The sequence below is a fragment of the Streptomyces sp. JLBG701 genome, from assembly GCF_058544905.1.
In genome coordinates this window covers 5,486,593-5,543,085 of sequence record NZ_CM178588.1, presented here as the reverse complement: position 1 = coordinate 5,543,085, position 56,493 = coordinate 5,486,593, and the positions used below count along the sequence as shown (strand labels likewise).

Sequence of the window (56,493 nt, the reverse complement as noted above, 5' to 3'; positions counted from 1 at the left end):
GCCCTCGCCGTGCTGCGCATCCGCAGCCGCGCGCTGGCCGTCGCCCTGCTGCCCGCGGCCGCCGCCGTGATCCTGCTCGCGGGCGGCTCCACCGGCCACCTCGTGGGCCAGGTCTGGGACACCGCCCGCTGGGCCGTGGCCCCGGTCGCGGTCCTCGTCCTGCTCTCCGCCGGCGGCATCGGCCTGGTCGTCGCCCGTTCCCGCCCCGCGGTGAGCCCGACGGTCCCGATCGCCGAGGAGTCGGCCCCTGATCTGTACCGGATGGTGCGCGACCTCGCCGACCGCCTCGACGTGCCCGCGCCCTCCGCGATAGCGCTCACCCCGGACTGCGACAGCTGGCTCGAGGACCGCACCCACCCGGCCCACGGCCCACCCCCACCGGAGGACCGCGACGAGCTGGCAGGCGTGGGAGCAAGGGGAGTCCATCGTCGTACGGCCACCTCGCCCGTCCTCGTCATCGGCTCCCCGTTCCTGTGGTGGATGCGCGTCGGCGAGCTGCGTGCGGTCCTCGCCCCGGTCGTCGCCGGTACGGGACCTTCGGCGCACCCGGACATAGCCGCGGCCCGCCGTTTCGTACGGGGCCTGGACGCGGCCGTGGCCGTGACCTCGGCGCCCGGACGCGGGCCCTTGTCCCGCACGGTGCTGGCCGGCGTCGGCTGGGTCGCGCGGCTGCTCCTGCGCAGCTGCCGGGGTCACGCGGCCGAGATGGAGCGCGGTGTCGCCGCTGCCGCCGCCGAGCGTGCACAGGCTGTGGATTACGGTCTGCGGATCGTCGCCCAGGAACAGGTCGGCCTCGCCTACGCGGGCTGGGACCGGCTGCTCACCCGGGTCGCGCTGCCCGCCTGGCGGATGGGCCGCTGGCCGTCCCGGCTGGACGCGGGCGTCGTCGCCGCGCTCACCGAGCTGTCCCGCCGCGACCGGCTGGCCGAGGGCTTCGCCTCAAGGCTGGGCGAGCGCCCCGCCTGCGACCTGCTCGAAGAGCCCGGCGCCGTGGACGAGGCCGCCTCGCTCCTCGCCGCCCGCCTCTTCCACGGGGGGCCCGCCGAGCAGGGCCCGGACTGGTCGCCGGTGGACTGGCAGGAGTACCCGGAGGAGGTCGTCGACCGAAAGTGGCGCATGGACGCGGCCCGCCTCCACCGCGTCCTCGACGCCCTGGGCGTCAGCCGTTCCTCCGACCGCACGGCCCGCGACGCCGACGGCCCCACCCTGGCCCGAGTCCTGGACCACCTGACGGACCCGACACCAGGCCACGCCGAAAGCGCGGATGCCCTCAACGTCACCCCCACCCCCTACCAGGCGATGGGCGAGGACGACGACCTGGCCGACGGCACCGGCCGCAGCGCCGCCCTCGCTGCCGGCCTCACCGCGGAGCTGGCCCGCGAGGAGGCGGCCAAGCCTGCCGGGGCGACGTCGACCGGCTCGACCCCGCCGGGGCAGGGCCCCGACACCGCCCTCTGGGACGACGGCTCGCTGCCCCTCTTCCCCTTGCAGACCCCACGCACCGGCCGCGAACTGCTCGCCGACCACGTCACCGCGATGGTCTGCTGTGCCGCGATGGACACCGCCGGCGCGACCCCCGGCCTGGACTGGCTCGACGGCCCGTCGCTCTTGGTCAACGGCGAAAGGGCCGCCGACCTCACCCCGCGGGTTCTCAGCCTCATCGAGGAGGGCGACCCGGCCCCGCTGCGGGCCTGGCTGGTCGACCTTGGCATACGCCCCGAGAAGCCCGTACGCCTCGTCTGAGGTACCGGAGCAACGCCTTCCACTTTTGGTCAATCGAAGACGAACAGTGACGGAGTGCGTGCGTAATGTGATGTGCTGGGACCGATAGCGCACATGGCAAGGGCTTGCGACATACGACAACGGACACGAGCGGGCACAGCCGCAACCACAAGCCCGGCAGCAACCACAGCCACGGCCACAGGCCCGGACGCAGCCACCGGCACGAACAAGGGCACGCACAACAGCACCGGAACCGGCACGAGCGCACGGGGGCACGAGGGAGGGGAGCGACCATGGGGTCGGAGCAGATCCGCCGCTGGGAGTCGGGAGCACTCGCGCACGCCGTGACGGACCCCTTCGGCCAGGGCCCGGTCCCCTGGCTCCGCGGCAGCGAGACGTACTTCGACGACACCGGTCAGGTGGTCCCCTGGTACGTGGACCAGGCCGACACTCCCAAAGTCCCCGCCCCCCGCACCACCCCGAGCCCCCGCCCCACCGCCGGAGGCCCCCGCTCGGCCGACGACGTCCGCCGCCAGATCAAGGGCTTCACCTCGACCGGAGCCGTCGTCCCCGGCGAGGCCGTCGACTTCCACATCACGGTCGACCCGCCCCAGGAATTCGCCGTGGACGTCTACCGCATCGGCCACTACGGCGGTGACGGCGCCGCGAAGATCACCACCAGCCCGCGCCTCTCCGGCATCGTCCAGCCCCCGCCCCTCACCGCCGACCGCACGGTCTCCTGCCACCACTGGTGGCTGTCCTGGCGGCTCCAGATCCCGTCCTACTGGAGCATCGGCGCATACGTCGCCGTCCTCACCACCGCCGACGGCTACCGCTCCCACATCCCCTTCACGATCCGCGACAACCACCCGGCGGACCTGCTCCTCCTGCTCCCGGACGTGACCTGGCAGGCGTACAACCTCTACCCGGAGGACGGCCGCACCGGCGCCAGCCTCTACCACGCCTGGGACGAGGACGGCCGGCTGCTGGGCGAGGCCGACGCCGCGACCACGGTCTCCTTCGACCGCCCGTACGCGGGCTCGGGCCTGCCGCTGCATGTCGGCCACGCCTACGATTTCATCCGCTGGGCCGAGCGCTACGGCTACGACCTCGCCTACGCCGACGCCCGCGACCTGCACTCCGGCCGCGTCGACCCCACCCGCTACCGGGGCCTGGTCTTCCCCGGCCACGACGAGTACTGGTCGACGAACATGCGCCGCACCGCCGAGATCGCCCGCGAACACGGCACGTCCCTCGTCTTCCTCTCCGCCAACACCATGTACTGGCAGGTGGAGTTGGGGCCGTCGCCGTCCGGTGTCGCCGACCACCTGCTCACCTGCCGAAAACGCAAGGGCCCCGGCCGACCGGTCCTCTGGCGTGAAGTCGACCGTCCGGAGCAGCAGTTGGTGGGCATCCAGTACGCGGGCCGCGTCCCCGAGCCCCACCCCCTCATCGTCCGCAACGCCGACCACTGGCTGTGGGAGGCGACCGGGGCGCACGAGGGCGACGAGATCGACGGCCTGGTCGCGGGCGAGGCCGACCGCTATTTCCCCCGCACCCAGCTCCCCGAGCACGAGGACCGCATCCTCCTCGCCCACTCCCCGTACGCCGACGCCGACGGCGTCCCCCGCCACCAGGAGACATCCCTCTACCGAGCCCCCTCGGGCGCCCTGGTCTTCGCATCCGGAACGTTCGCCTGGTCCCCGTCCCTGGACCGGCCCGGCCACGTCGACGCCCGCGTCCAACGCGCCACCACAAACCTCCTGGACCGCATCTGCAAACGCGACTGAACCCCCTGTCCGCCGCATCCCCCCTCGTACGGGAGAATCAAGCCACTAGGACAGAACCACGGGGAGGAACCGTGTCCGGATTCGTTGAAAAGCCCGAGCCGATCCAGGTTCCGGGTCTGGTGCATCTGCACACCGGCAAGGTGCGCGACCTGTACCAGAACGAGGCGGGCGACCTCGTGATGGTCGCCAGTGACCGCGTCTCCGCCTACGACTGGGTGCTGCCCACCGAGATCCCCGACAAGGGGCGCGTCCTCACCCAGCTCTCCCTGTGGTGGTTCGACCAGCTCGCCGACCTGGCCCCCAACCACGTCCTGAGCACCGAACTCCCCGCCGGCGCCCCCGCCGACTGGACCGGCCGCACTCTCATCTGCAAGTCGCTCCAGATGCTCCCGGTGGAGTGCGTGGCCCGCGGCTACCTCACCGGCTCCGGCCTGGTCGAGTACGACGAGAGCCGTACCGTCTGCGGCCTCGCCCTCCCCGAGGGCCTCGTCGACGGCTCGGAGCTGCCCGCCCCGATCTTCACCCCGGCCACCAAGGCCGAGGTCGGCGAGCACGACGAGAACGTGTCGTACGAGGAGGTCGCCCGCCAGGTCGGCGCCGACACCGCCGCCCAGCTCCGCCAGGCGACCCTCGCGGTCTACGGCCGCGCCCGCGACATCGCCCGCGACCGGGGGATCATCCTGGCCGACACGAAGTTCGAGTTCGGCTTCGAGGGAGAAACCCTGGTCCTCGCCGACGAGGTCCTCACCCCTGACTCCTCCCGCTTCTGGCCGGCGGACCAGTGGCAGCCGGGCCGCGCGCAGCCGTCGTACGACAAGCAGTTCGTGCGCGACTGGCTGACCTCGCCCGTCTCCGGCTGGGACCGCAAGAGCGAGCAGCCCCCGCCGCCGCTCCCGCAGCAGGTCGTGGACGCGACGCGCGCCAAGTACGTGGAGGCGTACGAGCTGCTGACGGGCTCGACCTGGAGCTGACCCGCACGACAAAGCCCCACATGACAAAGGCCCCGGTCGATGACCGGGGCCTTGATCTGGAGCGGACGACCAGGTTCGAACTGGCGACCTCAACCTTGGCAAGGTTGCGCTCTACCAACTGAGCTACGTCCGCACTGCGCCGTGGCGCGAGAGCAACTATACCGTCCCTAGCGCGGTCGACCGACACTGGCCGATTCGCCGGGATCCGGACGGATGGTCCGGTGGCCTCGCGAACGGTCTTCGAGGCCGGGGAACAGCGCGAGTCGGTCACCTCGGCACAGTCTGGTCTTACCGCCTTCGCCAGGCGTGCCCGCTGTCCTGGGTGGGCTCGCGGCCCCGCACGCTCGCGGAAGGGACATGGCCTGGCCGGTAGCTCTCCGCGACACCATCCTCTGGTGATGGGCGGTCACACCTGGCCGACGCCGGATCCCGTGCCCGAGAGCGCGTCGTGCGATGGCCACCGCGGCGCCGTGATGCCGCGTGACCTTGCTCTTCTTGGATTGCTTCTGCAAGGGCCTGGCCCAATGCTGCCCGCCCCAGCGACTGGTGTAGGCCGGGTCGATGGCGATGACGAGCAGGCCCTGGTGGTAGGCCATGCAGCGCAGCCGTTCGCGGAAACGCGCGGTAGGGATGCCTGAGACGGTGCGACGAAATCGTTTGCCGCGCCTGCCGCGTCCCATGCTCTCCCGGCCTGTGGCGTGGGCGTCGGTGAAGCTCAGGTTCTCGATTGCGATCCCGGCGCAACCATGCTCCAGGGCGAGGGCGATCAGAATTCGATCAAATTAACCCGTACGGGTCATTTGTCGCCAACTGTGGATCATCCCCAGCCGACAGCTGCTAAGTGGCGGTGTGAAGGCTTGCAGGGCGGTTCAAGGGGAGTGCGGCTCGCGCGCCGATTCCAACCGTCCCCATGCGCAGATCGCGAAGCGGCGACGGCCTAGATCACGTACTTGTGCCCCTCTGTGTCCATGGTCACAGTGCTCCTGCCCTCGGACCGGAGAGGCGGATAACGGAAAAGACCCCGGCCCACTGGACCGGGGTCTTCAGAAACAGAGCGGACGACGAGGCTCGAACTCGCGACCTCAACCTTGGCAAGGTTGCGCTCTACCAACTGAGCTACGTCCGCATTGCCTCCGACCGGCTCTCACCGATCGGCGCGAGCACCAGCCTACCTGATCCACCAGAGTGGTCGGGACGGCGATGCAGAGCGGGTGACAGGAATTGCACACTGCGCCTTCCCCCTGGAAGGGGGATGTTCTACTACTGAACTACACCCGCGTGTACTCCGTGAGCCGGGCCTTTCGGCCTCGCCCCTCGGCGTGCTCCAGACTCTAGCTGACCAGGAGGGGTGCAACGCAAGTCGGCTGTACCGAGGGGCGGGTGACCGGTCGTCGGCCGAGGCTCACGGGCCGGACTAACGGCGCCGTACTCACTGTGCCGCCGCGAACGCCTCGTAGATCCGCTTGGGGATCCGGCCGCGCGCCGGGACGTCCATCTTGTTCGCCTGGGCCCAGGCGCGGACCGCCGCCGGGTCCGGGGCTACCTCCGTCTGCCGGTACGCCTTGCCCGACCTCGACCTCTTGCGGCCGGCCTCCAGGTAGGGCGCGAGCGCCTTACGCAGTTTCTTGGCATTGGCTTGGTTCAGGTCGATCTCGTACGACTTGCCGTCCAGTCCGAAGGCGATCGTTTCCTCCGCTTCCGAGCCGTCGATGTCGTCAAAGAGAGTGACCACGACACGCTGCGCCACGAATATCGGTCCCTTCGTGCGGCATCTCTGCGATGACGTGCCGAGACGCCCCGGAGATGTCGACTGTCCGCCAGTTATTGGCCAAAGTATCGGCTATTGCCAATTCATTTGTACAGGGCCAAGCATTGCTAAGTGAAGCCCGACTAAATCCGCCCGCGTGTCTCCGCGCAATAGGGATCCGGGGTGGATCCGGGATCTTTCCCGGATCTTTTCGCGAAGACACCTGCCCGATACCGGATCGTGATGGTCCACACGTAGCTTCCTACAACTCTACCCGCGTAGAAATTTTGTACGGGTAGTCTGAAGCCACATGCAGGAACCTGCTGAACCTGCTCAGCACCACACCACCGGGAGTGCCAGTGGCACGCGTCGTAGTCGACGTCATGCTCAAGCCGGAGATCCTCGACCCCCAGGGCCAGGCGGTGCAGCGCGCACTGCCGCGGCTGGGTTTCGACGGGATCTCCGACGTACGTCAGGGAAAGCGATTCGAACTGGAAGTTGACGGGCCCGTCGACGACGCAGCCCTCGCCCGCATCCACGATCTTGCGGAATCCTTCCTCGCCAACACGGTGATCGAAGACTTCACCGTGAAGGTGGAAGAAGTCGCGGAGGCCGCGAAGTGACCGCTCGTATTGGCGTCGTCACTTTCCCGGGAAGTCTCGACGATCGGGACACCCAGCGCGCGATCCGCCTCGCGGGTGCCGAACCGGTTGCTCTCTGGCACAAGGACAAGGACCTCCACCAGGTCGACGCGGTGGTCCTCCCCGGCGGTTTCTCCTACGGCGACTATCTGCGGGCCGGTGCCATCTCCCGGTTCTCGCCGGTGATGGAGACCGTCATCGAGCAGGCGAAGGCCGGCCTCCCGGTCCTCGGTATCTGCAACGGCTTCCAGATCCTCACCGAGGCCCACCTCCTCCCGGGCGGGATGCTCGGCAACAACCACCTCCACTTCATCTGCCGCGACCAGAAGCTGCGGGTGGAGAACGCGGACACCGCCTGGACCAGCGACTACACCGCCGGCCAGGAGATCCACATCCCGCTGAAGAACATGGACGGCCGGTACGTCGCCGACGAGCGCACCCTGGACATGCTGGAGGCCGAGGGGCGGGTCGTCTTCCGCTACCTGGACTTCAATCCGAACGGTTCGCTGCGCGACATCGCCGGTATCACCAACGAGGCCGGGAACGTCGTAGGCCTCATGCCGCACCCGGAGCACGCCGTCGAGCCGTTGATCGGCACCGGCCGCACGGACGGCCTCCCCTTCTTCACCTCGATCCTCAAGAAGCTGGTCAACGCATGAGCCGGACGCCTCTGGACACGGTCGAGCACGCGGCCGCGACCCCCGACGTCGAGCTGCCCTGGGCCGAACTCGGCCTGAAGAAGGACGAGTACGAGCGGGTGGTGGAGATCCTCGGCCGCCGCCCGACCGGCGCCGAGCTCGCCATGTACTCGGTCATGTGGTCCGAGCACTGCAGCTACAAGTCCTCGAAGGTCCACCTCCGCCAGTTCGGCGAGAAGGCCCCCCAGTCCGATGCACTGCTCGTGGGCATCGGCGAGAACGCGGGCGTCGTGGACGTCGGCCAGGGCTACGCGGTCACCTTCAAGGTCGAGTCGCACAACCACCCGTCGTACGTGGAGCCCTACCAGGGCGCGGCCACGGGTGTCGGCGGCATCGTCCGCGACATCATCGCGATGGGCGCGCGGCCGATCGCGGTCGTGGACCCGCTGCGGTTCGGTGCAGCCGACCACCCCGACACCAAGCGGGTGCTCCCGGGCGTGGTGGCGGGCATCGGCGGCTACGGCAACTGCCTCGGCCTGCCCAACATCGGCGGCGAGGTCGTCTTCGACGCCTGCTACCAGGGCAACCCGCTGGTCAACGCCGGTGCCATCGGCGTCATGCGGCACGAGGACATCCACCTCGCGAAGGCGTCCGGCGCGGGCAACAAGGTCATTCTGTACGGGGCTCGTACGGGCGGCGACGGCATCGGTGGCGCGTCGATCCTCGCCTCCGAGACCTTCGATGACGCCAAGCCCTCCAAGCGTCCCGCCGTCCAGGTCGGCGACCCCTTCCAGGAGAAGCTCCTCATCGAGTGCACCCTGGAGGCGTTCAAGGAGAAGCTGGTCGTCGGTATCCAGGACCTGGGTGCGGCCGGACTGTCGTGCGCCACAAGCGAGTTGGCGTCCAACGGCTCCGGCGGCATGCTCGTGACCCTGGACGACGTACCGCTGCGCGACTCGACCCTCTCGCCCGAGGAAATCCTCATGAGCGAGTCGCAGGAACGCATGTGCGCGGTCGTGGAGCCGGAGAAGGTCGACCGGTTCCTGGAGATCTGCGACAAGTGGGATGTCATCGCCACCGTCATCGGTGAGGTGACGGACGGCGACCGCCTGGAGATCTACTGGCACGGCGGCAAGATCGTCGACGTCGACCCGCGGACCGTGGCGCACGACGGCCCGGTGTACGAGCGTCCCTACGCCCGCCCGGACTGGCAGGACGCGCTCCAGGCGGACGACGCCAACAAGCTTGCCCGGCCCGCCACTTCGGAGGAACTGAAGGCCCAGGTCCTCCAGCTGGTGTCCTCCCCGAACCAGGCCTCCAAGTCCTGGATCACCTCCCAGTACGACCACTTCGTGCAGGGCAACACGGTGCTGGCCCAGCCCGAGGACTCCGGGATGATCCGCATCGACGAGGAGACCGGCCTCGGCGTGGCCATCGCGACGGACGGCAACGGCCGCTACGCGAAGCTGGACCCGTACGCGGGCGCCCAGTTGGCGCTCTCGGAGGCGTACAGGAATGTCGCCACGACGGGTGCCAAGCCGCTCGCGGTGTCGGACTGCCTGAACTTCGGCTCGCCCGAAGACCCGGCGGTGATGTGGCAGTTCGCGGAGGCCATCCGTGGACTGGCCGACGCCTGCCAGCAGTTGGGCACCCCGGTGACCGGCGGCAACGTCTCCCTGTACAACCAGACGGGCGAGGTGGCGATCCACCCGACCCCGGTGGTAGCTGTGCTGGGCGTCATCGACGATGTAGCCCGCCGCACGCCGGTCGCCTTCCAGGAGGAAGGCCAGCTGCTGTACCTGCTGGGCGACACGCGTGAGGAGTTCGGGGGGTCGGCCTGGTCGCAGGTCGTCCACGACCACCTCGGCGGCCTGCCCCCGAAGGTCGACCTGGAGCGTGAGCGGCTGCTGGCCGAGATCCTGATCTCCGCCTCCCGCGACGGCATGATCGACTCGGCGCACGACCTGTCCGACGGCGGTCTGATCCAGGCCGTGGTCGAGTCGGCGCTGCAGGGCGAGAAGGGCGCGCGCCTGATCGTCCCGGACGGTCTGGACGCCTTCACCTTCCTCTTCTCGGAGTCGGCGGGCCGCGCGGTCGTCGCCGTCCCCCGCTCGGAGGAGGTCCGCTTCAACGACATGTGCGGGGCGCGCGGCCTGCCAGTCACCCGCATCGGCGTCGTCGACGGCGACCTGATCGACGTCCAGGGCGAGTTCGCACTCTCCCTGGAGGAGCTGCGAGTGGCTCACGAGGGGACGATCCCGGCGCTGCTCAAGTAAGCAGTCGTACGACGATGAAGGCCTCGCCCGTTTCGACGGGCGGGGCCTTCGGCGACGCCGACTAACCTCACTTTCATGCCCCCGCCCAGAAAACGCCTCCGCACCTACGACCCGGCCCGCACCCGCGCCGCCGTGCTCGCCCAGTTCGGGAACGTGCGGGAAGGCGTCCGCACCCTCACTCCCGAGCAGCTCGCCCTCCCCACCCGGCTGGGCACCTGGCGCGTGCGTGAGCTGGTCGCGCACCTCGGGATGGCCCTCTCCGCCCTCGCTCGGTTCCTCGACCAGCCCGCGCCGGTGAAGCAGGACGCCACGCTGCTCGACTGGCCGTTCGCGACCGCCGCCAAGTCCGCGGCCATCGCCGACGTGGCCCACCAGCTCGCCGGGCAGCACCCGGACCTCGGCGCCTACCTCGCCGGCATCGAGCGGGACTTCACCACCCACCTGGACACCCACCTCGCCCCCCGCCTTCTGGCCACCAACGTGGGCGCGATGCCGCTCGCCGACTACGTCGTCACCCGCACCGTCGAACTCGTCGTTCACACGGACGACCTCAACGCCGCCGTCCCCGGCCTCGACATCCCGTACGACCGCCAGGCCCTCGCCGCCGCCACCCGGCTCCTCGCCGACGCCCTCGCCGTGAAGGCGCCCGGCGGCTCCACCGAGGTGCGGATCCCGCCGTACGCCGTCGTGCAGTGCGTCGAGGGGCCCCGGCACACCCGTGGCACCCCGCCCAACGTCGTCGAGACCGACCCGCTGACCTGGATCCGGCTGGCGACCGGGCGGGTCGAGTGGAAGGACGCCGTCGAGGAGGCGCAGGTCAGGGCGAGCGGGGAGCGGGCGGATCTGGGCGGGCTGCTGCCGATCATGAGCTGAACCGGGCTGAACTGAGCTGAACATGGCAACGGACTGATAACAGCCGATAGCGACACCGAACGCATTTCCCGTCGCGTGCGTCCAAGAGTCATGAAACGGACGACAGGCGTGAAGTACGCCGCCGCGGCCCTGGCCGGCACCGCCGTCCTGGCCGCCTGCGGCACGGAGTCCGGCAGCGGCGGCGGGAGCGGCTCGGTCGGCGGCGATGTGGACATCGCGGGCATCCGGTGGATTCCGCGGACGGTGACCGTGGACGGCAAGGACTACGCCCTGCCGAGCGGTGACGACTTCCGGCTCGACGAGGCCCACGTCACCTTCAAGCCGGGTACGGCCAAGCCGGACGAGGGCGGCGGCGAATCCGGCGGCACGGTGGGCTGCAACGACTTCGGCGCCGACGTCGAGGTCGACGGCGACACGGTCACGGTCTCCGACCTCGCCCAGACCGAGATCGGTTGCCCCGGTCCCGTCCAGGAGTTCGAGGAGCGGTTCGTGGGTGTCTTCCACGGCGACCTCAAGGCCGAGATCGACAAGGACGGTACGACCAAGACCCTCACCCTGACCAGGGCGAACGGAGACAGCATCACCCTGGCCGAGGGCGCCGCCGCGACCACCCCTCCGCTGACCGGCACCCGGTGGACGATCGACACCCTGCTGTCCGGCGAGGGCGACGACGGCTCGGCCTCGTCGCTCCCCGAGGGCGCCAAGGCGCACCTCACCCTCGCCGCGGACGGTACCGCGAGCGGAGCCCTCGGCTGCAACACCTTCCGCGGCAAGGCCACCGTCAAGGACGGCACCATCGAGTTCGGCCCCCTCGCGACCACGCGCATGGTGTGCTCGGGGCCCGTCATGAAGACCGAGCGGGAGCTGGCCGACATCCTCTCCGGGAAGGTCTCCTACCAGCGGAAAGACAACACCCTGACGCTCACGGCGGCCTCCGGTGCGGGCCTCGCCGCCCGTGCGGAGCAGGCGGCGGGGTCGGCGGCGAAGTAAGCAAGCCCACTGTCCGCGAATTCGGACCAGTGGTCGATCTCGCCTACACTCGGTGGCGTGCCACGTGGTGACGGTCGACTCAATCATGATCTGCTCCCCGGTGAGAAAGGCCCCCAGGACGCTTGCGGCGTCTTCGGTGTCTGGGCCCCGGGCGAAGAGGTCGCCAAGCTCACTTACTTCGGGCTCTACGCCCTCCAGCATCGAGGCCAGGAATCCGCGGGAATCGCGGTCAGCAACGGCTCCCAGATCCTTGTCTTCAAGGACATGGGCCTTGTCTCCCAGGTCTTCGACGAGACCTCGCTCGGCGCGCTCCAGGGTCATATCGCGGTAGGTCACTGCCGCTACTCGACCACGGGCGCCTCGGTGTGGGAGAACGCCCAGCCCACCTTCCGCGCGACGGCCCACGGCTCCATCGCCCTCGGCCACAACGGCAACCTCGTCAACACGGCGCAGCTCGCCGAGATGGTCGCCGACCTCCCCAAGCAGGAGGGCGGCCGCACCCCGCGCGTCGCGGCCACCAACGACACCGACCTGCTTACCGCGCTCCTCGCGGCCCAGGTCGACGACGAGGGCAAGCCCCTGACCATCGAGGAGGCCTCCCCGAAGGTCCTCCCGCAGGTCCGCGGCGCCTTCTCCCTCGTCTTCATGAACGAGAACACCCTCTACGCCGCCCGCGACCCGCAGGGCATCCGCCCGCTGGTCCTCGGCCGCCTGGAGCGCGGCTGGGTCGTCGCCTCCGAGGGCGCCGCCCTCGACATCGTCGGCGCGAGCTACGTCCGGGAGATCGAGCCGGGCGAGTTCATCGCGATCGACGAGAACGGCCTCCGTACCTCCCGGTTCGCGGAAGCGAAGCCCAAGGGCTGCGTCTTCGAATACGTGTACCTGGCCCGCCCGGACACCGACATCGCCGGCCGCAACGTCTACCTCTCCCGCGTCGAGATGGGCCGCCGCCTGGCCAAGGAAGCCCCCGTCGAGGCCGACCTGGTGATAGCGACTCCGGAGTCCGGAACCCCGGCCGCGATCGGCTACGCGGAAGCCAGCGGCATCCCCTTCGGCGCGGGTCTGGTGAAGAACGCGTACGTCGGCCGTACGTTCATCCAGCCCTCCCAGACGATCCGCCAGCTCGGCATCCGCCTCAAGCTGAACCCGCTCAAGGAAGTCATCAAGGGCAAGCGCCTGGTCGTCGTCGACGACTCGATCGTGCGCGGCAACACCCAGCGGGCCCTGGTGCGGATGCTGCGCGAGGCGGGCGCGGCGGAGGTCCACATCCGGATCTCCTCGCCCCCCGTGAAGTGGCCCTGCTTCTTCGGCATCGACTTCGCGACCCGCGCCGAGCTCATCGCCAACGGCATGACGATCGACGAGATCGGCACCTCCCTCGGCGCCGACTCCCTCTCGTACATCTCCCTCGACGGCATGATCGAGGCGACCACCATCGCCAAGCCGAACCTCTGCCGCGCCTGCTTCGACGGCGAGTACCCGATGGAGCTCCCGGACCCCGAACTGCTCGGCAAGCAGCTCCTGGAGACCGAGCTGGCGGCCGGTCCGGCCACCACGGCCGTGGCCGACGCGATCCGTCGCCCGTAAGCCTCGTACGTATCACCAACCCGAAAGATCCCAGGCAATGTCTGAGACCACCTCCGGTGCTTCCTACGCGGCTGCCGGCGTCGACATCGAAGCGGGCGACCGCGCCGTAGAGCTGATGAAGGAGTGGGTGAAGAAGGCGCAGCGCCCCGAGGTCCTCGGCGGCCTCGGCGGGTTCGCCGGCCTCTTCGACGCCTCCGCCCTCAAGCGCTTCGAGCGCCCCCTGCTGGCCTCCGCCACGGACGGCGTGGGCACGAAGGTCGACATCGCGCGCCAGCTGGGCGTCTACGACACCATCGGCCACGACCTGGTCGCCATGGTCATGGACGACATCGTGGTGTGCGGCGCCGAGCCGCTGTTCATGACCGACTACATCTGCGTCGGCAAGGTCCACCCTGAGCGCGTGGCCGCCATCGTGAAGGGCATCGCCGAGGGCTGTGTGCTCGCCGGCTGCGCCCTGGTCGGCGGTGAGACGGCCGAACACCCCGGTCTGCTCGGCCCGGACGACTTCGACGTCGCCGGCGCCGGTACGGGCGCCGTGGAGGCCGACCGGCTGCTGGGCGCGGATCGTATCCGTACGGGTGACACCGTGATCGCCATGGCGGCCTCGGGTCTTCACTCGAACGGGTACTCGCTCGTCCGGCACGTCCTACTGAACCAGGCCGGCCTGTCCCTGGACGCGCACATCGAGGAGTTCGGCCGCACCCTGGGCGAGGAGCTCCTGGAGCCCACGAAGATCTACTCCCTGGACTGTCTGGCCCTCACCCGCACCGCCGACGTACACGCCTTCTCACACGTCACCGGCGGCGGCCTGGCCGCCAACCTGGCCCGTGTGATCCCGGACACCCTGCACGCCGTCGTCGACCGGTCCACCTGGACCCCGGCCCCGGTCTTCGACCTCGTCGGCAAGACCGGCAACGTCGAACGCCTGGAACTGGAAAAGACCCTGAACATGGGCGTCGGCATGATCGCGATCGTCCCCGAGGAAGCGACGGACGTCACCCTGGCGACCCTGGCCGACCGCGGGGTCGAGGCGTGGGTGGCGGGCGAGATCACGGAGCGCGGAGACCACACGACGGGCGCGGAGATGGTCGGCGACTACGCCTAGTCCAATCCAGCCCCTCCGGCGTTTGAGGAGCGGGGTCCGGGGCAGAGCCCCGTGACGGCACGACGAAACCCGGCCCGGCACACAAAGCGCCGGACCGGGTGAGACGCGGTTAAGCCGCTGCAGGCAAAAGCACTACGCGCCGCGGCGTTGCGACGAGGGACCTGAGGATTGGTCGTCCTCGTCCTCATCGTCGTCGTTGTAGAGATCCGCGTACTGGGCGTACGGGTCGTCTTCCTCGTCGTCGTCGTCCTCGAACGGCTCGCCATTCGGCGGCTGGTTCGAAGTCGAAGCGCCCAGCTCATTGGCCAGACGCGACAGGTCAGTCCCGCCGCTGCTGTACTTCAGCTGGCGGGCGACCTTCGTCTGCTTGGCCTTTGCCCGGCCGCGCCCCATGGCTCGACCCCCTCGGATACGGGGCTCGGTGGCCCCAGAGTCTTGACACGCGTTCATGATCTGGAACGGGCTCTCCGTGGAGAGACCGGTCCGTAGGGCTTCCACGGTACCTGAGCCCAAGCCCATACGGTACGTCGCCCGCAGGACGGGCCAGGACCCACAACCCGCGAGGTGCCCTGTCCCCGCTGGTCAACCGCGATTTTAACCACTTCTTGGCGGCCGACCCGCCGATGGAAGTGAGAGTTCTCTCGAACTACCCATCGGCAGGTACCGGCCAAACTCCGGGAACGACTCCTGGCCGAGCTGCCGCCGAGCCGTTCCCGGACCGTCTCAGTGCCCCCGCGCCACCGCCGCCTCGTGCATCCGCTGCTCGGCGATCCGGTCGGCCGCCGCGGCCGGCGGAATCCCGTCCTCCTTCGCACGCGCGAATATGGCCAGCGTGGTGTCGAAGATCTTCGCCGCCTTGGCTTTGCACCGCTCGAAGTCGAACCCGTGCAGCTCGTCGGCGACCTGGATCACACCGCCCGCGTTCACCACGTAGTCCGGCGCGTAGAGGATCCCGCGGTCGGCGAGGTCCTTCTCCACGCCCGGATGGGCGAGCTGGTTGTTGGCGGCACCGCAGACGACCTTGGCGGTGAGGACCGGCACGCTGTCGTCGTTGAGCGCGCCGCCCAGCGCGCAGGGGGCGTAGATGTCGAGCCCCTCCACCCGGATCAGTGCGTCCGTGTCCGCGACCACCTCGACGGAGGGGTGCGCGTCGGCGATCCGGCGCACGGCGTCCTGCCGTACGTCCGTGATCACGACCTGGGCACCGTCCGCCAGCAGATGCTGCACCAGGTGGTGTCCGACCTTGCCGACGCCCGCGATGCCGACCTTGCGGCCGCTCAGCGAGGGGTCGCCCCACTGGTGCTGGGCGCTGGCCCGCATGCCCTGGTAGACGCCGAACGCGGTGAGGACGGAGGAGTCGCCGGCGCCGCCGTTCTCGGGGGACCGGCCCGTCGTCCAGCGGCACTCGCGCGCCACGACGTCCATGTCGGCGACGTACGTACCGACGTCGCACGCGGTGACGTACCGCCCGCCGAGCGAGGCCACGAACCGCCCGTAGGCGAGCAGCAGCGCCTCCGTCTTGATGACGTCCGGGTCCCCGATGATCACGGCCTTGCCGCCGCCGTGCTCAAGGCCGGCCATGGCGTTCTTGTACGACATCCCGCGAGCGAGGTTCAGCGCGTCGGCGACGGCCTCCGCCTCGGTCGCGTACGGGTAGAAGCGGGTACCGCCGAGCGCGGGGCCCAGCGCGGTGGAGTGGATGGCGATCACGGCCTTGAGGCCGGTGGCCCGGTCCTGACAGAGCACGACTTGCTCATGACCCCCCTGATCCGAGTGGAACAGGGTGTGCAGTACATCAGCAGGCGCGCCGGTTACGTCGGTCACGGTGGTGACTCCCTGGTAATTAGCGGCGGTTGGAGCTCGGGTCCCGTGCAGGTGGCGGGATCCGTCGGCATGAGCGTAGAGCCTCCACGGCCCGGCACCCGCGCCGTGTTCAGGATCACCTACTCCCGGAGTACGCCCGTGCGACGATTTGCATAGTTTTCCCGCACGTTTGTGAGCGGGTTTCGGAGGTTTTCCTGACGGACGGCGGGGGAGGGACCAGGCGTGCCCAAGGTGTCCTCGCTGATCGTTCCCTACGCGACCTATCTCCGCGTGTACGAACCGCTGGCCGCCTTCCCCGAGCCCGAGCGCAGTCACTGGGCGCGCTACGCCCGGCGCGCCGACCGTCCCTCGTACCAGGACGAACTGCGCCGCGCCCTGGCCGACTTGCTGCCCACCCCGCCGATCCCGGTGCCGGTGCACGAGAGCAGCGACGCGTTCGTGCTCGACGTGGACGGGGTGCTGTGCGTGTGCCCCTGGCGGACCCGGCTGCGCGGCTGGCAGGCGCTCGGCGACCTGGCCGAGGAACTTCCGGCGCCGGTCCTGGACGCGGTCCTGCCCCCGCTCGTCCGGCACCAGGCCACCCAGGACTACGAGCGCTGGCTGACCCGCAATCCCGACGCCCGCCCCTGGATCCGCACGGCGACCTGGCAGGTGCCGCTGAACTGGTTCGTGCTCGTCTCGGACGAGGAGCGGGAGTTCGGCAAGGGCACGGGGGACGTCGGGGGCTCAGCGGCCTCCGGGGGCGAGCTGCCCGTGCTGCGGTACCGGACGCCGATGGTGCAGGCGCGGCGGCGGGTGGCGCGGGGGCTGCGGACGCTCAAGGACACCATCGACGAGGGGCCGCTGATCGACGGCCTGGTGGACGTGGGCCGCTGGCTGGAGGAGTTCCATCCGCGCTCGCTGGTGGAGCTGGACTACGGCGGCCTGGTGCATGTGCTGCCGGCCGGCGAGCTGGAGGGCGATCACTCGGCGGCGGACGTGGCCGCGGGGATCGAGGCGCTGCGCAGCGGGGACGGGGCCGCCGCGGGTGAGGCGTACGGGCGGCTGGTGGAGCGGTGGCGGTCGGTGCGGGACCGGCGGTCGGCGAACTGACGTTTGACTCACGGCGTCACTTGAGGTTTCGTCAACATCACACGAACCAGGGACGTAGGTCCCGATCCGGGCTTTTGCCTCAAGCGTGACGGAACGCACGTACGCATCCCTTGCGTTGCTTGCCCCCCCTCATGCCAAAATAGGACAAGGAGTCCGGGGAGGACTCTCTCCGTCCTGCTGTGGGCGGAATCTCAGCATTGCACGCTTTGGGGGGTCTTGGGACTCCTGATCGTCCTGTGACTGATCGTCACAGTGGCGTGACTGTCCGCTATGGCATGGTCCATCGGCTTCCGTCGCCGATGAACACCTGGGGGGCAATTCCATCGGTTTGGCCGACGCGGCTGGACAGATGGTGTAGTTGTAGTGCCGAGGACAAGCCGTTCGTCCTATAACCGACTCGACTCGCGTCCGCCATTTCGGGCAACGCGGGTCAAGGTGCAGAATTTAGAGGAAAGAACCGAGAAGGTTCGGTTCTCCCGAGGAGGCCGCTCATGACCGCTCGCACCCCTGATGCCGAGCCGCTGCTGACCCCGGCTGAGGTCGCCACGATGTTCCGTGTTGACCCCAAGACGGTCACGCGGTGGGCGAAGGCCGGCAAGCTCACTTCGATCCGCACGCTCGGCGGGCACCGCCGTTACCGCGAGGCGGAGGTCCGTGCTCTGCTCGCGGGCATCCCGCAGCAGCGCAGCGAAGTCTGACAACTCAATATCCGGGCAAACCGGCAGGTCCCCCAACCGGCCGTGAGGTCCGAACCAACAGCTCCAAGCGACGCGGGTTCTGCCCCAACGGGACCCACGCCCAAGCTCTTCAAGGCTTTCTGAGCGACACCAACAGGGTGCGTCGTAGATCGCGCTGGACTCCGCCGAGTCCAGCGCGATCTTTTTTGTGCCTGGCTGTGGGCTTGCGTGTGCCTGGCGCGCCGGTCTGTGAGGAGCCTTGTCGGAGTCTGGGGAGGGCTGTCGGATCTCCTGTGGACGGCGTCGGGAGGATCGACGGGGCAGCCCTCGGGGTGGTGCAATTGCACATATTAAATTGACCAGTTGTAGGTGAGGGGTAAGTACCTCGGTTTCAAAAACTCATGCGGTGACACCCGTCACATGCCGGAGTCCTTGTTGCCCCTGGCCTATCTGCGCTAAAGGAGTCACACGCTCCAGCGTCCCATCGTGGGGCGGGCGTTGGGCCCGTCGATGGTCACGCCGGGGAGGGACTCTCGTCCTCGACCACCGCCTCCGGCGGTTCGGCGGTGTAGGGGCCGTCCATCGCCAGGCGCTGCAGGCGGTGGCAGATCGGGCAGTGGTGCGTTGAGTGGCGATACGGCGAGGCGGCCGACAGATGCGCGCGGAGTAGGGCACGTGTCTCACGCCTGGACGATGTCGCCATGTCCCACCTCCGCGGCCCGCCAGGGAACGGGCCCTGGTTTCTGAGTACCGGTGGATTGTCCGGACGTCAAGACGGCAGGGGGCCCACAGGGCGCCGGGGAACGCACAAGAGCCCGGATCCGAAGACCCGGGCTCTTGCTGTTACTTGCGGTCCTGACGGGATTTGAACCCGCGGCCTCCACCTTGACAGGGTGGCGAGCACTCCAAACTGCTCCACAGGACCTTGCTTTGCGGCACTTGGTATTGCGCTGTGCTGCGAGAAGAGACTGTACAGGAGGGTGAGCCCCCGGTCGAACTCACCCAGTGTGCGGTGTCCGTTACGGTACGGCCGCGTCGATCGCCTTCACGATGCGCTTGTCGGAGACGGGGTACGCCGTGCCGAGGGCGTGGGCGAAATAGCTGACGCGGAGTTCCTCGATCATCCAGCGGATGTCCGTGACCGAGGACGGGATCGGGCGGCCCTGGGGCATCTGCTCAAGCAGCCACGCGTACTCGTCCTGCATCTCGTGGACCTTCTCCATACGGGTCGTGTCCCGCTGGACGTTCGTCGGCATCTGCTGGAGGCGCCGGTCCGCGGCGACCAGGTAGCGCATCAGGTCGGGCAGTCGGCGGATCCCCGTCTCCGTCACGAAGCCGGGCTTCACGAGGGCGTCCAGCTGCGTCCGTACGTCCGCGAGGTTGGCGAGCAGCACAGGGCTCCGTACGCCCTTCAGACGGCGCTCACAGGCCTGCCAGGCGGCCAGGACCTGCTGCACCTGGCCGACCGTGCGGACCGTCGTGTCGACGATCTCCGCGCGCACCTTGTCGTAGAGCTTCCGGTACGACTCCTCGTCCCACGCCGGTCCCCCGAAGTCGCCGATCAGCTTGTCCGCCGCCGCCATCGCGCAGTCGTCGAACAGGGCCTGGATCGAGCCGTGCGGGTTCGCGGAGAGCGCGAGCTTCTGCGGGTTGGTGAGCTTGTCTGAGGCGAACTTGCCCGGGTTCACCGGGATGTTGCGCAGGATCAGGCGCCGCGTGCCCTTCCACATGGCCTGCTGCTGCTCGGCCTCCGTGTCGAAGAGCCGTACGGACACCGTGTCGCCGTCGTCTACCAGCGCCGGGTACGCCTTGACCGGCTGGCCGGCCCGGCGGGTCTCGAAGAGGCGGGTGAGCGTGCCGATCGTCCAGTCGGTCAGGCCCTTGCGCTCCAGGGACTCGCCGCCCTCGCGTTCGGCGGTGGCCGCCGCCGCTTGGGAGATGGCCTGGCGTGCCTTCGGCTTCAGGCGCAGCTTCAGCGCCTCCAGGTCCTTGTCCTCGTCGAGCTTGCGGCGCCGCTCGTCGACGATCCGGAAAGTGATGCGCAGATGCTCGGGAACCCGGGACCAGTCGAAGTCGTCCGCGGTGAACGGGACCCCGACCATGCGCTTCAGCTCCCGCGCCATCGTGACGGGCAGCGGCTCCTGCAGCGGCACCGCACTGTCCAGGAAGCGCTTCGCGAAGTTCGGCGCCGGTACGCAGTTACGGCGGATCGGCTTCGGGAGGGAACGGATCAGCTCCGTCACCAGTTCCTCCCGCAGACCCGGGATCTGCCAGTCGAAGCCCTCGTCGGTGACCTGGTTGAGCACCTGGAGCGGGATGTGGACGGTGACGCCGTCCGCGTCCGCGCCCGGCTCGAACTGGTACGTCACCCGGAACTTCAGCGGCCCCTGCCGCCACGAGTCCGGATAGTCGTCCTTCGTGACCGCCTCGGCCGACTCGCGGATGAGCATCGCCCGCTCGAAGTCGAGGAAGTCGGGCTGCTCGTGCCGCTTGTGCTTCCACCACGAGTCGAAGTGGGCGCCGGACACGACGTGTTCGGGGACTCGCTGCTCGTAGAAGTCGAAGAGGGTGTCGTCGTCGACCACGATGTCCCGGCGCCGCGCCCGGTGCTCCAACTCCTCGACCTCGCTGAGGAGTTTGCGGTTGTCGGCGTAGAACTTGTGGTGCGTGCGCCAGTCGCCCTCGACGAGCGCGTTGCGAATGAAGAGTTCGCGGCTCGTCTCCGGGTCGATCCGGCCGTAGTTGACCTTGCGCTGGGCGATGATCGGGACGCCGTACAGCGTGACCTTCTCGTACGCCATCACCGCGGCCTGGTCCTTCTCCCAGTGCGGTTCGCTGTACGTGCGCTTCAGGAGGTGTTCGGCGAGGGGCTCGACCCACTCCGGCTCGATCTTCGCGTTGACGCGGGCCCAGAGGCGCGAAGTCTCCACCAGCTCCGCCGACATGACGAAACGCGGCTGCTTCTTGAACAGGGCCGAGCCCGGGAAGATCGCGAACTTGGCGCTCCGCGCGCCCAGATACTCGTTCTTGTTGCCTTCCTTCACGTCCTTCATGCCGATGTGCGACAGCAGACCGGCGAGGAGGGAGACGTGGACGCTCTGGTCGGCCGCGTCGCCTTCGTTCAGATGGATGCCCATCTGCTTGGCGACGGTTCTCAACTGCGTGTAGATGTCCTGCCATTCGCGAATGCGCAGGAAGTTCAGATACTCCTGCTTGCACATGCGCCGGAAGGAGGAGGAACCCCGCTCCTTCTGCTGCTCGCGGATGTACCGCCAGAGATTCAGATACGCGAGGAAGTCGCTCGTCTCGTCCCTGAAGCGGGCGTGCTGCTGGTCGGCCTGCGTCTGTCTGTCCGCCGGGCGCTCGCGCGGGTCCTGGATGGAGAGCGCGGCCGCTATGACCATGACCTCGCGGGCACAGCCGTTCTTGTCGGCCTCCAGGACCATCCGGGCCAGCCGCGGGTCCACGGGGAGCTGGGCGAGCTTGCGGCCGGTGTCCGTGAGCCGCTTGCGTACGTCCTTCTGCGCCGGGTCCAACGCGCCCAGTTCCTGGAGGAGTTGGACGCCGTCACGGATGTTGCGGTGGTCCGGCGGATCGATGAACGGGAACTTCTCGATGTCGCCGAGGCCGGCCGCGGTCATCTGGAGGATGACGGAGGCGAGGTTCGTACGGAGGATCTCCGCGTCCGTGAACTCCGGGCGGGCGAGGAAGTCGTCCTCGGAGTAGAGGCGGATACAGATGCCGTCGGACGTACGGCCGCAGCGGCCCTTGCGCTGGTTGGCGCTGGCCTGGCTGACCGCCTCGATGGGCAGGCGCTGGACCTTGGTGCGGTGGCTGTAGCGGCTGATGCGGGCGAAGCCGGGGTCGATGACGTACTTGATGCCGGGGACGGTCAGGGACGTCTCGGCGACGTTGGTAGCCAGAACGATCCTGCGCCCGGTGTGCTGCTGGAAGACGCGGTGCTGCTCGGCGTGCGAGAGGCGGGCGTAGAGGGGGAGGACCTCGGTACCCTGCCCATTAGCGCCTCCGGCGCGGGGGTAGTTCTTCTTCGTGAGCGCGTCGGCGGTGTCGCGGATCTCCCGCTCGCCGGAGAGGAAGACGAGGATGTCTCCCTTCCCCTCCCCCTGCAGCTCCTCCACGGCATCGCAGATCGCGGTGATCTGGTCGCGGTCGGAGTCGTCGCCGTCCTCTTCGAGGAGGGGCCGGTAGCGGACCTCCACGGGGTAGGTCCGGCCGCTGACCTCGATGATCGGCGCCTCGCCGAAGTGCCGGGAGAAGCGCTCCGGGTCGATCGTCGCCGAGGTGATGATGACCTTGAGGTCGGGCCGCTTCGGCAGCAGCTGGGCGAGATACCCGAGCAGGAAGTCGATGTTGAGGGACCGCTCGTGGGCCTCGTCGATGATGATCGTGTCGTAGGCGCGCAGCTCGCTGTCGGTCTGGATCTCGGCGAGCAGGATGCCGTCCGTCATGAGCTTGATGAACGTCGAGTTCTGGTTCACCTGGTCGGTGAAACGGACCTTCCAGCCGACGGCCTCCCCGAGCGGGGTGTTCATCTCCTCCGCCACACGCTCGGCGACCGTACGGGCGGCGATACGGCGGGGCTGGGTGTGCCCGATCATGCCGCGCACGCCACGGCCGAGCTCAAGACAGATCTTCGGGATCTGGGTCGTCTTGCCGGAACCGGTCTCACCGGCGACGATCACGACCTGGTGATCGCGGATGGCTGCCGCGATGTCGTCCTTCTTCTGGCTGACGGGCAGCTGCTCGGGATAGCTGACCGCGGGCACGTGCGAGCGCCGCTCGGCCATGCGCCCCTCGGCCTTCGCGACCTCCGCGTCGATCTCGGCGAGGACGGCGGCGCGGGCCTCCGGCTTGCGGATCCTGCGCGCGCCTTCGAGCCTGCGCCCGAGCCGGTGCGCATCACGCAGGGACAGCTCGGTCAGGCGGGCGGCGAGATCCCCGAGAGCGGGAGAGCCGGGGGCGGGGGCAGGGTGCGTAGACATACGCGATCCAGGATCTCATCCCCGGGAAATCCGTGGCGAACGCTTTTGCCGCCGTGCGCTGCGGCCCCGGCTCAGGACGTCTGCTGGGCCGGTGGCGCCGGGGGTGCCGGCGGTGTCAGCTGCGCGGCCTGGGCCTGCTCGGCCTGCGCCTGCGTGGCCGCCGCCTGCGCCTGGGTTGTCGCTGCTTGCGCCTGAGAGGTCGCCGCCTGCTGCTGGGATGTCGCGGCCTGCTGCTGGACCATCGACTTCGCCGTGTTCGATACGGCCTTGATGCCCAGGTAGGCCGTGGTGATGCTGCTCACCGCGGTGAACGCGGCGGTGAGGACGCCGATGATGACGGTCTTGTCGCCGCCGAGCCGCCACACGCCGAAGATCGCGACACCGGAGATCGCGAGGTTGCTGATGATCACCGCGAGCATTCCGTAACGAGCCCGGTGTTCTTCGAGCTGTATCTCCGGATCGCCCTTGATGTGGTCCCGTGCCATCGGTCTCCCCTGCCCAAGCCGGAACGTCAAAGACCCCGTCCGAGGGACGGGGTCCTTGCGTGGTGGCTGGGGCCGGGGTCGAACCGGCGACCTATCGCTTTTCAGGCGATCGCTCGTACCAACTGAGCTACCCAGCCACGAGGTTCCTGACGAAACCTCAGCGGTCCTGACGGGATTTGAACCCGCGGCCTCCACCTTGACAGGGTGGCGAGCACTCCAAACTGCTCCACAGGACCAAGCTGTTGCGTACGACAGTGTCGCACACGGTTTTGCGTGCCCCCAACGGGATTCGAACCCGTGCTACCGCCTTGAAAGGGCGGCGTCCTAGGCCGCTAGACGATGAGGGCTATCGGCCCGCCTGGGCGCCTCGCGGCGCGTCGGGGACGTGAGAAGCATATGGGATGGCGGGAGGTATCGCCAAAACGGTTTACGGGCCCGTTGGAGAGGGGGTTCGGGAGGGGGTTCCGGAGGGAGTGGGCGTAGGGGTCGATGTCGAGGGAGTCGGAGTCGCGCCGGGCTGGTTCTCCTCCGGCAGGTGTCGGCTGACCTCCGCCGTGGTCAGGCCCAGACCGCCCAGTTTGATCTCGTCCCAGGCCTGGAGGCGACGGGTGTCCCGGTCGACGTAGAGGATCGAGGCCTCGATGGGGTCGGGGTACTTGCCCTCGATGGCGCGCAGGCCGCTGCCGCCGGTGGAACCCTCGATGCGCAGGCGGGTGCCGTGCTCCATGACCTCCATCTCGGCGTGGTGGAGGTGGCCGGCGAGGACGAGCGGGACCTCGCCGTCGGTCTCGCGCGCGGCCGACGGTTCGTGGGCGACGGCGATGTCGACGGGGGTGCCCCGGGTCCGCTGGACGTGGAGGGAGGCGGCGAGGCGGTCGCCGGCGAGTTCCTCGGACTGCTCGGCGCCGGGGGTGGCCGTGCGGTCGGGGGTGAACTGGGGGTCGCCGATGCCGGCGAAGCGGATGCCGGCGACCGTCTCGGCGTGGCCGTCGTCGAGGACGTGGACGTTCTTCATGCGTTCCAGGTAGGCCTGGGTGGTCTGCGAGTCGTGGTTGCCGCGGACCCAGACGTAGGGGGCGCCCAGGTCCTCGATCGGGTCGAGGAAGGCGTTCTCGGCGGCCGAGCCGTGGTCCATGGTGTCGCCGGAGTCGACGATCACGTCCACCTGGTACTGCTCCACGAGCGAGGCGATGATCTTCCAGCTCGCCGGGTTCAGATGGATGTCCGAGACGTGCAGCACGCGGATGGTCGTCGGGTCGGGCTGGTAGGCGGGGAGCGTGGATGTGGCGTCGTAGAGCTTCGTCACGTTGGTCACCAGACGCGCCAACTCCTTCTGGTAGACGTCGAATTCGGTGACGATGCTGCGCGCGCTGCCGACCAGGGAGGGGGCCGAGCTGAGCAGGCCGGAGAAGCGCGGTTCCAGGACCGACTTGGGGTTCCAGGTCGCGTACGCCGTGGCCCCGGAGGCCGCGAGGAGGGCGAGGGCGAGGCCGCCGGCGGCGAGGGCGCGGCGGGGCCGGCGGTAGACCGCGAGGCCGAGGGTGGTGGCCCCGGCGACGACGGCGACGCAGGAACGTACGGCCAGATCGAGCGTGCCGTGCTCGACGTCGTGGGCGACCTCGTCCTGGAGGCCGGAGAGCCGCTCGGGATGGTCGACGAGGGCCTGCGAACGGACCGGGTCGAGCTGGTCGACGTTCACGTCGAGCCGGACGGGAGCGGTATGGCTGTCCAGATGAAGGGCGCCCAACGGGGAGACGTTGATCTTCGTGCCGCCGATGAAGGAGGGGCGCAGGGTCATCGTGGTGTTCATGGGACCGACCTGCGCCCGCACGTTCCCGACGATCAGCAGCCCCATCCAGGCCCCGATCAGCACCACGGCAACCAGCCCCAGGGCACGCACCCAGGGATGCGGCTGCGCGACGAGCTCGACCACCGGATGCGGACGGCGGCCTCGATAGTGCCGGGCGAGCGCACGTGGCGCCCTGCGGATACGGTTCAGCGCTGCTACGGGGAGCCGGGCCATTGGTCCCGTATGCCCAAGGGTGGGGACCGGTATGCGGGAGGCGCACATGCGGTCCGTGGGATGTTCCCGACTCTCGTACGAGGGTTACGAGCACGTCGTGCCGGACAATGGGCCTGTGCTGGAAATGACGCGCGAGGACTTCGAGGAACTGGTCGCCGAGGCGCTGGACCGGATCCCGCCGGAGCTGACGCGGCTGATGGACAACGTGGCGGTCTTCGTCGAGGACGAACCCCCCGCCGACGATCCCGAGCTGCTCGGCCTCTACGAGGGCACCCCGCTCACGGACCGCGGCGAGTGGTACGCGGGCGTCCTGCCGGACCGGATCACCATCTACCGGGGGCCGACGCTGCGGATGTGCGGGTCGCGGGAGGAGGTTGTGGCGGAGACCGAGGTGACGGTGGTGCAGGTTATTCCGTCGTACACCTCTTGGGTAGGGCTTAGGCCGGTCGCGTGAGAGTCCCTGGGACCTGCGGTTTTCCCGGCCTCCGGGCGGGCGCGGATCAGCCCCAGCCCAGCTCGTGAAGCCGTTCGTCGTCGATCCCGAAGTGGTGGGCAATCTCGTGGATCACGGTCACGGCGACCTCGTGCACTACGTCTTCCGTGGTCTCGCAGAAACGCAGCGTCGGTCCCATGTAGATCGAAATGCGGTCGGGGAGTACTCCTGCGTACCACTCGCCACGGTCTGTGAGTGGGGTGCCCTCGTAGAGGCCCAGTAGCTCGGGGTCATCGGCCGGGGGTTCGTCTTCCACGAACACGGCAACGTTGTCCATGACCCGGGTCAGTTCCGGCGGAATCTGGTCCAGGGCCTGGCTCACGAGTTCCTCGAACGCGTCGCGTGTCATCTCCAGCACAGAGCCATTGTCAGGGACGAGGTGCCTGTGGCGGAGGCCCGGAGAGCTCTTGTCTCTTGCTGGGGGAGATTGCCGATGGATCCCGTGCATGGATCCGTCCGCTCTCTCAGGGGGTCGGAGAGCGGACGGAGGTCTATCGCGACCCTGACCCTGCGGTCGCCGTGGGGCCCCTACCGGGGCGGGAGATCAGGCCTCGGGGCTGGTGAAGGAGTGGCAGGCGCAGCCACAGCGGGGCTGGAGCAGGATTCCCTTGGCTCCGGGGAGCGGGATGTCCTTGGTCTGGCGGCAGTCGCCATGCAACTCGTCGTACGCCGGGCGTTGCGCCAGCGTGCATTCAGCCGACAGCGGTGGAGCATCCGCGGCGGGTGCGCTCATGACTCGTCCCTGTCCCCGTCGTCTGTCGGACAGCTGCCGAGGATCACGAGTTCAAGCACGCTGGCGGCCTTGCACAGGGCGCCCGGTCGGCTCATCGGCACCAACCAGTACGAGGCGTGAGTGTGCTCGTCCGGCTCGATGCGGTCGGTGCGCGGCACACCCAGATAGGTGCCGTCGCCCAAGCACTCGGCGGTCCGTGTCGCCCACACCTGGGAGGTGCCGGGCGGTACCAGGGCGTAGTAGCGGTTGAATCCGGGGTCGTGGACGACCGGCCCGTCCATGTGCTCAGCAAGCCATGCGCTCACAGTGGACGGCTCGTCGCTCCGGGCGGCGGCATGGACGACGTCTTCGGGGATACGGACCGCATCGAAACTCTGTCCCAGCGGGATCATCGCGAGCTGCGCGGCACTGCTCCACTCGCTCCGCACGGCGCTCGGCGACGGGTGGGCGGAGGCCAACCACTCCTGAACGGTCCCGCCGCGGACTGGGCTGGTTGACGATGTGCAGGCGTCTTTGGGGGCCGTAGTCTCGGCCATGTCAGCGCTCCTTGTCAGCGTTGGCCACGCCCCGGGGCCGTCGCGAGCGGTCGCCGGGGTCCTGAACGCCTCAACCTTCCAGTGGTGCAAGGCTGCTGACTTCCCGTCCGTGGGTATCCCCCTGATGGGTAGGCTGCCTACTGGGCAACTGGACATCGGGCGCGACGAGGCATCTCATGACCAGCTACGAACCGCCAACTGCGCTTCCGCGCAAGCTCCTTGACCGCGCGGACATGAAGGCTGCGATCGCGGCTCACGACTTCGGCACGGTGTTCCGCCTCGCCCGCACTGAAGCGTTGATCAGTTATTCGAAGATCGCGGCCGAGTGCGACATGAAGCCGGAGCGAGTAGGTCTTCTGGCCCGTGGGCAGGGAACCGTGAGCACGTTCGAGAAGATCGCGCGCATTGCGGACGCGCTGAGGATCCCGGGGCACATGCTCGGTCTGGCTCCGCGCTCCTGGGAGGCGGCGTCGATACCGACGCGCGGCGTCCCTCCCGTGACTGCCCGCGGTCCCGGCACGGACGGAGACGAGTTGCGGCGCAGGAAGTTCCTCAAGGCTTCGGCTGGGGCCGGGCTCGTCGTCGGCCTGCCCGAACTGAGCCGTGCTGAAGCGGGCGGCCGAGTCGGCGCTGATCTCCCGGGACGGCTGAGGGAGCGTACGGCGCGATTACGTCGGCTCGACGACGTTCTTGGCGGTGCCGATACCTACCGGGTCTATCTGGGCGAGTACGAGGCAACCAAGGCTCTGTTGCGCGACGCGACGTACTCCGAGAAGACCGGGCGGGCTCTGCTGTCGGTGCTTGCAGAGCAGGCGCAGCAAGCTGGTTGGGCTGCTTTCGATGGCGGCCGGCGTGAGGATGCGACCGGGCTGTACGAGGCGAGTCACAGTGCGGCGGTCGACGCGGGTGATGCTGAACTGGCGGGCAATGCGCTCGCCTTCCTCGCGTATCAGACCGTCAGTGGTGATCGGCGGGCCGGAACAGAGATCGCCGCTCGATCTTGCGCGACGGCCGGTCCGGAGGCGGCACCGGGAGTTCGCGCGCTGTTGCACGAGCGGCTCGCATGGGCTCACGCGGTTGCCGGCCTGGCGGCTGAGACGGAACGGGCCCTGGAATCCGCACAATCCGCGCTTGCCGAGATCGACGGCGCCCCTCAGCCGGACTGGGTTGCGTGGGTCGACCAGAACGAACTACAGATCATGGGCGGTCGGTGCTGGACGGAGTTGCGTCGCCCGCTCCGGGCGGTCCCTGTCCTTGAGGACGCGCTGTCGCGGTACGACGACGCACACGCGCGGGACAAGAGCCTGTACCTGTCGTGGCTCGCGGACTCCTACCTGACCGCCGGTGAGGTCGAGCAGGCAGCCACCGTGACCGGCCGCGCGCTCGAACTGTCCGCCGGCGTCGCCTCGGTACGGCCACGGCAGCGTCTGTCTCCGGTGTTGAAGCGGCTCCGCGAGCACCGGGCGCTGCCCGCCGTCGCCGGAGTCCTGGAGAAGGCCAGGGCCTGACCCCTACTCGGTGGGTTCCGTGCTCGCGGCCAGCCACCGGAGACAGGCCTCCGATCCGGCCACGATGGGCACGGCGGCAATCTCGGGGGTCTTCCATGGGTGGTGGCTGAGCAGGTGCGCTTCAAGCTCGGGGTACCGGTCCTGGCGGGTCTTCAGCAACAGCTGCCATTCCTCGCCGGTCCCGAACTCACCGTCGTGCCAGAAGACGGAGATCACAGGGCCGATGATCTGAGCTCCTGCGGCCAACCTCCCCTGCACGACTGATTGGGCCAGCTCTACTGCCTGTTCACGGGTCTCCGTCGCTGTGGATACCTGCACGAACTCAGTCATGAGCGCGAGCCTATCCACCGGTCGCACGGGAGTCTCCGGGCTCTGAACTTCTGCTGCCGAGCGACTCCAGCCGGCTTGACCGCCGACCGCCGCAAACCTCTTGACGTTTCCTACTGCAAACATACATGCTTGCTACTCATCAGGACGAGTGCGGGCCTCTGGTCCGTCTCGTCATCCTGCGAGTCGAGAGGGTCTGTATGAGAAGGTTCTGGATTTCGCGCAAGCGACTCGGGCTGTGGTTGGCTGCCGTTATTGCGGCTGTGGTCGGATTCGTCGGTGTGGATGTGGCAACGGCGGTTGCCGCCCCCGAGGCGGGCTACGCCCGGCAGTCGGTGACGGTCGGTTCGACCAAGACCGTGGCGGTCAACGGGCTGCGGCTCCGCGCCAAGCCCGGCTACAACGGCTACATCAAGGGCCTGCTCTACCGAGGCGATCGTGTCTACATCCGCGAGACCTACGCCCAGTCGTACACCAGGAACTGGGTCGGGGTCGTGCTCACGCAACGCAGCAAGGGCGGGCTCCCGCGCCTGACGTTCGGCTACGTGTACAAGGCCTACCTCAGGTAGGCCCGGAAGTCGTCGGGAGGCGCCCCCGATGATGTCTCCAACCTCCGTGTCCCCCTTCCCAAGCGGATCAGGAAGGGGGACACAACTCGTTCTGGGTGCAACCGCGACGCACGAGTTTGCGTCCGCACATTTGTGTGAGGCTGGTGTGCTTGATGGGCAAGGGGTGTGTTCGCTATGGCTGCGGAAGCTTCTTCAGGCGAGTTACGTGACGGCGAGACGGGGTGGGTCCGAGACGTGGACTACATCCGCGCGTGGGCCAAAGCCCGTGATGCCGCTGAGGAGTTGAACAGGCTCCTTGCTGCACTTGGATTGCGTCGTGAAGATCTTCACGCAACGCCCCACACCGACGACGAGGGCAACGGCATGGTGCGACTCAAGGGCACGCTGGAGGGGATCCACGCGGTGGCCGAGGCCCTGAAGCGGGCCGGCGCTTGAGCGAGTTCGGGTGAGCGGCGAGCTGTTGGGGCGCGGGGGTGTGCAGTTGACGGCCTCGACCACAGGGGGCTTGGCCAACACCACCAGGACGCTTCCTCGCAATGTACGGGTGGGAGCCTGGAATCATGACTCACTCATTGCACGTGGTGGTGTCACCTCCGTCCCCGACGGGCGGTCGTCACGTGCGCCTGGACGGCGAGATCCTCGGCCTCGCGTACGGCCTGCGCGATGTCGTGGAGTTCCTTCGGCGGGCGGGGCTGGAGATCGAGCCGGAGGAAGCGGCCGTCTCCAATCTGATCGAGTGGCGTGGTGCGGGCCCGGAGCACTGGGGGACCGAGACTCGTCACCCGTAGCCAGGCCTTCGTGCCCACCGATGACGAAAAGACGCCCCTCCGGCTGTCTGCCTCTGGCGTCCGGCCGCTGGGCCTCACACCATGGAGCCCGAGGCCGGCGGGAGGGAAGATGATGAGGCGGAGAACCGTCGGGAGCCCGTTACGGACGCGTGGGCGCGGCAAAGTCCGAGTCGAGGAAGACGACAAGGGCCACCAGTGGGTGACCTGCTCGGGCTGCCGCCTGAATGCGTTCGCCCCGGGCGTGTCACCTGCGAAGTTTCAGGCTCGGCAGCATGCGGACACGTGCACGGATTAGTTCCTGGCACGCGTCGGGCACGCCTGCGTCGGCGGCGCTGTGAAGTCGGGTCGGCACTCCCACGCTCGATCTTGGATCCGTGGGTCCCGTCAGCTACGCGATAGACGGCTCTCGCGGCATTGAACGGGAAGGAAACCGAGGCGGCGGTCCAGCATGAGCCCAGCCGCCTCGGAAACCTACAACTTTCTGATCCGTAGTTCTATGTGGATCGGGCACTGAAGGTCATACAAGCCGCGACGAGTCCCGTAGTGGCCGATGTCCGATGCTGGTGGTTGCTGGGGTTGCCGTGCTCTGCTGCCGAACAGTTCGTATGGCTCAGTGAGCATCGACGAGGCGGCTGCTTGTGAACGTCCCGAGCGAAGCTGCCGCGCCTGCGCACCGCTTGCTCAGGGCATCGGCAGCGTAAGGTGCCCCGCAAGAAGCCGGGTCGGCCCGTTACACGGCGGATAGAACGGTTGTAAGCGCGACCGCCAGTAGTTGACCCGATCGATTGAAAACCCGCCTGGCTAGGCCGCATCGTCGTATCGTGTTGTCACCACTGAGGCAGCCAAGGAGGCAATGTGACTGGGTTCGAGACTATTGCGTACAAGGTCGCAGCAGGCGTCTTGAATTCGGTCGCCACGACACTTCTCCGATCTGCGCTTTCTCCTCGTACTGGTGCCCTTATTGTTTCGGCGGGCTCGACTGGGCGTTTGAAGAATAAGTTGATCCCAACGGTGACAATCACCGATAAGGATATAAAGGCATTCTCTCGGCATGTCGTGAAGATCATGACACCTCTGATCGAAGCGGAGTATTCTAGCCTCGATGAGAACGAGGTGCAGGCCGCTTTGCAGGCCGTGCAAAGATCATTCTCTGCCGCCACTGTGGATATATTTGAGCATGATTTGAATGCCCAGCTCTACGCCGCGAGCGTAATCACGCAATCCAGTGCAACGGTGAATAAGGTCGCCTTGAGCGAAGCCGGTCGTCAATTCTATCAACAGATGGTGACAGAAGTTTCGGCGCAGATGCTTAATTTCGTGACCACATGGCCATCTTTCTTGGCTCGCGCCGACGTCGAGCAGCTGAAGCGCCTTACCAAGCTTGCCAAAGATCTAGATTTCATCAGGCAGGCAGTGATTGATAGCGCGACGATGGAAGAGGCTCGCTTTGAGGAAAAATATTCCGAAGTTGTAATCACCAAACTCGACCAATTGGAACTCTTCGGCGTCACTGTGTCTGAGCCGGGTAGGAGATCTTATCCGCTCAGCACCGCATACATCAGTCTCTCTGTGGCTGAATCTGGGACCGCAACCTCCATAAATGGAGAGTTGGATGCGGAACTAGCGGATATTCAAAGCCGAGAGGCTTGGCGTAGCGAGAAGGGAGCCATCGTTACCGAGGCCAGCGGTGGCCTTCGGGCGGAGACGGCAGTATCAGAATACCCGCGAATCTTGCTGCGTGGGGACGCTGGATCGGGTAAAACAACCCTGTTGCAATGGATCTCCGTGAACGCCGCTAGGAGATCTTTGGACGGGGAGCTAAAGAGATTCAATGGCTTCGTGCCTTTTATCGTCCCTCTGCGCAGGTATGCTGATCGACAACTTCCTTCCGCTCACGAATTCCTGAACGAGATAGGAAAACATCTGGCAGGGGAAATGCCCGATCGCTGGGTAAATCGAGTCCTTCGCAGCGGCAGCGCTTTCGTCTTGATTGACGGTGTAGACGAGCTTCCTGAGAGCCGTAGAGAAGAGGCCCGAGAGTGGCTTAGTGACCTATTGTCAGCCTATCCACGAGTGCGCTACATCGTGACTTCCCGCCCAGCTGCAGCTGAAGAAGAGTGGCTACGCCGCGAGGAGTTCGCTTCTATAGACATGCTCCCAATGAGTCCCCTGGACATTGATAGCTTTGTGCATCACTGGCATGATGCTGCGCGTCTATGTATTTCTGGAGACTCAGAAGATGAGTATGAGGAACTCCTTGCCTACGAAAGTGAGCTCATCAAGGCTGTAAGAAGTCAGAGGCAACTTCGCAAGCTTGCCTCGAATCCTCTTCTTTGTGCACTGCTCTGCACTTTGAGCAGGGACCGACGTATGCAGCTCCCCGAAGGAAGAATGGAGCTGTACGCGGCAGCTCTAGAGATGCTCCTAGTGCGCCGAGATGTAGAACGACGAATCAAGCATCAGGAAGGTCCGTCGCTGACACTGAATCAAAAGCAGCGAATTCTAGGACATTTCGCTTATTGGTTGTTGCGTAATCAGCTAACCGATTCGACCGAAGAGCAAGCAATCGGACAGGTCGACATCTCGCTTGAATCGATGCCTAAGGTAGGAGCAAAGGGGGCCGATGTCTACAAATATCTGATGGTACGTAGTGGGGTTTTGCGTCGACCAGTAGAAGGGAGGGTCGATTTTATCCATCGAACATTTCAGGAGTATCTCGCAGCGGCGAATATTGTTGCCTTGAACGACGTAGGCTCGTTGGTGCAAAATGCCCATCTAGATCAATGGCACGAAGTTGTGGCTATGGCAGTTGGCCATGCTCGCAAAGAAGAATGTGGCGAAATCTTGAAAGGACTAATTGAGCGAGGTAATCGAGAGGCCGAGAACAAGAAGAAGCTGCATTTGCTCGCAGCTGCGTGTCTCGAAAACGCCGACGAATTCGATCGTGAGACGTATGACCTGGTGCGAAAGTGCGCGGCAAGGCTAATTCCTCCGTCGAAGGTTTCGGAGGCCAAAGAGCTTGCCGCAGTGGGCGAGTCTGTGCTCCCGCTGCTCCCTCGGTCGGGACGCCAGCTGCTCGCACTGCAGGCTGCTTCGACAGTGAGGACTGCCAGCCTCATCGGAGGCGAGACTGCTCTTGACATTCTATCAGGTTTCGGCGCAGACAGTCGTAAATCCGTTTACACTGAGCTTGCGAGAGCCTGGATGCAGTTCGATGTTGAAGAGTTTGCTCGCAGGGTGATGGTGAAATCACCCTTCGCGCGTAGGCAGCTGGTAATTGATCACCCAGAACTCTTGCCTACTCTTCAATACTTTAGCGAACTTGAGTTCCTGAAAATCGGATTCCCGCTTAGCGACTTCGATTGGGTGCAATGGTGTCCCCAATTGAAGTGGCTTAGCGTTCGGATTGAAAACGCTCATGCGGTCGAAAAAATTTCGACCTTGAGTAAGCTATCCTACCTCCATCTTACTGGGGTGGAAGAAGACGCCAAGTGGCTGCAAGGGCTTTCATCATTGCAAGAGATCCAGACTCTGTCGCTTCGATTCCTGAGAAATGCATCCCTGGATGCCGCCTCTTTGCCAACCCTGACGATGCTGAGGCTCCTTGAAGTGGGTGGCGCAATTAAGATTTCCAACTTTTCCTCGATTAGCCGTACCATGCCTGCGCTTGAATCAGTCAGCATCCTTTTTGTCGGTCGGATGGATTTTTCTGGTCTCGAACGATTGCCAAAATTGCGATCGGTTCGTGTTTGGCGTGCGGATTCTTTCCAAAATGCGGCCAGCCTGAGTGGTATGGAAAATGTCTCAGTTCGCATCATGTCGTGCGACGAAGAACACTTCCCCGAGTTGGCGAAGATTGAAAGAGTGAAGGCGCTTCGCATCGATATTTCAGATTCCCTCGAAGAGAGAGTGGTTGATCTATCTCCTTTCCGAGGTAAACAAAATGTGATAATCCGAATGAATGACTCTCGGTTCTCTCCGTCTGTGAAAGAGTTGGGCGAAGGAGTGAAGATCACCCAGCCCCGCAAGGCACAGTAGGTCGGCGGAGCGGGTTTGGCTGGTGGCCTGCCAGGTTCTGGCTACGACCTACCTCTTCTCTGACGTCAGGCGGCTGATTGCTGTGCGCGCGGCCCGGCCGGGGGCCGGGCCGCGCGCGGTGAGCGGAGCGAGCCGCCTTGAGTCAGTAGAGACGTGTTAGACCGATCAGCCGTGACCTGTGCGGTGAGCTATTTAGCGGCAACGCGAAAGGCGAGTCGCGCGTGATCGGCACTGACCCGGAACTCTTCGAGCATGAGCGGGCGGCCGTCCTGGGAGGCCGTGACGCGGTAGGTGATCAGGAGTGGGGCGCCGTCGTTCAGGTCGAGATCGGCTCGCTCGTCGGGGAGGGCGCTGCGGGCGGTGACCGTGTCGGTCCATGTGAGGGTGTGGCCGGCTGCGGTCAATGCGGCGTAGATGTCGGACGGTTCGGCGTCGGGGTGCTTGGCCAGCGTGGGGATCTGCTCGGCGATGTCGAAGGGGATCAGCGTCCGGTGGGCGGCTCGGGTGCCGGTCGTGGGGTCCTTCAGGAGTCGGTTCGTGATGAACACGGCTTCGCCGTCGCGGTTCAGGAGCGTCGCCGCGATGCCGGTTGCCTCGCCGCGGGTGACGGAAGGCGGCTCCACCTCCTCAGCTAGCCAACCGAGGGCGAATCGGCTGCCGTTGTGGGTGATCGTGCGTTCGATGACGGCGGCGGGGAGTCCGTGTACGCGTACGAACGAGCCCTTGCCGTGCTGGCTTTCGACCAAGCCCATGGAGCGGAGCTCCGCGACGGCTGAGCGGACCGTGGGTCGGGAGACGCCGTAGCGCTCCATGAGCTGGGTCTCACTCGGGAGCATGGTGCCGGGGTCGTACTCGCCCGCGGCGATTGCTTCCGCAAGGCGATCGGCCAGCTGCTTGTACATGGCGCTCGGCCGAACGATGTCACCAGGCATGCTCTGATCTCCCTGCGGCGGTGTGTGAGGCGGCGGGCTGTCCTGCACCTTAGGGCAGGTACGTCCCACACTCGTCAGCTTAAGTGCTTGCCAAGTCACCCCTCGTTGAGCCATGCTCGCTACTCATCAGAATGAGTACGCGATTGCAAATATCGCGAACTCGCGGGATCGAGGTGAGAGGCGTGAGTGCCTATGCAGACCATCCCGGTTGACGTGGGGCGACTTGGCGCATTGATGTGCGTCGTCCCGCCCGAGCCGAGGGTCAATCAGGAGACAGGGGAGGTCCGGAAGGATCGCGATGGCAATGTGATCTACGTCGTCGGGATCTCGGTCCGCCAACGAGACAACCGACGCGCCGATGTGATCGAGGTCGCCGTACCCAACGAGCCGCGAGGCATCGCTGAAGGCATGCGGGTGCACGTGGCCGGTCTGGTGGCTGTGGCGTGGGAGATCGAAGGGCGCAGGGGGACGTCGTTCAGGGCTTCTGCGATCACGTCTGACGGGGTGTCTGGCGTCGGTGGTGCAGCGGTGGGCCGTGGGAAGCCGTCCGGGGGTGAGACCTGATGACAGGCAGTGCCTTAGAACCGGACTGGGACTGGCTGGCCCTGTACGACCGGTTGATGAGCGTGGCGACGATCGCAATGATCATCGACGGTATGTCCCTGGACCGCGGTACCCGCCTCATCTCGTTGGAACGACTCGCCCAGGACACAGAGGAAGCCGCCAAGATCGCGCGCTTCGTCTCCGCTCGGGAGAAGGGCGGTGAGGACTGGTGGCGTTCCGCGACGACGAAGCAGTGAAAGCGATGATGCGGGATCTACGGGTCCTCGCGGGTTGTGACTTGCTACTGACCGCCCTCGGAGATCGCAAGACGGTCAAGCTCATCCTGGCGCTGGTGATCACACATGCCGAGTCCGCTGCGGACAACGGCCGGCGGGTCCTTCAAGTGCTCGACAATAGGGATCCGCACGGCAAGGGCGGTGGCCGCTGATGCCTATGACGTTGTTCGTGTGGACGATCACAGCCTTGCTCTGCACGGGACTCCTGGCACAGCCCTACTGGGAGCCCAAGCTCCGCCAGCGCCTCGGCGGGGTGCCGTGGACGTGGTACTTCATCGGGTTTCCAGTCACGGTCTGCCGAATGCTCTTCACCTGGCGGCGGCTGTGCCAGAACACGGACTTGTCCGTCGTGCGGCGTTCGCGCTACATGAGGGTCGGGCGCGATGCGATGGTGCGGACAACGGCCTTACGGCCCATCCCTCCTCGCCTCGGCCTGCCGAAGATCAACCGCTTCGGCTGTGGACTGTCGGTGCGGGTCCGTCTGCATCCGGGGCAGACTCCGGCCCAGTTCATCGCCGTAACGGAAGCGATCATCCATGCGTGGCGGGTTCATGCGGTGCGGGTGATCTCTCCGGAGCGCGGTGAGGTGCTCATCATCGCGACGGCGCGTGATCCGCTCGCCGGCGATCCGGTACGGCGTATGTATCCCGCGCCACGATTCATGGCTGCTGTAGTCGGCCGGACGGGAGACGGCTCCGCGTGGACACTCGACCTGCGCAAGGTCCCTCACTGGCTGGTGGTTGGTGCCACTCAGTCCGGCAAGTCCACCCTGCTCGCTGCCTTCGTTGCGCACCTGGGAGCACAACCGGTCGCTCTGGTGGGAATCGACTGCAAGGGCGGGATGGAGTTCTCCCTCTTCGCCAAGCGCCTCTCGGCACTGGCCACCAATCGGAGTGAAGCCATCGGGCTCCTGGGCGCGATGATCACGGAGGCCGAATCGCGCATGGCCGTCTGCCGGGCTGCCGGTGTTCGTTCCGTCTGGGATCTGGACGAGGACGAACGGCCCGTGCCGATCGTGGTCCTGGTCGACGAGATCGCGGAGCTCTACTTGGGTGGCGCGTCGTTGGCCGGACGCAAGGAAGCCGTGGAGTGCTCCACAGCCTTGCTCCGCCTCGCCCAACTTGGTGCCGCTCTCGGCATCCACCTCGTGGTGGCGGCGCAGCGCTTCGGCTCCGAACTCGGGCCCGGCGTCACCGCGTTACGGGCTCAACTCGGCGGCCGGATCTGCCATCGGGTCAACGACGAGGCCACCGCGGAGATGGCGTTGGGTGACCTCTCGCCGGACGCGATAGCTGTTGCTCAGGCGATCACGGAGGACGAAAAGGGAGTCGCGGTTACGACGGTCGGCGGTCATTGGGTGCGGGCGCGCTCAATGCTCCTGTCCCCGGACGAGGTTCGCCACTACGCGGCGCTCAATGCTGACCGGGCTCCCGAACTCCCCGCTCTCGCGGCGGCCGTGGAGGCAGGGGGCGGGAGCCATGAATGAGGGTCAGGCGCTGGCGTACGTCTTCTTCTTCGGCGTGATCACGGTGTTGCTGGTCCGCTCGCGTGAGGTGCCGTGGTGGGTAGCCGTGTTGATCGGCCTCTTCGGGTTCTACCTCGGCCAGACGCCCGCCTTCTTCATGATCTCCGAGCTCGTGACCTGGATCTTCGACCGCTTCTCGGCGTGACCAGCCTGAGCGTCCGGAGGAGTGCTGCTCATGCCTCATCGGTACGTCCGCTGTCCGTACTGCCGCCGGGTCCGCCTGCGCACCCGCGGGGGTCACCTCCGGCGGTGCCGCTGCTGCCGCGATCGTCCACGGCGCAGACGCTGATCACTTTCCGTACGCCGTAGCTGGAAGGGAGGTTCCGCCTGTGCCCCGGTTCCTGAAGTTCCTCGTGGTCGTCGCCATCGTGGGCGTCTTCGTCGGCATGTGCTCGCAGCACTCCTGACCACGCCCTCTCGGATCCCTGCCCCTAAGGAGCACTGTGCACCACCCACACATCCAACCCGCCGTGGTCCGTCGGCCCGCCCACACTGAAAGGTCACCGCCCCTGTATGCCGCCCACCACTACTGACGCGCGGTGCTTCGTCCTTCACCAGGCGGAGCGCCTGCGCCGACTCTCCGACACAGAACGGGACTTGATACGTCTCGCGAATGAACCGGGCTTCCCGCGCTGGCTCGAACAGATCAAGGCCACAGGCGGATGCGCCCACCCGATCTACCTTGCGGGCCACACGACCGTGCTCGACCCCGACACAGGACAGGTTCTACGCCACTACGCCACCGACGACGAACCGGGTGGGCGACTGCCCGTACGGTGCCGCAACCGCCGTGAATCACGCTGTCCGCCGTGCTCGCGCCTCCACTCCGGAGACACCTTCCACCTCGTCCGGTCCGGCCTCCTCGGCGGCAAAGGCGTCCCGGCGACGGTTGCCCACCATGCACGGCTGTTTCTGACCCTCACCGCTCCGTCCTTCGGCCCCGTGCACCGGGCTACCAACGACGGCGGCCTGTGCCGACCGCGCTCCGCCGGCGCATCGTGCACCCACGGGCGCCCCCTGGCCTGCGGCCATGTTCACGCTGCTGACGATTCCGCAGTAGGCCAACCCCTGTGCCCGGACTGCTACGACTACGCCGGACACGTACTGTGGCACGCCCACGCGGGCGAACTCTGGAACCGCACCACCCGTGCCATCCGACGCCAACTCGCCACGGCGGCAGGCATCACGCAAGCACGCATCGGCGAACACGCGAGGCTGAGCTTCGCCAAGGTCGCCGAATACCAACGGCGCGGAGCCGTCCACTTCCACGCGGTCATCCGTGTCGACGGGCCAGAGGGGCCCGAGGATGCTCCCCCGGCCTGGGCCACAGCGGCAGTCCTTGAGGACGCGGTGCGTGCTGCCGTTGGTGCTGTAGAGGTCTCCATGCTGTACGTGTCTGGCCTCGGGGAGCGCGTGCTCCGCTGGGGTGAGCAACTCGACGTCCACTCCATACGCCGGGCCCTTGATGACGGGCCCGTCACCGACCGGGCGGTTGCCGCGTACGTGGCCAAGTACGTCGCCAAGAGCGTCGGCGACGTCGACGGTGTGGATCGACCGATCACCTCCTACGGGGAGATCGAACTTCTCCCCGTGCCACCGCACACCCGGGCTCTCATGGGTACGTGTTGGCGCCTCGGCGGCCTGCCGGAGCTTGAGCGTCTGCGCCTCCGGGCATGGGCACACACCTATGGCTATCGAGGGCACGTTCTCACCAAATCCCGCAGGTACTCGACGACTTATGCGGTCCTTCGCTCTGAACGAACTGCTCATCGGCTACGGGAGGTTGGGGCCTGGGTATCAGAGACGGTCGACGCTGCGGTCGACCGTTCATGGCGTTACGTGGGATCTGGTCACAGTGCTGCTGAATCCTTAGTGGCTTCAGGCGTTGCGGAAGACTTCGCTGTTCTTGCGGAAGTGAGACGGGAGTTATCGAATCTCCTGGTTCGGCAATATGGCTGAGGGAGTTGTCGGCGCTTTCTCCTACGGGCGCGTGGTGGGACAGTCTGCTGAGACTTTGAGAACTTGGCGTGTGACAACCCGATCAAACAAGGTCGCCGCTGAAGTCGCGCGGTTGTTGGGTGGAGCGGTCAAGCGTGTGGCGCCCAATGAGAATTGTGGTCTTGAGGTGCTGACTACAGCGCATCGTGTGTACATAACCCTTGCTGGCGCTCAATCCGTTGTGCTCGGCGGCGGAGTTGGCTGGGATCTGCTGCGGATCACTGCCGAGCGGGATCAGGCGAAATCCGGGGTTGGCCATCGCCCGGAGGTAACTATCACGTTCAGCCTGGCGTGCGCGGGCAGTCTGGGGCTCTTCCGATTTCAGGCGCAGTCGTGGAGATTCCTTGAGTCTGCACTACTCATTAGGCGCTTGCTAACGCAGTCCGAGAACGTAGGGGAGTGTGAGCTAGCTTTACTGCCGGTGGAACTCAAGGGAGAGCAGCGGGCCAAAGTGTCGTATCAGTTTCCCTTCTTGAGGTTGGCTGCTTCGTCCAACTTCGTTGAAGCGCCAATACCCTTCGGTTCCTCGTCACCGACCCACCAGAACCGGAACCGGACCACGGAAGGCTTAACGCCGGAAGACGGCGCCTTGTAGAGCCAGACCCGTTCCAAGACAAGGCCAAGAATGTTGCGCTGCTCGGAGAGAGGCCAGTCCTCCCACGCTTCTTCAAAGAGCGTCGAATCCCGTAGAAATGTAATGTCTGTTACCTGGCCGGTCGGGATCTCGCCCAACTCCCTTTCGTACTGCTCCAGCCGCTCATTGCTGGCGTCGTACCGGGCTCGGAAGCGCGCTTCACCGCGTGCGCCCTGGAAGAGGCCGTTCAGCTTTTCCTCCTCCAACCGATCCAGGAAAGATTCCTCCTGCTGGATGAGGGCCTCCAACTCTCCCCGCCGAACCATGCGCTCCGGGTACCGCAAGTCCGCCCAGCGCTCGGCGATCGCGAGCAACGCCGGGTGGTCGTCGTCCAGGGCAGTCAGGCGGGTGACCATGGCCTCGAACACGATGCGATCCGCGTGGGTGCCCTTCATGAGCGTGCCGGGGCATCGCCCACTGAACTGGCGACGGAGGCACCGATAACGGGGCCACGGCTTGCCGTTGCGTATCCAGTAGGCGTCGTACGACTCACGGGCCCCGCACTCTCCGCAGTGCAGGTAGTCGGATAGGAGGCCGGTCACCGCACGCCCGGTGTCCTTGGACTTGGTTCCGGGCATGGCCGACCGTGTCCAGTGGGCGGGGACACGTTGGCCGTACATGGCACGGAGTCGGGTGGAGTCCGCCAAAGAGATGATCTCGGGGCCGACCCGGACCATCTCGCCGGTCTGCGAGTGACGGTAGATTTCTCCCTTGTGCGGCAGGTATCCGGTCATGACAACGGACGTCACGAGTTGCCGCACAACGGGCCACGACCAGGAGTTCGGCGACTTGAAAGGCTTCTCGCGCAGCTTGCGTGCCTTCAGCGGCTCGCCCTTGGCCTCCAGCTGGGCAATGCGGATCTTGCGACTTGCCCAGCGCGGGCAGTCGTAGCCCTGATCGTTGAGCCAAGCGGCCACGGACCGTAGAGAGGCTGGTTCCTTCGGGTGCAGGAGCTTCTTGACGATCGCGCGGATGATCGCGGCCTCGTCCGGGTGAAGCTCCAGTTTTCGCTCTGGTGTCACCAGGAAGCCGTAAGGGCGGTGTCCCATCCAACGGCCGGCATCGCGTTCGTCCGCGCGTAAGTCCGCGACTCGCGTTGCCGTGTTCTTGGACTCCGTGTGCGCCTGGTGCGCCGCGATCGTGAGCTGAAGTTCCCACCCCTCGTTGTTCGAGTCGATCCCGTCGGCGATGGAGATGAAGCGGCAGCCGGCCTCGTAGACGATGCGGATGATCTCGGACGCTTGCGGGATGCCCTGCCGCGTCGCCCGGTCCACCTTGAAGACGATCAGTACGTCCGCGAGGCGGTTGCGGAGCATCGAGAGTGCCGCTTCCCAGTCCGGCCGCGTGACGTATGTGTGGAAGCCGGACTTGTCCTCGTCCTTGAAGACCTTCACCACCTCGGCGCGGAGGTCCTCGGCCTTGGCTCGGCCGGCCTTCTCCTGGCGGGATATCGAGGTGGACGTGTCCGTGAGATCCGAGATGCGGAGGTACAGGATGGCGCGCAGAACTGCGGTGATTGAGCGATCTAATGCCTCTTGCGGTGACATTGCTCACTACCTCCCCGGAGGACCGGCTACGTCTGAAGACGGCCCTGGTGTCTGTCGGGTTGTCCTGCGTTCATGAGATCGCTCACCACTTCGGTATCGACGACGCCCGGCTCCATGCGTTGGGGTACGGATGAGGTCGTGCGGCTGAGGGGATCCGGTCGGGTCCTCGCGTGTCCTCTTGTGGGCGGCGGGAGTTGGACAGGTTGACTCCCTTGCCCTCCATCGGAGGTGGCTGCTCGTGCGCCCCTTGTACGTTCCCGTCCGTCTGGCCGCCACGGTGATCGCCGTCGCCGCTGCCGCCGGCTGTATGAGCGTGGGTGGCGACGACGGAGGCCGGGCCAAGCCGTCGCACTCGGTGGGTCCGCGGGGCGGTGAGGCGCCCGATGGGGGTGCCGCGGGGTCGGGTGGCGGTGCCGGGCACGGCGGGCATGCCTCCGGTGACGACAAGCACGGGCATGGGGACCGTAAGGGCAAGGGCGGTGAGTCGGCTTCTGCCTCGGCGTCGGCGTCCGCCGGTGTCCCGGGGGTGAGCGCGTCCCCGCCGCCGGCGGCCGGGCCGGGGCAGAGTCCGCAGCCGGGGGAGCCGACGCCGACGAAGGCGCAGCCGACCCCCACGCCCACACCGCCGGAGCCGACGCCCACGCCTCCGGAGCCGTCGGTCTCAGCCTCTCCGACGGTCGCCGAGCCGTCGTCCTCGGCGCACGGGGGCAGTGAGCCGCAGCTGGTGGAGCGGGAGCCGGCGCCGACGGCCGGGTCACCGGCGTAGAGTGGGTCTCTGCTGATCTACCGACCTGCGGATATGCCCCCAGTTTGCCTTGACGGGGGGTGGGTGCGTATGGTGGTAGATCGTTTGATCCCATTGCCCGGCGCCACAACAGAGCGCGCCGTGTGGCGCGTACTCTCCCCAGCCGTGGCGGACCGCATTGAGGCGGTCGATTGCGAATCTACGGAGTTGACGGGCGCGTGCCGACGAGACTCCGGAAGGTTTCGCATTCGCATGTCCATTTCCAGTACTGATCACATCGTCGTGCCCGAGAACGGAGACGAGAGCGCCGCTGTCGAGAGCGTTGTCGTAGACGCCGTCGACACCGAGGCTCCCGAGAACTCCGCCCCCGAGCAGACCTTCGGCGACCTCGGTCTCCCCGAGGGCGTTGTGCGCAAGCTCACGCAGAACGGTGTGACCAGCCCCTTCCCGATCCAGGCCGCGACCATCCCGGACGCCCTGGCCGGCAAGGACATCCTCGGCCGCGGCCGCACCGGCTCCGGCAAGACCCTCTCCTTCGGTCTGCCGACCCTGGCGCGCCTCGCCGGCGGCCACACCGAGCGCAAGAAGCCCCGCGCCGTCATCCTCACCCCGACCCGCGAGCTCGCGATGCAGGTCGCGGACGCCCTCCAGCCCTACGGCGACGTGCTCGGCCTGAAGATGAAGGTCGTCTGCGGCGGTACGTCCATGGGCAACCAGATCTACGCCCTGGAGCGCGGCGTCGACGTCCTCGTCGCCACCCCGGGCCGCCTGCGCGACATCATCAACCGCGGCGCCTGCTCCCTGGAGAACGTCGAGGTCGCCGTACTCGACGAGGCCGACCAGATGTCCGACCTGGGCTTCCTGCCCGAGGTCACCGAGCTGCTCGACCAGATCCCCGGCGGCGGCCAGCGCATGCTGTTCTCCGCCACGATGGAGAACGAGATCTCCACGCTGGTCAAGCGCTACCTGAGCAACCCGGTCACGCACGAGGTTGACAGCGCCCAGGGCAACGTCACGACCATGTCGCACCACATCCTCATCGTGAAGCCCAAGGACAAGGCGCCGGTCACCGCCGCGATCGCCTCCCGCAAGGGCCGCACGATCATCTTCGTCCGCACCCAGCTGGGCGCCGACCGTATCGCCGAGCAGCTGCGTGACGCCGGTGTGAAGGCCGACGCGCTGCACGGCGGCATGACGCAGGGCGCCCGCACCCGGACGCTGGCCGACTTCAAGGAGGGCTACGTCAACGCCCTCGTCGCCACCGACGTCGCCGCCCGCGGTATCCACGTCGACGGCATCGACCTGGTCCTGAACGTGGACCCGGCCGGCGACCACAAGGACTACCTGCACCGCTCCGGCCGTACGGCCCGCGCGGGCCGCAGCGGCACCGTCGTATCCCTCTCCCTGCCGCACCAGCGTCGCCAGATCTTCCGGCTGATGGAGGACGCGGGCGTCGACGCCGCGCGTCACATCATCAACTCCGGTACGGCCTTCGAGCCCGAGGTCGCCGAGATCACCGGCGCCCGTTCGATGACCGAGGTCCAGGCCCAGTCGGCGGGCGACGCCGCGCAGCAGGCCGAGCGTGAGGTCGCCCAGCTCACCAAGGAGCTGGAGCGGGCCACGCGCCGCGCCGCCGAGCTGCGCGAGGAGTCCGACCGCCTGATCGCCCGTGCCGCGCGCGAGCGGGGCGAGGACCCGGAGACGGCGGTGGCCGAGGCCGCCGAGGCGTCCGCCGCCGCGGTCGAGGTGGCCGCGTCCGAGCAGCCGGTCGCCGAGGCGCCGGTGCGCGAGGAGCGTTCCTCGTCCTCCTACGACGCTCCGCGTCAGCGCCGCGACGACCGGGGCAACTACGAGCGCCGCGACCGCCGTGACGACCGCCCGTCGGGTGGCTTCCGCCGGGACAACGACCGTGGTGGCCGTTCTTTCGAGCGTCGTGACGAGCGTCCGTCCGGTGGCTCGGGTGGCTTCCGTCGCGATGACCGTCGTGACGGTGGTGACCGTGGCGGCCGTTCTTTTGAGCGCCGCGATGACCGCCCGTCTGGTGGCTTCAACCGTGACAACGACCGTGGTGGCCGTTCCTTCGAGCGTCGCGATGACCGTCCGTCCGGTGGTTTCCGTCGTGACGACCGTCGTGACGGTGGTGGTCGCTCTTTCGACCGTCGTGACGACCGTCCCTCGGGTGGTTTCCGTCGTGACGACCGCCCCTCGGGTGGTGACCGTGGCGGCCGTCCCTTCGAGCGCCGCGATGACCGTCCCTCCGGTGGCTTCAACCGTGACAACGACCGTGGCGGCTTCCGTCGCGACGACCGTCCGTCCGGTCACCGGGGCAGCGACCGTCCCTTCAACCGCGACCGCCAGGGCAGCAGCGACCGCCCCGGCTTCCGCTCCGCCGGCCACGACCGCCCGTACGCCCGCCGCGACGACCACCGTGCCGGTGGCAGCACCGGCACCGGCACGGGTTCCTTCGGCCGGCGCGACGACAAGCCGCGCTGGAAGCGCAACGGCTGACGCCAACTGGCGTCGGCTGAACCGCCGTTGAGCCTTTGAAGGGCCCGTACGACTTCGGTCGTACGGGCCCTTCTCTGTGCTGCCGATTCGCTACCGGAACCTGTGTGCCGGTTGTTAACATCGTTTCGCTTGCGTGGCGGAGAGTGGCCGAGGGGGTTCGACTTCGACGAGGCCTGCCGCCGCGCCTCTTCTGACTTTCCCTGGGGAGGGACCCTTTGACCCGGCATGCCCGGATCGCTCTCACTCTCGTCAGCCTGGCCGCCCTGGGCGCCGGCTCATTGACCAACGCGGGCACGGCGGCCGCGGACACACCGCAGGAGACGGTCGTACCGGCCGCATTGCGCAGCACCAACCTGGGAGCGACTCTGCACGCTCCCGACACCCAGACGGGCGTCGACGGCATCGGCACGGAGGGCGTGTACCACCGGCTGGAGGGCAACTCCCGCCTGCTGTGGACGCGTTACTCAGACGGCAAGACCATCGAGGCGCCGTCGGAGTCGGGCACGATCGGCGTCACCGGCACGGGCAGCGACATCCTCGCGTACCGCTACAGCGGCGGTCGTATCGACCTGTGGAACCCGGTCGACGGTACGACCCGCACCGTCCAACTGCCCACGGGGCAGGGCCTGCTGAACGTGTACGGCACCACGGTGGTGACGTACAGCTCCGTCACCAACGAGGACGGGACGACCACGCGGGTGCTGCACCTGCTGGACGTCGGCGCGGACGGGGCCGTCGTCGACACCGAGGTCAGCGGAGTGCCCGAGGGCATGACGCTGTCGCACCCGCGTGGCGCGGACGCCTCCGGCGTGGTCTTCAACGCGACGCTGGACGGCACGGACCGCGTGGTGGCCGTCGACCGTTCGACCGGCCGCGTGCAGAGCTGGTCCCAGCCGCTGCCCAGCGCCACCTACGCCTACCTCAAGCTCTCGCCCGAGTACGTCGCCGTGTACAGCCGGACGCTGAACGCCAAGGTGATCGTACTGCCCCGCGCCGATTTCTCGGCCGCCCCCGTCGAGGTCGCCCTCGACGGCAGCAGCAGCGCGAACTACGTCGACGACCTCGCGGTGGTCGGCGACTGGCTGGTCCACCACCCCAGCGGCAGCGTCCAGGTCACCGCCAAGCCCATCGCGGGCGGCGCGGAGGTCACCCTGCTCACCTCGGCCCGTCTCGACCTGTCGGCCGCGTCGGACGGCTCCGCCGTGGCCGTCGGCAGGACGAGCGCCGACGACTGGGGCATCCAGCGCATCCACGCGGACGCCTCCGGTAACCCGGTCGTCACGCAGCTCAAGGCCCTGCCGAAGCCGCCGGCCCCGATCCAGGGCATCTCCCTCGAACAGGGCCGCCTGGTCGTCACCGACACCAGTGCGAGCACGCAGCGCAACGACTACGTGCGGACCGTCGCCACCAGCGGAACACCCGAGTTCGGCGAACGCTCCGAGTTCACTCCGAGGCTGGTGTCCGACGCGGTGATCGGCACCTGCGCGGCAAAGGACGTGTACTGCTCGCAGGTCTTCGGCACCGCCGACGGCCGGATCGCCTGGATGGAGCACGCCTCGGAGGACAACCGGCTCCGGGTCAACGGCCCGACGGGCGCCGGGCTCTGGGAGCGGAGCGTGCCCGCTGACGGGCGCATCGTCGACGTGTCGGGGCGGTACGTCCTCTACACGGATCCGGGCGAGCGGTACGTCTACAAGATCGGCGACGACGGGAACCCCGTCGCCCGTACGACGCGCGCCAACGCGCTCTCGGGCGACGTGCTGTGGACGGCCGGGACGACCCCGGGCAGCGTCACCGCGCTGAACCTGTCCACCAAGACCTCGACCACCGTCACCACCGACGCCGGCTGCACCCCCACCGAACTCCAGGCGCTCGGCCGCTATCTCTACTGGACCTGCGACGGCAAGTCCGGCGTCTACGACCGTACGGCGAAGAAGTCCGTGCCCGTTCCGGCGGACGAGGCGAAGCTCGGGGACGGGTACGTCGTCACGCACGACAAGCAGGCCGGGAAGCTGACGCTCACCACGGTCGCCGACGGGACGGCCGCGAGCCGGGTCATCGGGGACCTGCCCGACACCGGGGTCTCGCAGCGGGACGTGCGCTGGACGGTGGACGAGTCGGGCGCGAACGCCGCGTACGTCGACGACCAGGAGCGCGTGCACCTCGTACCGTCGGGAGTGGAGCAGCAGCCGCTGAGCCTGCTGGCGCCGGCCGAGAGCGCGTCGTCCGTCGAGGCGCATACGTTCGACACGACGCCCGACACCCTGACCACCCTGCTGCTGTCGAAGCCGTCCTCGCGCTGGGGCCTGACGGTGCGCAACCGCGCGACCGGAAAGGTCTACGGCGGCGGCAGGGACGGCACGGCCGCGCGGGGCGAGCTGAGCGTCGGCTGGTACGGGCTGGACCCGAACGGGACCGGGGACGCGTACCTGCCGAACGGCTCCTACGACTGGACCGTGACCGTCACTCCGGCCGACGGCGTCGGCGCCCCGCTGACGGTGAGCGGCACGGTCAAGCTGGTGAAGGGCGAGCCCGTCCGCCGCGACCACGCCGGTGACGACGGCTTCGGTGACCTGCTCACCCTCAACTCCTCGGGCGCGCTGACCTTCCAGCGGAGCACGGGCAAGGGCACGTTCTCCGGCAAGGTCAGCGGGAGCGGCTGGGCGACGAGCGTGAAGGCTGTACCGTTCGGCGACCTGAACGGGGACCGCTGCAACGACGTCCTCGTGCGGCTGAGCAGTGGGGCACTGCGCGCCTACCGCCCGGCCTGCGGCAACGCGGTGACCCCGTCGACGTCGTACACCTCGCTCGGCACCTCCGGCTGGAACCAGTACGACGTGCTGACCGCGCCCGGTGACATGAACAAGGACGGGCGCCCGGACCTGATCGCGCGGAACTCCTCGACCGGTGCGGTCTACCTCTACAAGGGCACCAGCTCGGGCAAGCTCTCCGCGCGCGTGAAGCTGTACGACAACTGGAAGACGTACAAGAAGGTCGTGGGAGCCGGGGACCTCAACGGCGACGGCATCGGCGACCTGCTGGCCCAGGACAAGTCGAACAACCTGTACCGGTACTACGGCACGGGCAAGGGGACGTTCACGTCCCGGGTGAAGCTGTTCAGCAACTGGGGCGGCTCGTACAACGCGATCGTGGGCGTCGGTGACATCACCGGTGACGGCAAGGCCGACCTCGTCTCCCGCGACACCAGCGGCAACCTGTACCGCAACACCGGTAACGGCAAGGGGTCGTTCGCGGCGCGGGTGAAGATCGCTACCGGCTGGCAGGGCTACAAGGGGCTCTTCTAGAGCTCTGGGTGAGCCTTTTCTAGCCAAGCTGTGACGTGTGTCACGCCCCCAGTAGGGGAATTGCTGGGGGCATGACAGATGACGCCATAGCGAGTGGGCTGTCTGATGAAGAGCGATTGGCCCAGCTCGGCTACACGCAGGTTCTCGCCCGCCGCATGTCGGCGTTCTCCAACTACGCGGTCTCCTTCACGATCATCTCGGTCCTGTCGGGCTGTCTGACGCTGTATCTGTTCGGCATGAACACGGGCGGCCCCGCCGTGATCATGTGGGGTTGGGTGGCCGTAGGCCTGATGACCCTCTTCGTGGGCCTGTCGATGGCCGAGATCTGCTCGGCGTACCCGACGTCGGCGGGCCTCTACTTCTGGGCGCACCGCCTCGCGCCCCCTCGTACGGCCGCCGCCTGGGCCTGGTTCACGGGCTGGTTCAACGTCCTGGGCCAGGTGGCGGTGACCGCCGGCATCGACTTCGGCGCGGCGTCCTTCCTGGGCGCGTACCTGAACCTCCAGTTCGACTTCGAGGTGACACCGGGCCGTACGGTCCTGCTCTTCGCGGGGATCCTGGTCCTGCACGGCCTGCTGAACACCTTCGGCGTCCGGATCGTCGGCCTGCTGAACAGCGTGAGCGTGTGGTGGCACGTGCTGGGCGTCGCGGTGATCGTCGGCGCGCTGACCTTCGTCCCCGACAGCCACCAATCGGCGTCGTACGTGTTCGGCGAGTTCGTGAACAACACGGGCTGGGGCAGCGGCGTCTACGTCGTCCTGCTCGGCCTCCTGATGGCCCAGTACACCTTCACCGGCTACGACGCCTCCGCCCATATGACGGAGGAGACCCACGACGCGTCGACGGCGGGCCCGAAGGGGATCGTGCGCTCGATCTGGACGTCGTGGATAGCGGGCTTCGTACTGCTGCTGGGCTTCACCTTCGCGATCCAGTCGTACGAGGAGACCCTCGCGTCCCCGACCGGCGTACCGCCCGCCCAGATCCTCATCGACGGGCTGGGCGCGACCGCCGGCAAGCTGCTCCTGCTGGTGGTGATCGGCGCGCAGCTGTTCTGCGGCATGGCGTCGGTGACGGCCAACAGCCGCATGATCTACGCCTTCTCCCGGGACGGCGCCCTGCCGTTCTCGCACGTCTGGCACACGGTGAACCCGCGCACCCGCACCCCGGTCGCGGCGGTCTGGCTGGCGGCGTTCGGCGCCCTGCTCCTCGGCCTCCCCTACCTGATCAACGTCACGGCGTACGCGGCCGTGACGTCCATCGCCGTCATCGGCCTCTACATCGCGTACGTCATCCCGACGCTGCTGCGGATCCGCAAGGGCGAGGCGTTCGACCGGGGCCCGTGGCATCTGGGCCGCTGGTGGCGGCTGATCGGCATCGTGTCCGTGGCCTGGGTCGCGGTCATCACGATCCTCTTCATGCTCCCCCAGGTCTCCCCGGTCACCTGGGAGACCTTCAACTACGCCCCGATCGCCGTCCTGGTCGTCCTCGGCTTCGCGACCACCTGGTGGCTGGCCTCGGCCCGCCACTGGTTCCTGAACCCGGACCACGAACGCACGCTGGCCCGCGAGGCGTCCCGCAAAGGCGCTCCCGAACCGGTAGATCCGTAACACTCCCGAACACTCCGGGCCCCGTCACCGACGCCGGCACGACCGTGTCCCCGATACCCGATCGGAGACACGGCCGTGTCCGGCTATGCTCGGGGAGGCAACATCGCCTGGGCCCTTAGCTCAATTGGCAGAGCAGTGGACTTTTAATCCATTGGTTGTGGGTTCGAGTCCCACAGGGCCTACCGAGGCCAGGGCCGTTCTGTGGCTCTGACCAGCGGTTTCGTGGCCCCGACCAGTCCTCCTGGCCGGGGCCACGCCATGTGTGGAGTCCGTCTGCGTGAGCGGGTGTGCCAACAGGCAGCGTGGCTTGTTCAGCCACCGCGTCCTTTCTTAGGGTTCGCCGCCGCAGGCGTGGTCTCCTTTGTGGCATCGAAGGCGTTGGTGAGACCGTCGAGGCGGTCGGCAAGTTCCCGGAGCCGATCCGCGTGTGCCGTGAGGGACTCCGAGAGGCGGCGCAAATCGTCGGAACTGTGCGGATGCCAGTCGCCATCCATCTCGACGTTCATAAAGGGGACGTGACCGGGTGGGCGCTCGGTGAAGGGGCGCTGTTCGAAGCACGCACGCAGAACCACCGGCGTGCCACGGCTCGTTGAGACTGTGAATTCGTAGTCAGGGCTCGCGTGCGTGATGTCGACGCGGTAGCCACCGGGCTGATGCTCTGTTTCGCTTCCGGTACACCAGTCGGGTTCCCAGACGGTGACGGGCCCGTGGTCGCACGTGGGGACAGTCACTGTCCGGGACGAGTTGTCATGATCCGGCATGAGCGCGTTCCTTGGTTCGGTAGTCATCGGCCCAGGCCGGCATTTGGCTGAGCACTCCGGCTCAGTCTTCGTTCAGGAGTTCAGCCGCGGCCTTTGGATCCATGAGGGTCGACCAGGCTTGCTCGGCGGGAAAAAGGGGGCGGCTGGGGAGGGCGTACTCGGGGTACCAGGCGGTGGGGTCGCAGCCGGGGACATGGCGCAGGATGACCGCGATGAGGTCGTCGGGTACGGAGCCGGTGATGCGCACCGCAGCATAGGTCTCATGGCCGTCGTCGGCGCGTACGAGGATGCCGAGGCGGAAAGCGGGAAAGTCGGCGGCGTGCTCATGCCCGTCGTGTAGTGATCCACGAGCCAGCTCCCGGACAGCCGCAGCGAGATCGCGGACGAGCCGGGCACCGGCCTCGAGTTGGTAGCGATCACGGTCGTTCTGGTCGGGGAGGAGACGCCCGACGTACGTTGTGGTGCTCAGGGGCTGGCGGTTGTTGGCGTTGTAGTGGGCTCGTGCGGCCCTCGCGGTCGTCTCCAGGGCTGAGTAGAAGTCGTCTGGTGAACCATCCTCGCGCTGCCCAGCAGCGATCAGCCAGGGCAGATCCTCGTCGGTCCAGACCGCTCCGCGCCAGCGTTGGACCTTGACCTTGAAGAGCACCTCGTCATCGATCGATCGGATGCGCTCATGCCCGGCCCCGTCGTCGGCGAAGTGTTCCCGGGCCTTGGCCAAGATCGGATGATCCAGTTCGTCGAGCGGTTCCCGGGCTGACGGTAGCGGTAGTTTCAAGTCCTCGCGGAGCGCGCGGAGGGTAGGTCGAGCGGGCCGCACGGATCAGTCGTCCTCGCCTACTCCGCCGAGTTCCTTGATCCGCTCCGGTGACAGTCCGGTGAGCAGCGAGACGCTCGATTCCACGGATCCGTCCAGCTTGCGCATCTTCTCCAACATGCTGGCCCGAACTTCCTCACGGCGGATCTCCAAGTAGGTTCGGACGGCCTCGGCGACCAGATCCTTCTTCGTCATCCCCAGAAAATGGGCGCCGTCCGCGATCAGCTCGTCTATGGCTGCATCGACCTTCAACGGAGCGGTCGTACGGGTTGTCCGACCGCGGGCTTCCTCTGTGATTCTCATGCTCACACCCTCTCTGGTACCAAAAGGTACTCCTATTCTTCTCTGCTCGCGCGCGATGGGCTGACCACGATGGGCTGCTGTGTGAGCAACTAGGCCGTCATCGCATGTTTGCCCACTGCCCCCAAGTGCCACAATCTTGGTCGATTGCCCGTGATCAACCCCTTTGGCTTGCTACGCTCCGGTCCCTGAGTTCGCACCGGGGGAGGTGCAGGGCCTTGGCACCCACGAACTCCATCCGGGTCTACGGCCACATCAGCGGGCAGTTCGTGGTCGGCGACCACAACGTCGTGGTCAACGCGAGCGGTGACTCGCGGGTCGACGTACGTACCGGGCCGCCTCCGCGGGTGCGACTGCGTCGACCGCCGGTGGGTCGAGCGGCGCTTCACCGTCCCTCCGGATTACTCGGGCGGGAAGGTGAACTCGCGGACATTGCGCGGTGGTTGGGCGACAGGCGGCCGGTGCAGGTCTGCGGGCCGCCAGGCATCGGCAAAACCGCCCTGCTCGCCGAGTACGCCGCCCAGTGCGCCGGGGCGGGGCGAGACGTGGTGTACTTCTCAGCCGCCGGGCTGCCCGTGGCGGACATCGTCCAAGAAGTCTTCGATGCGTGCTACGCCACCGACGATGCCGACGGCTACAAACCCGAATCCGATCGCCTGCGCAGGCTCATGGGCTCGGTGGACGCCCTCCTGGTCATGGACGACTTCGACGGCTCGGCGGACGACCTGAACGTATTGGCGGATGCAGTCCCCTCCTGTGACGTACTACTGGCCTCGCCTGGGGCGTTATCTGGCGGGCCATGGCAGGGGTTGCGCCTGGGCGGGCTCCCTGAGACGGACTCCCTGGCCCTGCTTGGCCGGGAACTGGGACATCCGCTGGGGGCTGACGAGGCTGCGGCGCTGAGGCTCGTCTCCACGGTGCGTGGACATCCCCTGGCGCTCGTCCAGGCGGCGGCCGCTCTGCGTCTCGGCGGCGGTTCCAACGGATTCGCCGCCGAGGAGTCGGTCCTTGCGTTCGGGATCGCCGGGGATCTGAGTGCCGCGGCCGGACGGTGCCTGGGCCTGCTCTGCGGGTTTGTGCCGCTGGCGGTCTCTTATGAGCTGTTGAGCGCCTGCTCCGGTGTGGCGTCCGCGCCGGACCAGACCACACTCGCGGAACTGGGAGCGGCGGGCCTGGTGGCGCGGGACGGTTTCGGGTACCGGGCGAGCGGCTCGCTCGCCGCCCTGGTGGCCGAACGTGCGGGCACCCTGCGGCAGTCCGCGGAACTCGTCGCCCCGCTGGCCGCCTGGGTGGGCGATGCCATCCGCCCTCATCAAGTCGTGGCGGAGACCGGTGTCGTACTGCTTGTCCTCTCCGCGGCGGAGCGGGCGGGCGACGACGCCGGGGTGTGCCGGCTGGCACGAACGGTGGCTCCAGTACTGGCCCGCTCCCTGCACTGGGGCGCCTGGCACCGCGTGCTGGAGCTTGGGGGCCGCGCAGCCCGCAGACTGGGGGCCGACGAGGATGCGGCGTACTTCGCCCGAGAGGACGACACCCGGCGGTTCGCTCTGGGGATCATTGCCGGTCTGACGGTCGGCGGCGCCGCGAGTGGAGCGCTCGTCACGGGCGCTGCAGCGGGAAAGGCGGGTGGCGGTGCGGCGGCCACGACCCAGACGGGGAGCGGTACGGCTGGCTCGCTACCGGGCCCCGTCGCGGCACACCCTGCAGTCGTCGCGACACTGGCCGCGGCGATCGTCGTCGGCGGCACAGTCACGGGCCTGGCCGTCACCTCCGACGATCAGACGCCGCCGCCCCCTCCCCCGACGACCTCGTTGACCGCGGCGGCAGTCGAGTCCACCGCCACCGGAACACCTCCGACGCCGACGAACACCGAGACCTCCTCCACACCCACTACACGTACCCCGTCGCCGAGTCCGACCCCGACCGTCCCAGCCGCCCCCACGGGCGCGAGGGCCGAGGCGATCGACCGTTTCACGATCCGTGTGACCTGGACGGACAACTCCGACGACGAGACCGCGTTCTGGGTGAACAACGGCGACAGCACCCGGTCGACACCGCCGAACAAGACGTCGTACGACTGGGGCGGCCTGGTGGCCGGGCAGTACATGTGTTTCCGGGTGAGCGCTGTCAACAAGACAGGAGCGTCCCCGTACGCGCCTACGCAGTCGCCGTACTACGTGTGCGCCACCACGCCCCAACAAGATCCTGTCCCGTAAGGAGCGCAGCGTGCGGACTCCCGACCCTCCCGAACCCCGCTATCAGGTGTGGACCGGTGATGTGACCACCGGTCAGGTCGTCGTCGGCTCCGGCAACACGGTCCTCCATCAGGGGGCGCCAGCCGTCGTACCCGCGGTCGATCCCGTACGGAGTGAACTGGTCCGCGCGCTGGCACAGGTGCGGCACGAACTCGCGCAGCTGCGCGCCGAGGACCCGGGCGCCGTACCGGACGAGGACGCTGCGGACGCGGTGCGGGCGCTCGACGAGGCCGAGTCGGAGGCTGCCCGCCCCGAGCTTCACCCCGGGAGGCTGCGTCGCCGTGTCCGTGCGATCACCGACGCGCTCGGTGAGGCGGCCGCCCTGAGCGCCGCCGTCGTTGCCCTGCAGTCGGCGTTCGACGCGTTCGTCTCCGCTGGCTGACCTCGGCAATGCTCAGCAGGCCGTCGTGCGTGAGCGATGCGTGAGCGGATGATGTGGCAGAGACCATCACGCCGTGGACCAAGTGCGAGGTGGCACCTACCTTGACCAGGTGGTTCCGAACCCCGAAGAAGCATCCGGAACCACCCGGCAAGCTTTGGCCAGGACTTTTAATCCATTGGTTGTGGGTTAGAGTCCCACAGGGCCTACGGTGCGGGTGACGGGGGGTACCCCCTCTGACCTGCTGTGCAGCGCCTGAGTCGGCTTTGGTCGGGTCGGGCGCTGCTTCGTTTTCGGGGGTGTGCGTGAGCGGACGTGCCTGGTTCGGGCGTCAGCCGGTCTTTCCGCCTCGCCGGGTGTCCGTCCGTGCCCAGTCGGCGGCCCATTCCTGCATGCGCCGCCGGTCCAGCCACGCCCTTGCCGCATAGGTGCCGCCCGCCACCACTCCGCAGCTGATGCCTGCGGCCAGCAGGCCCGCCAGGACTGCCTGGAGCTGTGCCTCCCCGTGTGTCACGGGCTTCGAGGTGAGCGTGCCGTGTCGGTCCGTCCACACCGTGAACCGGGTTCCGGCCGGGGCGTCGGGCCGTACCGCGGCCTGGCCGGTGCGTGTCGATCCGTTCGGGGCGGTCCAGCGGGCCGTGGCCCAGACCCGGTCGTCGTCGGCCGCGCCCGTGGGCGGCTTGTTCTTCGCGTCCTCGACGAGCGTGGCGGTGACCGCCTGTCGCTCCACTCGCTGCTGGTCGAGGTCCTGCTCCACCGCTGCCTGGGTGACCAGGGCGGCCAGGAGGCCCCCGGCCAGCGCCAGGACACACGCGGTGAGCAGGATCCAGGCTTCGATGACATCACTGCGCCGCTTGAGCGGATTACGTCGCCATCGCCACAGCCGTACCTTCGAGCGCCGCGTCCTCACCACCGTCGACACCCCCTTGCCAGCGCCGACATCGCCTGACTTCAGTGTCCCCCCTGGAGCGCCTCAGGGCTTCCGCACGTACGGCGGGCCGCCGGGCCCTTTGCGTGGAGGCCGGCCTGACCGGGGGTGAAGGCGTCCGCCGTTTGAGGGCGCCGTCGTCACGACGGCGGTTTCGCCTGCGCCTGGGCGGCCCGCAGGTCGGCGAGGAGTTCGGCCTGGCCGGCGAGTACGCCGGAGAGGATGGTGCGGGCGACCCTGAGCAGTTCGGCGATGTGCGGGCTGGTCAGCGAGTAGTACACGTTCGAGCCCTCCTTGCGGGTCACCACGAGGTTCGCCCGCCGCAACACCGCGAGCTGCTGTGACAGGTGGGCTGCCTCGATCCCCACCTCGGGCAGCATCTCGGCCACCGCGTGCTCGCGCTCGCTCAGAAGTTCGAGAACCCGGATGCGCGCGGGATGCCCGAGCGTCTTGAAGAACTCGGCCTTCAGTTGGTACAGCGGCGTACTCATCGTGCCGTCCCCTCCCCGGCGGAGCAGCACGGCCGTACCGGCCGGTCCTCGGCGCATCGCATCCACCCACTCGTCAAACACATACGGCCCATCCTCGCGTGCGACAGCGGCGACGCCGAATCCGCGCACGAGAACCGAACCGCATGAACCATAGGTGACGACCTAGGCAATTGCTAAGATTAGCAACTCCATACAGGACGTGAAGGGGGCTTACGTGAGAATCATTCCGCTGCGTGGCGCGGCCGTCGCCTGGTCCAAGTGCCCCGCCTGCCGCCTCAAGTGCCGGCCCACCGCCGTAGGCCCGGACGGACGGTGCCCGCGGTGCGGCGAGGCCCGCATGCTGAAGCTCTCCTTCGGCGGCCGGACCACCCCGTCCACCTCGGACGACGACGGGAGCCGACCCGGACAAGGCCCCGGCTGAACCCGCTGAACCCGGCGGGTTCACTCGCCCGTGCTGTGGGCCGCGAGCGCGCCGGGCAGGTCGGCGTG

At 67.5% G+C, this 56,493-nt stretch carries 51 protein-coding genes, 8 tRNA genes and 1 pseudogene (2 of these 60 cut by a window edge); 33 read left to right on the top strand and 27 right to left on the bottom strand.

What is annotated here, in order from left to right; genetic code table 11:
* The 3 genes from AC5DRG_RS25460 to AC5DRG_RS25450 all read left to right on the top strand — a co-directional run.
* Positions 1-1,743 carry the 3' portion of a M48 family metalloprotease gene (locus AC5DRG_RS25460; RefSeq protein ID WP_491813149.1) on the top strand. The gene continues 39 nt to the left of window position 1, outside the view, so only the last 1,743 of its 1,782 coding nucleotides appear in the window; its start codon lies off the left edge, out of view; the stop codon is at positions 1,741-1,743.
* 272 nt (positions 1,744-2,015) lie between these two features.
* Positions 2,016-3,512 (top strand): N,N-dimethylformamidase beta subunit family domain-containing protein, encoded by a 1,497-nt coding sequence (locus tag AC5DRG_RS25455; protein WP_491812941.1) that lies wholly within the window; start codon positions 2,016-2,018, stop codon positions 3,510-3,512.
* A 71-nt stretch (positions 3,513-3,583) separates the two neighbouring features.
* Positions 3,584-4,483, top strand: coding sequence for a phosphoribosylaminoimidazolesuccinocarboxamide synthase (locus AC5DRG_RS25450; protein WP_491812940.1), 900 nt, complete (start codon positions 3,584-3,586; stop codon positions 4,481-4,483).
* A gap of 57 nt (positions 4,484-4,540) precedes the next feature.
* Here the strand turns inward: AC5DRG_RS25450 and AC5DRG_RS25445 are convergent.
* The 4 genes from AC5DRG_RS25445 to AC5DRG_RS25430 form a co-directional block, all read right to left on the bottom strand.
* A tRNA-Gly gene (locus AC5DRG_RS25445) sits at positions 4,541-4,616 on the bottom strand.
* Positions 4,617-5,536: 920 nt separating this feature from the next.
* Positions 5,537-5,609, bottom strand: a tRNA-Gly gene (locus tag AC5DRG_RS25440).
* An 80-nt stretch (positions 5,610-5,689) separates the two neighbouring features.
* Positions 5,690-5,761, bottom strand: a tRNA-Gly gene (locus AC5DRG_RS25435).
* 151 nt (positions 5,762-5,912) lie between these two features.
* Positions 5,913-6,230, bottom strand: a complete 318-nt coding sequence (locus AC5DRG_RS25430) for a histone-like nucleoid-structuring protein Lsr2 (protein WP_491812939.1) — start codon at positions 6,228-6,230, stop codon at positions 5,913-5,915.
* A 359-nt stretch (positions 6,231-6,589) separates the two neighbouring features.
* On the opposite strand from AC5DRG_RS25430, the gene purS reads away from it, so the two are divergent.
* The 7 genes from purS (at position 6,590) to purM (ending at position 14,340) form a co-directional block, all read left to right on the top strand.
* Positions 6,590-6,853: a phosphoribosylformylglycinamidine synthase subunit PurS gene (purS, locus tag AC5DRG_RS25425; protein WP_369234799.1), complete on the top strand. Its 264-nt coding sequence runs from the start codon at positions 6,590-6,592 to the stop codon at positions 6,851-6,853.
* Positions 6,850-7,530, top strand: coding sequence for a phosphoribosylformylglycinamidine synthase subunit PurQ (gene purQ, locus AC5DRG_RS25420; RefSeq protein WP_491812938.1), 681 nt, complete (start codon positions 6,850-6,852; stop codon positions 7,528-7,530). Before purS ends, purQ begins: the two co-directional genes overlap by 4 nt.
* Positions 7,527-9,785 (top strand): phosphoribosylformylglycinamidine synthase subunit PurL, encoded by a 2,259-nt coding sequence (purL, locus tag AC5DRG_RS25415; RefSeq protein ID WP_491812937.1) that lies wholly within the window; start codon positions 7,527-7,529, stop codon positions 9,783-9,785. The genes purQ and purL overlap by 4 nt, the downstream gene beginning before the upstream one ends.
* Before the next feature lie 75 nt (positions 9,786-9,860).
* Positions 9,861-10,658 (top strand): maleylpyruvate isomerase family mycothiol-dependent enzyme, encoded by a 798-nt coding sequence (locus tag AC5DRG_RS25410; protein WP_491812936.1) that lies wholly within the window; start codon positions 9,861-9,863, stop codon positions 10,656-10,658.
* Between the two features lie 90 nt (positions 10,659-10,748).
* Positions 10,749-11,648 (top strand): META domain-containing protein, encoded by a 900-nt coding sequence (locus tag AC5DRG_RS25405; protein ID WP_491812935.1) that lies wholly within the window; start codon positions 10,749-10,751, stop codon positions 11,646-11,648.
* A 57-nt stretch (positions 11,649-11,705) separates the two neighbouring features.
* The gene (gene purF / locus AC5DRG_RS25400; RefSeq protein ID WP_491812934.1) at positions 11,706-13,235 is read left to right on the top strand and encodes an amidophosphoribosyltransferase; all 1,530 of its coding nucleotides are present in this window, start codon (positions 11,706-11,708) and stop codon (positions 13,233-13,235) included.
* Between the two features lie 37 nt (positions 13,236-13,272).
* Complete coding sequence (gene purM / locus AC5DRG_RS25395; protein ID WP_491812933.1) at positions 13,273-14,340, top strand: phosphoribosylformylglycinamidine cyclo-ligase; 1,068 nt, start codon at positions 13,273-13,275, stop codon at positions 14,338-14,340.
* A gap of 132 nt (positions 14,341-14,472) precedes the next feature.
* Here the strand turns inward: purM and AC5DRG_RS25390 are convergent, their stop codons facing one another.
* Together AC5DRG_RS25390 and AC5DRG_RS25385 are read right to left on the bottom strand one after the other, a co-directional pair.
* Entirely contained in the window at positions 14,473-14,733 is a 261-nt protein-coding gene (locus tag AC5DRG_RS25390; protein WP_491812932.1) for a DUF3073 domain-containing protein, read from the bottom strand.
* Positions 14,734-15,063: 330 nt separating this feature from the next.
* Positions 15,064-16,164 carry a Leu/Phe/Val dehydrogenase gene (locus AC5DRG_RS25385; RefSeq protein WP_491812931.1) on the bottom strand — a complete coding sequence of 367 codons (1,101 nt, stop codon included), beginning with the start codon at positions 16,162-16,164 and terminating at the stop codon, positions 15,064-15,066.
* A gap of 222 nt (positions 16,165-16,386) precedes the next feature.
* Between AC5DRG_RS25385 and AC5DRG_RS25380 the strand changes: the two genes are divergently transcribed.
* Positions 16,387-17,256 carry a DUF8083 family protein gene (locus AC5DRG_RS25380; RefSeq protein WP_491812930.1) on the top strand — a complete coding sequence of 290 codons (870 nt, stop codon included), beginning with the start codon at positions 16,387-16,389 and terminating at the stop codon, positions 17,254-17,256.
* A 491-nt stretch (positions 17,257-17,747) separates the two neighbouring features.
* Positions 17,748-17,954: a developmental transcriptional regulator BldC gene (bldC, locus tag AC5DRG_RS25375; RefSeq protein WP_027749187.1), complete on the top strand. Its 207-nt coding sequence runs from the start codon at positions 17,748-17,750 to the stop codon at positions 17,952-17,954.
* 493 nt (positions 17,955-18,447) lie between these two features.
* Here bldC and AC5DRG_RS25370 read toward each other — a convergent pair whose 3' ends face one another.
* The 8 genes from AC5DRG_RS25370 to AC5DRG_RS25335 form a co-directional block, all read right to left on the bottom strand.
* On the bottom strand, positions 18,448-18,636 hold the full coding sequence (locus AC5DRG_RS25370; RefSeq protein ID WP_491812929.1) for a DUF6274 family protein: 189 nt from the start codon (positions 18,634-18,636) through the stop codon (positions 18,448-18,450).
* A gap of 147 nt (positions 18,637-18,783) precedes the next feature.
* Positions 18,784-18,858: transfer RNA gene (locus AC5DRG_RS25365), tRNA-Asp, on the bottom strand.
* A gap of 94 nt (positions 18,859-18,952) precedes the next feature.
* Positions 18,953-22,936 carry an ATP-dependent RNA helicase HrpA gene (gene hrpA / locus AC5DRG_RS25360; RefSeq protein WP_491812928.1) on the bottom strand — a complete coding sequence of 1,328 codons (3,984 nt, stop codon included), beginning with the start codon at positions 22,934-22,936 and terminating at the stop codon, positions 18,953-18,955.
* A gap of 71 nt (positions 22,937-23,007) precedes the next feature.
* Positions 23,008-23,421, bottom strand: coding sequence for a hypothetical protein (locus AC5DRG_RS25355; protein WP_491812927.1), 414 nt, complete (start codon positions 23,419-23,421; stop codon positions 23,008-23,010).
* Positions 23,422-23,481: 60 nt separating this feature from the next.
* Positions 23,482-23,558: transfer RNA gene (locus AC5DRG_RS25350), tRNA-Phe, on the bottom strand.
* Between the two features lie 24 nt (positions 23,559-23,582).
* Positions 23,583-23,657, bottom strand: a tRNA-Asp gene (locus tag AC5DRG_RS25345).
* A 38-nt stretch (positions 23,658-23,695) separates the two neighbouring features.
* Positions 23,696-23,768 (bottom strand) — tRNA-Glu (locus tag AC5DRG_RS25340).
* 80 nt (positions 23,769-23,848) lie between these two features.
* Positions 23,849-25,444 carry a metallophosphoesterase family protein gene (locus AC5DRG_RS25335; protein ID WP_491812926.1) on the bottom strand — a complete coding sequence of 532 codons (1,596 nt, stop codon included), beginning with the start codon at positions 25,442-25,444 and terminating at the stop codon, positions 23,849-23,851.
* Between the two features lie 115 nt (positions 25,445-25,559).
* Between AC5DRG_RS25335 and AC5DRG_RS25330 the strand changes: the two genes are divergently transcribed.
* A complete protein-coding gene (locus tag AC5DRG_RS25330) occupies positions 25,560-25,898 on the top strand; it encodes a metallopeptidase family protein (RefSeq protein WP_491812925.1) in 339 nt (112 codons plus the stop codon).
* A gap of 46 nt (positions 25,899-25,944) precedes the next feature.
* On the opposite strand, the gene AC5DRG_RS25325 is transcribed toward AC5DRG_RS25330, so the two are convergent.
* The 3 genes from AC5DRG_RS25325 to AC5DRG_RS25315 all read right to left on the bottom strand — a co-directional run bounded on the left by AC5DRG_RS25325 (position 25,945) and on the right by AC5DRG_RS25315 (position 27,206).
* Positions 25,945-26,295 carry a metallopeptidase family protein gene (locus AC5DRG_RS25325; RefSeq protein WP_491812924.1) on the bottom strand — a complete coding sequence of 117 codons (351 nt, stop codon included), beginning with the start codon at positions 26,293-26,295 and terminating at the stop codon, positions 25,945-25,947.
* A 186-nt stretch (positions 26,296-26,481) separates the two neighbouring features.
* Positions 26,482-26,670, bottom strand: a complete 189-nt coding sequence (locus AC5DRG_RS25320) for a hypothetical protein (protein WP_491812923.1) — start codon at positions 26,668-26,670, stop codon at positions 26,482-26,484.
* A complete protein-coding gene (locus AC5DRG_RS25315; RefSeq protein ID WP_491812922.1) occupies positions 26,667-27,206 on the bottom strand; it encodes a hypothetical protein in 540 nt (179 codons plus the stop codon). Before AC5DRG_RS25315 ends, AC5DRG_RS25320 begins: the two co-directional genes overlap by 4 nt.
* Before the next feature lie 176 nt (positions 27,207-27,382).
* Here AC5DRG_RS25315 and AC5DRG_RS25310 point away from each other — a divergent pair, with 176 nt between their 5' ends.
* Entirely contained in the window at positions 27,383-28,714 is a 1,332-nt protein-coding gene (locus tag AC5DRG_RS25310) for an NsdA family TPR-like regulatory protein (RefSeq protein WP_491812921.1), read from the top strand.
* A gap of 3 nt (positions 28,715-28,717) precedes the next feature.
* Here the strand turns inward: AC5DRG_RS25310 and cutA are convergent, their stop codons facing one another.
* Complete coding sequence (cutA, locus tag AC5DRG_RS25305; protein WP_491812920.1) at positions 28,718-29,044, bottom strand: divalent-cation tolerance protein CutA; 327 nt, start codon at positions 29,042-29,044, stop codon at positions 28,718-28,720.
* Between the two features lie 284 nt (positions 29,045-29,328).
* Between cutA and AC5DRG_RS25300 the strand changes: the two genes are divergently transcribed.
* The 4 genes from AC5DRG_RS25300 to AC5DRG_RS25285 all read left to right on the top strand — a co-directional run bounded on the left by AC5DRG_RS25300 (position 29,329) and on the right by AC5DRG_RS25285 (position 34,436).
* Positions 29,329-29,610, top strand: a complete 282-nt coding sequence (locus AC5DRG_RS25300; RefSeq protein ID WP_491812919.1) for a hypothetical protein — start codon at positions 29,329-29,331, stop codon at positions 29,608-29,610.
* Between the two features lie 234 nt (positions 29,611-29,844).
* Complete coding sequence (locus AC5DRG_RS25295; RefSeq protein WP_491812918.1) at positions 29,845-30,045, top strand: hypothetical protein; 201 nt, start codon at positions 29,845-29,847, stop codon at positions 30,043-30,045.
* A gap of 125 nt (positions 30,046-30,170) precedes the next feature.
* Positions 30,171-30,398 (top strand): hypothetical protein, encoded by a 228-nt coding sequence (locus AC5DRG_RS25290; RefSeq protein ID WP_491812917.1) that lies wholly within the window; start codon positions 30,171-30,173, stop codon positions 30,396-30,398.
* A gap of 855 nt (positions 30,399-31,253) precedes the next feature.
* Positions 31,254-34,436, top strand: a complete 3,183-nt coding sequence (locus AC5DRG_RS25285; RefSeq protein ID WP_491812916.1) for an NACHT domain-containing protein — start codon at positions 31,254-31,256, stop codon at positions 34,434-34,436.
* Between the two features lie 188 nt (positions 34,437-34,624).
* Here AC5DRG_RS25285 and AC5DRG_RS25280 read toward each other — a convergent pair whose 3' ends face one another.
* On the bottom strand, positions 34,625-35,368 hold the full coding sequence (locus tag AC5DRG_RS25280; protein WP_491812915.1) for a GntR family transcriptional regulator: 744 nt from the start codon (positions 35,366-35,368) through the stop codon (positions 34,625-34,627).
* A 192-nt stretch (positions 35,369-35,560) separates the two neighbouring features.
* Here AC5DRG_RS25280 and AC5DRG_RS25275 point away from each other — a divergent pair, with 192 nt between their 5' ends.
* The 6 genes from AC5DRG_RS25275 to AC5DRG_RS25250 all read left to right on the top strand — a co-directional run bounded on the left by AC5DRG_RS25275 (position 35,561) and on the right by AC5DRG_RS25250 (position 39,691).
* Positions 35,561-35,932 carry an SCO3933 family regulatory protein gene (locus tag AC5DRG_RS25275; RefSeq protein WP_491812914.1) on the top strand — a complete coding sequence of 124 codons (372 nt, stop codon included), beginning with the start codon at positions 35,561-35,563 and terminating at the stop codon, positions 35,930-35,932.
* On the top strand, positions 35,932-36,168 hold the full coding sequence (locus AC5DRG_RS25270) for a hypothetical protein (RefSeq protein ID WP_491812913.1): 237 nt from the start codon (positions 35,932-35,934) through the stop codon (positions 36,166-36,168). The genes AC5DRG_RS25275 and AC5DRG_RS25270 overlap by 1 nt, the downstream gene beginning before the upstream one ends.
* Entirely contained in the window at positions 36,141-36,359 is a 219-nt protein-coding gene (locus AC5DRG_RS25265; protein ID WP_491812912.1) for a hypothetical protein, read from the top strand. Before AC5DRG_RS25270 ends, AC5DRG_RS25265 begins: the two co-directional genes overlap by 28 nt.
* Positions 36,360-36,364: 5 nt before the next feature.
* The gene (locus AC5DRG_RS25260; RefSeq protein ID WP_491812911.1) at positions 36,365-37,693 is read left to right on the top strand and encodes an FtsK/SpoIIIE domain-containing protein; all 1,329 of its coding nucleotides are present in this window, start codon (positions 36,365-36,367) and stop codon (positions 37,691-37,693) included.
* The gene (locus tag AC5DRG_RS25255; RefSeq protein WP_491812910.1) at positions 37,686-37,877 is read left to right on the top strand and encodes a hypothetical protein; all 192 of its coding nucleotides are present in this window, start codon (positions 37,686-37,688) and stop codon (positions 37,875-37,877) included. The genes AC5DRG_RS25260 and AC5DRG_RS25255 overlap by 8 nt, the downstream gene beginning before the upstream one ends.
* Positions 37,878-38,245: 368 nt before the next feature.
* A complete protein-coding gene (locus tag AC5DRG_RS25250) occupies positions 38,246-39,691 on the top strand; it encodes a replication initiator (protein ID WP_491812909.1) in 1,446 nt (481 codons plus the stop codon).
* Between the two features lie 82 nt (positions 39,692-39,773).
* Here the strand turns inward: AC5DRG_RS25250 and AC5DRG_RS25245 are convergent, their stop codons facing one another.
* Together AC5DRG_RS25245 and AC5DRG_RS25240 are read right to left on the bottom strand one after the other, a co-directional pair.
* Positions 39,774-39,989 (bottom strand): hypothetical protein, encoded by a 216-nt coding sequence (locus AC5DRG_RS25245; RefSeq protein WP_491812908.1) that lies wholly within the window; start codon positions 39,987-39,989, stop codon positions 39,774-39,776.
* A 200-nt stretch (positions 39,990-40,189) separates the two neighbouring features.
* Entirely contained in the window at positions 40,190-41,911 is a 1,722-nt protein-coding gene (locus AC5DRG_RS25240; RefSeq protein WP_491812907.1) for a recombinase family protein, read from the bottom strand.
* Positions 41,912-41,970: 59 nt separating this feature from the next.
* Here AC5DRG_RS25240 and AC5DRG_RS25235 point away from each other — a divergent pair.
* From AC5DRG_RS25235 to AC5DRG_RS25210, 6 genes and pseudogenes are all read left to right on the top strand, one after another.
* Positions 41,971-42,045 (top strand): annotated as a pseudogene (locus AC5DRG_RS25235) (metallopeptidase family protein); the annotation flags it as partial.
* A 104-nt stretch (positions 42,046-42,149) separates the two neighbouring features.
* A complete protein-coding gene (locus AC5DRG_RS25230; protein ID WP_491812906.1) occupies positions 42,150-42,677 on the top strand; it encodes a hypothetical protein in 528 nt (175 codons plus the stop codon).
* A 231-nt stretch (positions 42,678-42,908) separates the two neighbouring features.
* Positions 42,909-45,164 (top strand): DEAD/DEAH box helicase, encoded by a 2,256-nt coding sequence (locus tag AC5DRG_RS25225; protein WP_491812905.1) that lies wholly within the window; start codon positions 42,909-42,911, stop codon positions 45,162-45,164.
* A gap of 215 nt (positions 45,165-45,379) precedes the next feature.
* On the top strand, positions 45,380-48,469 hold the full coding sequence (locus AC5DRG_RS25220) for an FG-GAP repeat domain-containing protein (RefSeq protein WP_491812904.1): 3,090 nt from the start codon (positions 45,380-45,382) through the stop codon (positions 48,467-48,469).
* 71 nt (positions 48,470-48,540) lie between these two features.
* Positions 48,541-50,076 carry an amino acid permease gene (locus tag AC5DRG_RS25215; protein WP_491812903.1) on the top strand — a complete coding sequence of 512 codons (1,536 nt, stop codon included), beginning with the start codon at positions 48,541-48,543 and terminating at the stop codon, positions 50,074-50,076.
* Between the two features lie 109 nt (positions 50,077-50,185).
* Positions 50,186-50,258, top strand: a tRNA-Lys gene (locus AC5DRG_RS25210).
* Between the two features lie 129 nt (positions 50,259-50,387).
* Here the strand turns inward: AC5DRG_RS25210 and AC5DRG_RS25205 are convergent.
* From AC5DRG_RS25205 to AC5DRG_RS25195, 3 genes are all read right to left on the bottom strand, one after another.
* Positions 50,388-50,837 (bottom strand): DUF6907 domain-containing protein, encoded by a 450-nt coding sequence (locus AC5DRG_RS25205; RefSeq protein WP_491812902.1) that lies wholly within the window; start codon positions 50,835-50,837, stop codon positions 50,388-50,390.
* Positions 50,838-50,898: 61 nt separating this feature from the next.
* On the bottom strand, positions 50,899-51,555 hold the full coding sequence (locus AC5DRG_RS25200; RefSeq protein ID WP_491812901.1) for a hypothetical protein: 657 nt from the start codon (positions 51,553-51,555) through the stop codon (positions 50,899-50,901).
* Between the two features lie 102 nt (positions 51,556-51,657).
* A complete protein-coding gene (locus tag AC5DRG_RS25195) occupies positions 51,658-51,954 on the bottom strand; it encodes a hypothetical protein (protein ID WP_115743256.1) in 297 nt (98 codons plus the stop codon).
* A 914-nt stretch (positions 51,955-52,868) separates the two neighbouring features.
* Here AC5DRG_RS25195 and AC5DRG_RS25190 point away from each other — a divergent pair.
* A complete protein-coding gene (locus AC5DRG_RS25190) occupies positions 52,869-54,167 on the top strand; it encodes a fibronectin type III domain-containing protein (protein WP_491812900.1) in 1,299 nt (432 codons plus the stop codon).
* Between the two features lie 10 nt (positions 54,168-54,177).
* Positions 54,178-54,588, top strand: a complete 411-nt coding sequence (locus AC5DRG_RS25185; RefSeq protein WP_491812899.1) for a DUF5955 family protein — start codon at positions 54,178-54,180, stop codon at positions 54,586-54,588.
* A 328-nt stretch (positions 54,589-54,916) separates the two neighbouring features.
* Here AC5DRG_RS25185 and AC5DRG_RS25180 read toward each other — a convergent pair whose 3' ends face one another.
* Both AC5DRG_RS25180 and AC5DRG_RS25175 read right to left on the bottom strand, forming a co-directional pair.
* On the bottom strand, positions 54,917-55,498 hold the full coding sequence (locus AC5DRG_RS25180; RefSeq protein ID WP_491812898.1) for an Rv1733c family protein: 582 nt from the start codon (positions 55,496-55,498) through the stop codon (positions 54,917-54,919).
* Between the two features lie 155 nt (positions 55,499-55,653).
* A complete protein-coding gene (locus tag AC5DRG_RS25175) occupies positions 55,654-56,004 on the bottom strand; it encodes an ArsR/SmtB family transcription factor (RefSeq protein WP_491813148.1) in 351 nt (116 codons plus the stop codon).
* A 214-nt stretch (positions 56,005-56,218) separates the two neighbouring features.
* Between AC5DRG_RS25175 and AC5DRG_RS25170 the strand changes: the two genes are divergently transcribed.
* The gene (locus AC5DRG_RS25170) at positions 56,219-56,425 is read left to right on the top strand and encodes a hypothetical protein (protein WP_491812897.1); all 207 of its coding nucleotides are present in this window, start codon (positions 56,219-56,221) and stop codon (positions 56,423-56,425) included.
* A gap of 20 nt (positions 56,426-56,445) precedes the next feature.
* Here the strand turns inward: AC5DRG_RS25170 and AC5DRG_RS25165 are convergent, their stop codons facing one another.
* Positions 56,446-56,493, bottom strand: the 3' end of a protein-coding gene (locus AC5DRG_RS25165; protein ID WP_491812895.1) for an STAS domain-containing protein. The gene runs 297 nt beyond the window's last position; only the last 48 of its 345 coding nucleotides appear in the window; the start codon falls outside the window, past its right edge; its stop codon occupies positions 56,446-56,448.

Coding starts and splice junctions, on each gene's coding strand:
- AC5DRG_RS25315 (WP_491812922.1), bottom strand. CDS start 27,206: ATGGCCGAGACTACGGCCCCCAAAGACGCCTGCACATCGTCAACCAGC.
- AC5DRG_RS25310 (WP_491812921.1), top strand. CDS start 27,383: ATGACCAGCTACGAACCGCCAACTGCGCTTCCGCGCAAGCTCCTTGAC.
- AC5DRG_RS25410 (WP_491812936.1), top strand. CDS start 9,861: ATGCCCCCGCCCAGAAAACGCCTCCGCACCTACGACCCGGCCCGCACC.
- AC5DRG_RS25335 (WP_491812926.1), bottom strand. CDS start 25,444: ATGGCCCGGCTCCCCGTAGCAGCGCTGAACCGTATCCGCAGGGCGCCA.
- AC5DRG_RS25370 (WP_491812929.1), bottom strand. CDS start 18,636: ATGGCGACATCGTCCAGGCGTGAGACACGTGCCCTACTCCGCGCGCAT.
- AC5DRG_RS25320 (WP_491812923.1), bottom strand. CDS start 26,670: ATGAGCGCACCCGCCGCGGATGCTCCACCGCTGTCGGCTGAATGCACG.
- hrpA (WP_491812928.1), bottom strand. CDS start 22,936: ATGTCTACGCACCCTGCCCCCGCCCCCGGCTCTCCCGCTCTCGGGGAT.
- purL (WP_491812937.1), top strand. CDS start 7,527: ATGAGCCGGACGCCTCTGGACACGGTCGAGCACGCGGCCGCGACCCCC.
- AC5DRG_RS25175 (WP_491813148.1), bottom strand. CDS start 56,004: ATGAGTACGCCGCTGTACCAACTGAAGGCCGAGTTCTTCAAGACGCTC.
- AC5DRG_RS25250 (WP_491812909.1), top strand. CDS start 38,246: ATGCCGCCCACCACTACTGACGCGCGGTGCTTCGTCCTTCACCAGGCG.
- AC5DRG_RS25205 (WP_491812902.1), bottom strand. CDS start 50,837: ATGCCGGATCATGACAACTCGTCCCGGACAGTGACTGTCCCCACGTGC.
- AC5DRG_RS25245 (WP_491812908.1), bottom strand. CDS start 39,989: ATGGCCAACCCCGGATTTCGCCTGATCCCGCTCGGCAGTGATCCGCAG.
- cutA (WP_491812920.1), bottom strand. CDS start 29,044: ATGACTGAGTTCGTGCAGGTATCCACAGCGACGGAGACCCGTGAACAG.
- AC5DRG_RS25355 (WP_491812927.1), bottom strand. CDS start 23,421: ATGGCACGGGACCACATCAAGGGCGATCCGGAGATACAGCTCGAAGAA.
- AC5DRG_RS25260 (WP_491812911.1), top strand. CDS start 36,365: ATGACGTTGTTCGTGTGGACGATCACAGCCTTGCTCTGCACGGGACTC.
- AC5DRG_RS25290 (WP_491812917.1), top strand. CDS start 30,171: ATGACTCACTCATTGCACGTGGTGGTGTCACCTCCGTCCCCGACGGGC.
- bldC (WP_027749187.1), top strand. CDS start 17,748: ATGACCGCTCGCACCCCTGATGCCGAGCCGCTGCTGACCCCGGCTGAG.
- AC5DRG_RS25455 (WP_491812941.1), top strand. CDS start 2,016: ATGGGGTCGGAGCAGATCCGCCGCTGGGAGTCGGGAGCACTCGCGCAC.
- AC5DRG_RS25270 (WP_491812913.1), top strand. CDS start 35,932: ATGACAGGCAGTGCCTTAGAACCGGACTGGGACTGGCTGGCCCTGTAC.
- AC5DRG_RS25255 (WP_491812910.1), top strand. CDS start 37,686: ATGAATGAGGGTCAGGCGCTGGCGTACGTCTTCTTCTTCGGCGTGATC.
- AC5DRG_RS25225 (WP_491812905.1), top strand. CDS start 42,909: ATGTCCATTTCCAGTACTGATCACATCGTCGTGCCCGAGAACGGAGAC.
- AC5DRG_RS25280 (WP_491812915.1), bottom strand. CDS start 35,368: ATGCCTGGTGACATCGTTCGGCCGAGCGCCATGTACAAGCAGCTGGCC.
- AC5DRG_RS25240 (WP_491812907.1), bottom strand. CDS start 41,911: ATGTCACCGCAAGAGGCATTAGATCGCTCAATCACCGCAGTTCTGCGC.
- purM (WP_491812933.1), top strand. CDS start 13,273: ATGTCTGAGACCACCTCCGGTGCTTCCTACGCGGCTGCCGGCGTCGAC.
- AC5DRG_RS25195 (WP_115743256.1), bottom strand. CDS start 51,954: ATGAGAATCACAGAGGAAGCCCGCGGTCGGACAACCCGTACGACCGCT.
- AC5DRG_RS25390 (WP_491812932.1), bottom strand. CDS start 14,733: ATGGGGCGCGGCCGGGCAAAGGCCAAGCAGACGAAGGTCGCCCGCCAG.
- AC5DRG_RS25275 (WP_491812914.1), top strand. CDS start 35,561: ATGCAGACCATCCCGGTTGACGTGGGGCGACTTGGCGCATTGATGTGC.
- AC5DRG_RS25405 (WP_491812935.1), top strand. CDS start 10,749: ATGAAACGGACGACAGGCGTGAAGTACGCCGCCGCGGCCCTGGCCGGC.
- AC5DRG_RS25215 (WP_491812903.1), top strand. CDS start 48,541: ATGACAGATGACGCCATAGCGAGTGGGCTGTCTGATGAAGAGCGATTG.